Here is a 57,671-nt window from a genome sequence, read left to right as displayed (position 1 = left end):
TTGCGATAGCGCAGGAGGAGAATGGCCGCTGGAGCGTACTGCAATTGCTGCATCATCTAATTGGCGACCATACGACGCTGGAAGTGATGAGCAGTGAGGTTCAGGCTTATCTTGCCGGACAGGAAGATAGCTTGCCTGCGCCGGTCCCTTTCCGCAATTTGGTGGCTCAGGCCCGGTTGGGGGTAGGTCAGGCCGAACATACCCGCTTCTTTACTGACATGTTGATTGAAGTGGACGAGCCAACGCTGCCATTCGGGTTGACGGAAGTCCATCGGGATGGTTCACAGGTAACGGAATCGCACCGGATGTTACCCACTAAGTTGAATGATCGTCTGCGCAATCAGGCCCGGCGTCTGGACGTCAGTTTGGCTGCATTATGCCATCTGGCTTGGGCGCAGGTATTGTCGCGTACCAGCGGACAGGTGAAAGTGGTGTTCGGCACCGTGCTGTTTGGGCGGATGCAGGCAGGGGAAGGGGCTGACAGCGGCATGGGGCTATTTATCAATACCTTGCCGTTGCGGCTGGATATGGATGATACCCCGGTGCAGGAGAGGGTGCGGTTAGCCCATACCCGGTTAGCCGGATTGCTGGAGCATGAACATGCGTCGCTGGCGCTGGCTCAGCGTTGCAGTGGAGTATCGGGGGAAGCGCCTCTCTTTAGTGCTTTGCTGAACTACCGGCATAGTGCGCAGCCAGTTACCACGGATGCAATCATCAGTGGTATTGAAGTCCTTAGCGAGCAAGAGCGCACGAATTATCCGTTTGTCTTGTCGGTGGAGGATTTTGGTCACGCACTGGGATTGACGGCGCAAATTGTTCAACCGATTGATCCAGAGCGGATATGTGGTTATATGCAACAGGCGCTAGAAAGCTTGGCGGAGGCCCTTGAGAAGAGGCCAGAGGCACCAGTACGGGCATTGAATATCTTGCCGGCAGCAGAAAAAAGGTTGTTGCTGGAGACCTGGAATGCGACTCAGGCGCCATATCCGGACCAGCGTTGTATTCACCAGCTATTTGAACAACAGGTAGAAAGCACTCCTGATGCGATAGCGCTGGTGTATGGAGAACACATTCTCAACTATGCCGAATTAAATGCCCGTGCCAACCAACTGGCTCACTGGTTAATTGGGCAGGGTATCCAGCCGGATAACCGGGTCGCCGTGCAGTTAGAACGTTCTATTGAACTGGTGGTGGCTCAGTTGGCTATTCTCAAGGCCGGGGCCGTTTATGTGCCGATCGATCCCAGAGTGCCGGATGAGCGGAAGCACTGGCTGATAACCGACTGTTCAGCCAAATTATTGCTTACTGATATCCCGGTTGACCTGGCCGATGAGATCGGCGCTATCAGGACGGAGGATTACCGCAATCCTGATTTGCCCCGCTCCAGTACTGAGCTGGCTTATATTATGTATACTTCCGGCTCGACTGGTACACCCAAAGGGGTAATGGTGCCGCATCGGGCGGTAGTTAGACTGGTTATCAATAACGGGTACGCCGAAATTGGGCCGGATGATCGGGTGGCGTTTGAAGCTAATCCAGCTTTCGATGCCAGCACCTTTGAAGTTTGGTCGCCGTTGCTCAATGGTGGTACGCTGGTGGTGATTGATCATGCGACTTTGTTGACGTCTAAAGAGTTTGCTCAGGCATTACAGACTTACCGCATTACCGTACTGTGGCTGAGTGTCGGGCTGTTTAACCAGCTGGCGGCAGAGTTGTCCCCGGCTCTTCCGCAGCTCAAAATCCTGATTGTCGGCGGCGATGTGCTTGATCCACATGTGATTAAGCAGGTTCTGCGTAATAACCCACCTCAACAATTATTGAATGCTTATGGACCAAGTGAAGGGACCACCTTTACCAGCACCTACCGTATTACCGTGTTACCGTCGGAAGTGGTGAGAATCCCTATTGGTCGACCAATAGCCAATACGCGAATTTATCTGTTGGATACAAGTGGTCAACCAGTACCGTTGGGTGCGGAAGGGGAAATTTATATCGGTGGAGATGGGGTTGCCTGTGGCTATCTTAATCGTCCTGAACTGACCGCAGAACGTTTCCTGCCGGATCCATTTAGTGACGAACCGGATGCCCGGATATACCGAACCGGGGATTTGGCCCGTTACCTGCCGGACGGCAATCTGGAATTCTTGGGCCGCAATGACCAACAGGTGAAAATTCGGGGTTTCCGCATTGAACCGGGGGAAATTGAAGCCCGGCTGATGGAACATCCGGTGGTGAGTGAAGCCGTTGTTCTAGTATTGGGCGATGGTCAGGACAAACGGTTGGTGGCTTATGTGGTGGCAGAAGAGAATGAAGAGTTGGTCAATCGTCTGCGTACTCACTTAAGTGCGGTGTTACCGGATTATATGGTGCCGGCCGCTTTTGTCCGCCTGGATGCTTTCCCGCTGACCCCGAATGGCAAGCTGGACCGTCGGGCGCTACCGGTACCGGGGGAAGAAGATTTTGCCCGGCAAATTTACACCGCGCCATCAGGAGAGATGGAAACCACATTGGCGGCTATCTGGCGTGAATTACTGGGCGTTGAGCGGATTAGCCGGTATGACAACTTTTTCGCACTGGGCGGCCATTCGCTGTTGGCGGTGCGAATGATAAACCGGCTAGCGGCGTTAGGGATTGAATTACCGCTGTCCACGCTGTTTAGATTCCCGTCGTTGATGGCCTTTGCTGAGGCGATGCGTGCCCGGTTTGATGCATCAGGCGAGGCATTGCCTGCTATCATTCCGCTGTCCCGTGAAGGCCAATTGCCGTTGTCATTTGCGCAACAGCGTCTGTGGTTCTTGGCGCAGTTTGAGGGGGTGAGTGAGACTTATCATATTCCGCTAGCTTTGCGTTTGCAGGGTCGCCTGGATATCGCCGCTTGGCAACAGGCGCTTGATACGCTGTTTGCCCGTCACGAAGCGTTGCGTTCTGTTTTTGTTGCTGTTGACGGCCAGCCGCAGGTGGAATTGTTGTCGGCGGCATTGGGCTTGCCGATGAAGCAATATGATCTGCGTAACACACCTGATGTGGAGGCGCAGCTTGCGTCTTTCTCTGTTCAGGAAATTGGTACGCCGTTTGATCTTGCTCGTGGCCCGTTAATTCGTTCCGCTCTGGTACAACTGGCTAATGATGAACACGTTTTCCTGCTGACTCAGCATCATATTATTTTCGATGGCTGGTCTGTCAGCGTATTGATGCGTGAATTGAACACCCTTTACACCGCTTTTCTTACCGGGCAACCGGACCCATTGTCTCCGTTGACGATTCAGTATCCTGATTACGCTGCTTGGCAGCGTCAATGGCTATCGGCTGAACGTATACAGTCCCAATCTGATTATTGGCGTGCGAGACTGATCGATGCACCGATTCTCTTGGATTTGCCTACTGATCGGCCACGTCCGCCTCAGCAGTCATTTGCCGGAAATATCTTGCCCGTCAGTCTGGATGCGGAGTTAACTCAATCCCTTAAACGTTTGAGTGAGCAGCAGGGCGTCACGTTATTTATGACCCTGTTAGCGGCTTGGGCGACGGTTCTGTCGCGTCTATCAGGCCAGGAAGATCTGGTTATCGGTACGCCGAGTGCCGGTCGTAGTCGGCAGGAAGTGGAATCTCTGATTGGTTTCTTTGTGAATACGCTGGCGTTGCGGATGGATTTATCCGGTGAACCCAATGTGGAGGAAATATTGGCGCGGGTGCGACAAACCGCGCTGGCAGCACAGGAATATCAGGACCTGCCTTTTGAGCAGGTGGTGGAAATCGTGCAACCGCCACGTCGACTGGCGCATACCCCGCTGTTTCAGGTGATGTTTGCCTGGCAGAATAATGAGAACACGGAATGGCGGCTGCCGGGATTGACGGTTTCACCTGTCGAGCAACTCATCGATATCGCTAAATTTGATCTTGAATTGAGCCTGTCTGAGGTGGACGGCCAAATTGTCGGTTATCTGAATTATGCCGCCGCGCTATTTGATCAAGCGACCATTGAGCGACATGTGGGTTATCTCCATACCGTACTGCGGGCGATGGCGGCTAACCCTCAACAGCCGGTCGGGAAAATCGATATCCTGACCGTGGCGGAACGCAAACTGTTATTGGAAACCTGGAACACGACCGAAATGTCGTATCCAGATCACAGTTGTATTCACCGACTGTTTGAGCAATGGGCAGAGAAAAATCCGGATGCCACGGCGCTAGTCTATGAACGGCATATCCTCAGTTATGCTGAATTAAATGTGCGTGCTAATCGGCTGGCGCATCAACTGATTACGTTGGGTGTAATGCCTGATCAGCGAGTGGCGATTTGTGTGGCACGTTCGCCAGCAATGATAATCGGGTTGTTAGCGGTGCTGAAAGCCGGGGGCGCCTATGTGCCACTGGATCCGACTTATTCTGGCGAGCGTCTGGGGCATATTCTGGCTGATGCCGAGCCGGCTATTTTGTTGGCGGATAATACCGGACGTGCTGCGTTGGGTGAGAAGGCGCTTGCAGACTTGATTATGCTTGATCCGAATATCCAGTTTGACCAGGCGGACAGTAATCCGCAGATACCTGAATTGACTGAACGACATTTGGCCTATGTGGTTTACACCTCAGGTTCGACCGGCACGCCGAAAGGGGTGATGGTGGAACATCGCGGGGTAGTTAACTTGGCTCTGGCTCAAATTACCCGATTTAGCGTTGATGAAACCAGTCGGATATTGCAATTTGCTTCATCGGGTTTTGATGCCAGTGTCTCGGAAATCATGACCGCGTTAAGTGGCGGGGCTTGTCTGGTTATTCCTACCGATATCATCCGTCATGATCCGCGTCGTCTTTGGTCTTATCTCGAAAAACAAGCAGTAACGCACGCTTTCCTGCCACCGGCTCTGTTCCGGGAAGAGAGCGATTTACCGGTAATAACGATAAAGCCTACGTTAATATTTGCAGGAGAAGCGCCAGGTTCAACTCTGTTCCGGACGTTGTGTGATCGGGCAAATCTATTCAATGATTATGGCCCGACGGAAATTACGGTTTGCGCCACCTCTTGGTCTTGCCCATCAGACTATACAGATGCATGGGTTCCTATTGGACGCCCAACAACCAACACACGGGTTTATCTGCTGGATGCTTATGGTCAGCCGGTACCGTTGGGGGCAGTGGGGGAATTGTATATCGGTGGCGTGGGTGTTGCTCGTGGTTATCTCAATCGTCCTGAGTTGACCGCTGAACGTTTCCTAACAGATCCGTTTAGTAATGAACCTGATGCCCGCCAGTATCGCACCGGGGATTTAGCCCGTTACCTGCCAGACGGCAATCTGGTATTCGTTGGCCGTAACGATCAGCAGGTTAAAATCAGGGGGTTCCGTATTGAGCCGGAAGAAATTGAAACGCGGCTGACGGAGCATCCTGCGGTAAGTGGCGCGTTGGTGCTGGCGTTAAGTGACGGGCAGGACAAACGGCTGGTGGCTTATGTGGTGGCAGAGCCAGATGACGGATTGACGACGAGCCTGCGTGAATATCTGAGCGCCATTTTGCCTGATTATATGGTGCCGGCCGCTTTTGTACGCCTGAATGCCTTCCCTCTGACCCCAAGCGGTAAGCTGGATCGCCGAGCACTGCCAGCGCCGGGGGCGGATGCCTTTGCTCGTCAGGTTTATGCAGCGCCGGAAGGGGAAACAGAAACCTTATTGGCCGCTATCTGGGGCGAGTTGTTGGGTATCGAACAGATCAGTCGGCATGACAGTTTCTTTGCCTTGGGCGGCCATTCTCTGCTTGCGGTGCGAATGATTGAACGTCTGCGTAACGCGGGATTAACGCTGGCGGTGTATGATCTGTTCCAATCTCCGGTATTGTCCGCATTTGCCCAAACAGTAGGGCAGTCACAAGCGGTGGTGGTGCCGGAGAATGTCATCACACCGGCCACCACGGCACTCACACCTGAAATGTTGCCGTTGGTTGAGCTGACCCAAACTGAGATTGACCATATCATTGCACAAGTACCATGTGGGATGACTAATATTCAGGATATCTATGCTTTGTCACCGTTGCAGGACGGGATTCTGTTCCACCACTTATTAAGCAATGAAGGCGATCCATATCTATTGGTCAGCCAGATGGTCTTTGCTGATCGTTCATTGTTGGATCGTTATCTTGCGGCAGTGCAACAGGTGGTTAATCGCCACGATACTCTACGTACTGCTTTTATCTGGCAAGGATTATCTGCGCCGGTTCAGGTAGTTTGGCGTCAGGCGCCGTTATCAGTTGTGGAACTGATATTAGATCCTGCTGACGGGCCGGTTTATGAGCAATTGGCTCAACGTTTTGATCCGCGTCAGCATCGTCTCGATCTGGGCCAGGCGCCACTGTTACGTTTTGTTATTGCACAGGAGATGGATGGTCGCTGGATTGCGCTGCAATTACAGCATCATCTGATTGGCGATCATACCGCAATGGAAGTGATGAGCCGCGAAGTTCAGGCGTACCTTGCCGGGCAGGAAGAGAGCTTACCGGCACCGGTCCCTTTCCGCAATCTGGTGGCTCAGGTTCGTCTTGGGGTGAATCAGGCAGAGCATACCCGTTTCTTTACTGACATGTTGGCAGATGTGGATGAACCGACGTTGCCGTTCGGATTGACGGAAGTACATCGGGATGGTTCTCAGATGACCCAATCGTACCGAATGTTGCCCGCGATACTGAACAACCGCTTGCGTAGTCAAGCTCGGCGTTTGGGTGTCAGTCTGGCGGCGCTGTGCCATCTGGCTTGGGCACAGGTATTGTCGCGTACCAGCGGACAGGAGAAAGTGGTATTCGGCACCGTATTGTTTGGGCGGATGCAGACAGGGCAAGGAGCTGACAGCGGTATGGGGCTGTTTATCAATACCTTGCCGTTACGGCTGGATATGGATAATACCCCAGTACGGGGGAGTGTACAGGCGGCACATGCCCGGTTAGCCGAATTACTGGAGCATGAACACGCTTCACTGGCGCTGGCTCAACGTTGCAGTGGGGTACAAGGTGAAGTTCCACTCTTTAGTGCTTTGTTGAACTACCGGCACAGTGCGTTATCCGCGACTTCGAATGAAATCATGAATGGCGTTGAATTTCTTGGCGCGCAGGAACGTACCAACTATCCACTGACTCTATCGGTGGAGGATTTTGGTAATGCGCTGGGGCTAACAGCGCAAATTGTTCAGCCATTTGATCCGGAACGGGTGTGCGGTTATATGCAACAAGCGCTGGAAAGTTTGGCAGAAATACTTGAGCTGGCCCCGGAAACGCCGGTACGGACATTGGAAATTTTGCCCGAGTCTGAACGCACATTGTTATTAAAAACCTGGAATGCGACTGAAACTGCCTATTCTGATCCGTTGTATATCCATCAATTATTTGAACAACAAGTGGAGAAAAAATCGGATGCCACGGCACTGGTGTATGAAGAACAGAGGTACAGCTATGCGGAATTGAATACTCGCGCTAACCGCCTGGCCCATCAACTGATTGCGCTGGGTATTGCGCCAGACCAACGAGTAGCGATTTGTGTTACACGTTCACCGACGATGGTCATGGGCTTGCTGGCTGTATTGAAAGCGGGAGGAGCCTATGTTCCATTGGACCCGGCTTATCCGAGGGAACGTTTGGCACATATTTTGGCTGATGCAGCACCGGCTATTGTGCTGGCGGATAATGCCGGATGTATCGCACTGGGTGAGAAAGCGCTTGCAGGACTCACTGTACTGGATCCGAATACTTTGCCGGATAAGCCGGACAGTAACCCGCAAGTAACCGCACTGACTGCGCAGCATCTGGCGTATGTGATTTACACCTCGGGTTCAACTGGTACGCCAAAAGGTGTGATGGTTGAGCATCGTGGGCTAATTAATCTTATCCGGGATAAAATCACCCAGTTTGGCATTCACTCGGATAGCCGGATGTTGCAGTTTGCCTCATTGAGTTTTGATGCCAGTGTTTGGGAAATCATGATGGCGTTGGGAAGTGGGGCCTGTCTGGTTATTGCTGTCGATATCGTCCGTCAGGACCCGCTTCGCCTTTGGCATTATCTGGAACAACAGGCAGTGACCCATGCCTGTTTGACCCCGGCTTTGCTTCGGGATGGGGGAGATTTACCTGCGCTGACGATAACACCGACAGTGATATTAGGTGGTGAAGCACCTAGTGCTGCACTATTTCAGACACTTTGTCGTCGGGCGACGGTGTTTAATGCCTATGGCCCGACAGAAATCACGGTGTGTGCGACGACCTGGTGTTGCCCGCCAGACTACACGGATACGTTAGTGCCTATCGGCTATCCGACGGCGAACACCCAGATTTATTTGTTGGACACCTACCGCCAGCTTGTGCCATTGGGGGTTGTGGGTGAGTTGTATGTCGGTGGTGCGGGGGTGGCGCGTGGCTACCTTAATCGTCCTGAACTGACGACTGAACGCTTCTTAGATGACCCGTTTAGTGAGATGCCGGATGCGCGGATGTATCGGACCGGGGATTTGGCCCGTTATCTGCCAGATGGCAATTTAGTATTTGTTGGTCGTAATGACCAGCAGATTAAAATTCGGGGCTTCCGGATTGAACCGGGTGAAATTGAGACCCGATTAATAGAGTACCCGGCGGTACGTGAAGCGGTGGTATTAGCGCTGGGTCAGGGGCACGATAAGCGTTTGGTAGCCTGGGTGGTGGCAGAAGAAAACGATGAGTTGGCGAATAGCCTGCGTACTCATCTGAGCACAGTTTTGCCGGATTATATGATGCCGGCGGCTTTTGTCCGTTTGGATACACTGCCGTTGACGCCAAATGGAAAACTGGACCGTCTAGCGTTGCCGGCACCGGACGAAGAAGCATTTTCCCGTCAGATTTACGAAGCGCCACAAGGCGAAACAGAGATAGCACTGGCGGCTATCTGGCGTGAGTTACTGGGGATTGAGCAGGTGGGGCGGTATGACAGCTTCTTTGCCCTAGGAGGCCATTCGTTGTTGGCGGTGCGAATGATGAACCGAATAGCGGCTTTAGGCATTGAATTGCCGCTGACCACGTTGTTTAAATCACCGACATTGGCAGCCTTTGCTGAGGTAATGGGGATTCAGCTTGGTGAACAGAACAATAGCGTGTCTGCTATGGTACCGATATCCCGCGAGGGCGGCGCATTACCTTTGTCATTTGCTCAACAGCGTCTATGGTTCCTGGCGCAATTTGAGGGGGTTAGCGAGACCTATCATGTCCCAATGGCCCTGCGTTTACATGGTCAGTTGGATATCGTCGCCTGGCAGCAGGCGCTGAATCGCTTGTTTGCCCGTCACGAGGCTTTGCGTTCCATCTTTATCTCGGTGGATGGTCAGCCTAAAGTCGAATTGTTGCCGGCTGAATTGGGTTTGCCGATGAGCAAACACGATTTGCGCAAAGTGTCTGATGCAGATAAACAGTTTGAGCGTTTATGTGTACAGGAAGCGGAGGCGCCGTTTTATCTTGCTGGTGGTCCGTTAATCCGAGCGGGTCTGATACAACGGGCTGACGATGATTACGTCTTTTTGCTGACTCAGCATCATATTGTGTCAGACGGCTGGTCGGCTGGCGTATTGATGCGCGAATTAAGCGCCCTCTATACCGCTTTTTCAATGGGGCTGCCAGATCCGTTGCCGCCACTGGCAATTCAGTATCCTGATTATGCCGCCTGGCAGCGTCAGTGGCTGTCGGCGGAGCGGTTACAAATCCAATCTGACTATTGGAGAATGAGTCTGGCAGACGCGCCGGTTCTACTGGATTTGCCTACTGATCGATCACGTCCATCTCAGCAGTCGTTTGCCGGGGCTTTATTGCCCGTCAATCTGGATGCGGAATTAACCCAATCTCTTAAACGTTTGAGTGAGCAACAGGACGTCACCTTATTTATGACGTTGTTGGCTGCCTGGGGGACAGTTCTGTCACGCTTGTCAGGTCAGGAAGATCTGGTTATCGGTACGCCGAGTGCGGGCCGTAATCGGCAGGAAGTGGAATCTTTGATCGGTTTCTTTGTAAATACATTGGCGTTGCGCATGGACTTATCCGGCGCCCCCAATGTGGCAGAATTGTTGGCGCGTGTGCGACAAACTGCGCTGGCGGCACAGGAGCATCAGGATCTACCGTTTGAACAAGTAGTGGAAATCGTACAACCACCACGCCACCTGGCACACACTCCGCTGTTCCAGGTGATGTTTGCCTGGCAAAACAATGAAGGCATGGAATGGCAGATGCCGGGACTGACGGTTTCACCTGTCGAGCAACTCATCGATATCGCTAAATTTGATCTTGAATTGAGCCTGTCTGAGGTGGATGGACGAATTGTCGGTTATCTGAATTATTCCACCGTGCTGTTTGATCAACTGACCATTGAGCGGCAGGTGGGTTATCTCCATACCGTACTACGGGAGATGGCGGCTAACCCTCAACAGCCAGTTGGGAAAATCGATATCCTGACCGTGGCGGAGCGCAAGCTGTTACTGGAAACCTGGAATGCAACCCAGACGCGATATCCTGACCAGACATGCATTCATCGGTTGTTTGAACAGCAGGCGGAGAAAACCCCTGATGCAGTAGCGCTGGTGTATGAAGAGCACATTCTCAGTTATACCGAATTAAATGCTCGTGCCAACCGACTGGCCCGCCAGTTAATTAAGCGAGGGGTACAGTTGGATGATCGGATTGTGGTGCTGTTAGAACGATCTATTGAGCTGGTTGTGGCTCAATTGGCAATTCTCAAAGCCGGAGCCGTGTATGTGCCAATCGATCCCCGTGTGCCAGATGAGCGGAAAAACTGGCTGATAAGCGATTGTTCAGCCAAATTATTGCTCACTGATATCCCGATTGATCTAGCTATTCCCACGTATTGCCTTGCTGATGAGATGGGTATTATCAGGGAGGAGGATTACCTTAATCTTGACTTGCCTAGGTCCAGTACCGAGCTAGCTTATATTATGTACACTTCCGGCTCGACTGGCACGCCAAAAGGGGTAATGGTGCCACACCGCGCTGTGGTTAGACTGGTCATCAATAATGGGTACGCTGAAATCGGGCCGGATGATCGGGTGGCGTTTGAGGCCAACCCGGCTTTTGATGCCAGCACCTTTGAAGTCTGGGCGCCATTGCTCAATGGCGGTACGCTGGTGGTGATTGATCACACCACATTGCTGACGCCTAAAGAATTCGTTCAGGCATTACAGACTTATCGTATTACGGTGCTGTGGCTGAGTGTCGGGCTGTTTAACCGGCTGGCGGCAGAATTGTCTCCGGTGTTGCCACAAATCAAGATTCTGATTGTTGGCGGTGATGTCCTTGATCCCCATGTGATGGCGCAGGTTTTACGTGATAGCCCGCCGCAACAGTTATTAAATGACTATGGACCAAGTGAGGGCGCCACCTTTACCACCACCTACCGTATCACAGAATTATCGCCAGAAGTGACTCGTATCCCCATTGGTCGACCAATAGCTAATACACGGGTTTATCTGTTGGATACCTATGGTCAGTTAGTGCCGCAGGGAGTAATCGGTGAGATTTATATCGGTGGAGATGGGGTTGCCTGTGGCTATCTCAATCGTCCTGAATTGACCGCGGAACGTTTTCTGCCAGATCCGTTTAGTGATAAGCCGGATGACCGCCTGTATCGGAGCGGGGATTTGGCCCGTTACCTGCCAGACGGCAATTTGGAGTTCTTGGGTCGTAATGACCAACAGGTGAAAATCCGTGGTTTCCGTATTGAACTAGGGGAAATCGAAGCCCGATTGCTGGAGCACCCGGCAGTGCATGAAGCGGTTGTGCAAGTACTGGGCGACGGTCAGGACAAACGGTTGGCGGCTTATGTGGTAACAGAAGCGGACGAGGAGTTAGTTAACCGTCTGCATACCTATCTGAGTACCATTTTACCGGATTATATGGTGCCGACGGCCTTTGTACGTCTGGATACTTTCCCGTTGACGCCAAACGGCAAATTGGATCGTCGGGCATTACCAGTGCCGGGGGAGGAAGCGTTTGCCCGACAGGTTTATGAAGCACCGCAGGGAGAAACAGAAACCCTATTGGCCGCTATCTGGAGCGAATTGTTAGGTATTGAACAGATCAGTCGGCACGACAGTTTCTTTGTCCTAGGCGGCCATTCTCTGCTTGCGGTGCGGATGATTGAACGTCTGCGCCATGTTGGACTAACGCTGGCGGTGCGTGACCTGTTTCAATCCCCGGTGTTATCGGCATTTGCCCAAACAGTAGGGCAATCACCGGCGGTGGTGGCGCCGGCGAATGTGATTACCCCGGCGACCACGGTACTTACACCTGAGATGTTGCCGCTGATTGAGCTGACCCAACCTGAAATTGACCATATCGTGGAACAAGTGCCGGGTGGGGTGGCTAATATTCAGGATATCTATGCCTTGTCACCGTTGCAGGACGGTATTCTGTTCCACCATCTGCTGGCGAATGGAGGTGACCCGTATCTATTGGTCAGCCAAATGATCTTTGCTGATCGTTCATTGTTGGATCGTTATCTGGCGGCGGTGCAACAAGTAGTTAATCGCCACGATATTCTGCGTACCGCCTTTGTTTGGCAAGGGTTATCAGCGCCTGCTCAAGTGGTTTGGCGTCAGGCTCAATTGTCAATTATTGAACTGACATTGGACCCGGTTGATGGGCCGATCCGTGACCAGTTAGCTCAACATTTTGATCCACGTCGCTATCGTATTGATCTGCAACGAGCTCCATTGTTGCACTTTGTGGTAGCACAGGAAGAGGATGGTCATTGGCGCGTACTGCAATTGCTGCATCACCTGATTGGTGATCATACTGCAATGGAAGTGATGCATGGCGAGGTTCAGGCTTATCTTGCCGGACGGGAAGAGAACTTGCCTGTGCCGGTCCCTTTCCGCAATTTGGTGGCTCAAGTTCGTCTGGGAATGAGTCAGGCCGAACATACCCGTTTCTTTACTGACATGTTGGTTGAGGTGGATGAACCAACACTACCATTTGGGTTCACGGAGGTACATCGGGATGGTTCGCAGGTGACGGAATCGCACCGGATGTTACCCGCTATGTTAAATGATCGTCTGCGCAGTCAGGCCCGACGTCTGGGTGTCAGTTTGGCTACGTTATGTCATCTGGCTTGGGCACAGGTGTTGTCACGTACCAGTGGGCAGGAGAAAGTGGTGTTCGGCACCGTGCTGTTTGGGCGAATGCAGGCAGGGCACGGAGGTGACAGCGGCATGGGGCTGTTTATCAATACCTTACCGTTGCGACTGGATATGGATGATACCTCGGTGCAGGACAGTGTACGGGCAGCGCATGCCCGGTTAGCTGGATTGCTGGAGCATGAGCATGCCTCACTGGCGCTGGCTCAACGTTGCAGTGGAATACCGGGGGAAGCGCCCCTCTTTAGTGCTTTGCTGAACTACCGACATAGTGCGCAGTCGGTTACTACGGATACAATCATCAGCGGTATTGAATTCTTGGGCGGACAAGAACGCACTAACTATCCGTTTGTCTTGTCCGTAGAGGATGTTGGTCATGCTTTGGGATTGACGGCGCAAATTGTTCAACCGATTGATCCGGAGCGGATATGTGGTTATATGCAACAGGCGCTGGAAAGTCTGGCGGAGGCTCTTGAACAGCGTCCGGAAACACCGGTACGAGCACTGAATATCTTACCGACAGCGGAGAAAAAGCTGTTGCTGGAAACCTGGAATGCAACCGAAACGTCGTATCCAGATCACGATTGTATTCATCGACTGTTTGAACAATGGGCAGAGAAAAGCCCGGATGCCACAGCACTGGTATATGAAGAACAGAGTCTCAGCTATGCTGAGCTCAATGCCCGCGCCAACCGTCTGGCGCATCAACTGATAGCGTTGGGCGTTACGCCGGACCAACGGGTGGCGGTTTGCGTGTCACGTTCACCGGCGATGGTGGTGGGGGTATTAGCGGTGCTGAAAGCCGGTGGCGCCTATGTGCCGCTGGATCCGGTCTATACCGGTGAGCGCCTGGCACATATCCTGACTGATGCTGCCCCTGCTATTTTGCTGGCGGATAAAGTCGGGTGTGAGGCGCTGGGAGAGGACGCGCTGGCAGGGCTGACGGTATTTGACCCGAATAATCTGCCTGATCAACCGGACAGTAACCCGCAGGTGCCGGCATTGACGGCACAACATCTGGCGTATGTCATTTACACCTCGGGCTCGACCGGCACGCCGAAAGGGGTGATGGTGGAACATCGTAATATTCAGCGTTTGTTTGATGCGACTGAATCCTGGTATCGCTTTAATCGGCAAGATATTTGGTGCCTGTTCCATTCCATAGCGTTTGACTTCTCGGTATGGGAATTATGGGGAGCGTTACGCTACGGCGCTAAACTGGTGTTGGTTCCGCACGCGATTGCCCGTTCACCTCAAGAGCTGCATCAATTCGTGTGTCAGCACGGTATCACGGTGTTGAATCAAACCCCCAGTGCCTTCAAAGCCTTTATTGCCAGTTATGTCGCCAATCCGTTACCGGACTGCTTGCGCTATATCATCTTTGGCGGGGAAGCCCTCGATCCGAGTATTTTGAAGCCGTGGTATGCCCTGCGTGAGGAGACGTTGCCTCAGTTGGTGAATATGTACGGTATCACCGAGACCACGGTTCACGTCACTTACCGGGCTCTGACTCGCCATGATGCAGAACAGACAACGAGCCCTATTGGCACGCGTATCCCGGACTTAACCCTCTATCTGCTGGATAAGTATGGTCAGCCAGTACCGTTAGGCGCGGTAGGAGAGCTCTATATTGGCGGGGCTGGTGTGGCACGGGGTTATCTCAATCGTTCTGAGCTGACAGCGGAACGTTTCCTAGCAGACCCGTTTAGTCATATTCCAGATGCCCGGATGTACCGCACCGGGGATTTGGCTTGTTACCTGTCGGATGGCAATCTGGAGTTCCTGGGCCGAAATGACCAGCAGGTGAAAATCCGTGGTTTCCGCATTGAGCCGGGGGAAATCGAAGCCCGGCTGATGGAATGCCAGGCGGTGAGTGAAGCGGTCGTGCTGGCGCTCGGCGACGGTCAGGACAAACGGCTGGTGGCTTATGTGGTGGCCGAAGTGGATGAGGAGTTAATTAATCGTCTGCGTACTCACTTAAGTGCGATTTTACCGGATTATATGGTGCCAGCCGCTTTTGTTTGTATGGATGCCTTCCCGTTAACACTGAACGGCAAACTAGATCGCCGGGCGCTACCAGCACCGGGAGAAGATGCCTTTGCCCGTCAAGTTTATGCGGCGCCACGAGGGGAAACAGAAACTCTGCTAGCCAATATTTGGAGCGAGTTGTTAGGCATTAAACAGATCAGTCGGCATGATAGCTTCTTTGCACTGGGAGGACATTCGCTGTTGGCGGTTCGGATGATTGAACGTTTGCGTAATGCGGGGTTAACGCTGGCAGTGCGTGATTTATTCCAATCCCCGGTGTTATCGGCATTTGCCCAAATAGTAGGGCAATCACCGGCGGTGGTGGTGCCGACGAATGTCATTACCCCAGCGACCACGGCACTCACACCTGATATGTTGCCGTTGGCTGATCTGACTCAACCTGAAATTGACTATATCGTTGCACAAGTACCGGGTGGGGTTGCCAATATTCAGGATATCTATGGTTTATCACCGTTGCAGGACGGTATTCTGTTCCACCATTTGTTGGCGAATAAAGGCGATCCGTATCTACTGGCTGGTCAGATAGTTTTTGCTAACCGCGCCTTATTGGACAACTATTTGGCGGCAGTACAACAAGTGGTTAATCGCCACGATATTTTGCGTACCGCTTTTCTCTGGCAAGGATTATCCGCGCCGGTTCAGGTAGTTTGGCGTCAGGCTCAATTATCAGTCACTGAACTGACACTAGACCCGGTTGATGGATCGGCCTGTGACCAGTTAGCTCAACATTTTGATCCGCGTCGCTATCGTATTGATCTGCAAAGAGCGCCACTGTTGCATTTTGCAGTGGCGCAGGAGGACGATGGCCGTTGGAGCGTACTGCAATTGCAGCATCATCTGATTGGCGACCATACCACAATGGAAGTGATGCATGGCGAGATTCAGGCTTATCTTGCCGGACAGGAAGAAAACTTGCCTGCGCCGGTCCCTTTCCGCAATCTGGTGGCTCAAGTCCGGTTGGGGGTGAGTCAGGTCGAACATACCCGCTTCTTTACTGACATGTTGTCTGAAGTGGATGAACCGACGCTGCCGTTCGGGTTGACGGAAGTCCATCGGGATGGTTCACAGGTGATGGAATCGCACCAGATGTTAACGCCTGAACTGAATGATCGTCTACGTAGTCAGGCCCGGCGTCTGGGTGTTAGTTTAGCAACTTTATGCCATCTGGCCTGGGCACAGGTTTTGTCGCGTACCAGCGGACAGGTAAAAGTGGTATTCGGCACCGTGCTGTTTGGACGGATGCAGGCAGGGCAAGGGGCTGACAATGGAATGGGGCTGTTTACCAATACCTTGCCGTTGCGACTGGATATAGATGATACCCCGTTGCGAGACAGTGTACGAATAGCCCATACTCGGTTAGCTGAATTGCTGGAGCATGAACATGCCTCACTGGCGCTGGCCCAACGTTGCAGTGAGGTGCCGGGGGAAACGCCCCTCTTTAGCGCATTACTAAACTACCGGCATAGTGCGCATCCGGTTACCACGGATGCAACCATCGGCGGTATTGAATTCCTTAGCGGACAAGAGCGAACTAACTATCCGTTTGTCTTGTCGGTGGAGGATTTTGGTCACGCACTGGGGCTGACGGCGCAAATTGTTCAATCGATTGATCCGAAACGCGTGTGTGGTTATATGCAACAGGCGTTGGAAAGTCTGGCAGAGGCGCTTGAGCAACGGCCGGAGACACCGGTACGGGCACTGAATATCTTGCCAGAAGCAGAGAAGAAACTGTTATTGGCAACCTGGAACGCGACTCAGGCACCATATCCTGACCAGAGTTGTATTCACCGACTGTTTGAACAACAGGCAGAAAACACTCCTGATGCGATAGCATTGGTGTATGGAGAGCACATTCTTAACTATGCCGAATTAAATTCTCGTGCCAACCAACTATCCCATTGGTTAACTGGGCAAGGGGTTCAGCCGGATAACCGGGTTGCTGTGCTGTTAGAGCGTTCTGTTGAGCTGGTAGTGGCTCAATTGGCTATCCTAAAAGCCGGGGCCGTTTATGTGCCGATTGATCCCCAGGTACCGGATGAGCGGAAGCATTGGCTGATAAGCGACTGTTCAGCTAAGTTATTGCTTACCGATATCCCGATTGATTTGGCGATCCCCCGGTTTTGTCTGGCCGATGAGATGGGTGCTATCAGGCAGGAAGATAACCGCAATCCTGACTTGCCACGTTCCAGTACTGAACTGGCCTATATCATGTATACCTCCGGCTCAACGGGCACGCCTAAAGGAGTGATGGTACCGCATCGGGCAGTGGTTCGGCTGGTGATTAATAATGGGTACGCCGAAATCGGGCCGGATGATCGGGTAGCGTTTGAAGCTAACCCGGCTTTCGATGCCAGTACCTTTGAAGTTTGGTCGCCGTTGCTCAATGGTGGCGCACTGGTGGTGATTGATCACGCCACGTTGCTAATGCCTAAAGAATTTGTTCAGGCATTACAGACTTATCGCATTACCGTGCTGTGGTTAAGTGTCGGGCTATTTAACCGTCTGGCGGCAGAGTTGTCCCCGGCTCTCCCGCAGCTCAAAATCCTCATTGTCGGCGGCGATGTGCTGGATCCACATGTGATTAGGCAAGTTCTGCGTGATAATCCACCGCAACAGTTATTGAATGGTTATGGACCAAGTGAGGGCACTACCTTTACCACCACCTACCGAATCACGGCATTATCGCCAGAAGTGGCGAGAGTCCCCATTGGTCGACCGATAGCTAATACACGGGTTTATCTGTTGGATGCTTATGGTCAGCCGGTGCCGCAGGGAGCAACCGGTGAGATTTATATCGGTGGAGATGGCGTTGTTTGTGGCTATCTTAATCGTTCTGAACTGACGGCTGAACGTTTCCTAGCAGACCCGTTTAGTCATATTCCAGATGCTCGGATGTACCGCACCGGGGATTTAGCCCGTTACCTGCCGGACGGTAATCTGGAATTTCTGGGTCGTAACGACCAGCAGGTAAAAATCCGTGGTTTCCGCATTGAACTGGGGGAAATCGAAGCCCGATTGCTGGAACACCCAGCAGTGCATAAAGCGGTTGTGCTGGTGATGGATGACGGTCAGGATAAACGGCTGGTGGCTTATGTAGTGGCAGAAGTGGATGAGGGATTGGTCAATTATCTGCGTACTCACTTAAGTTCGATTTTACCGGATTATATGGTGCCGGCCGCTTTTGTACGTCTGGATACCTTCCCGCTGACGCCAAATGGAAAACTAGATCGGCGGGCATTACCAGCTCCAGGGGAGGAAGATTTTGCCCGGCAGATTTACGCTGTGCCGTCAGGGGAGATAGAAACCACATTGGCGACTATCTGGCGTGAATTACTGGGTGTCGAGCGGATTAGTCGATATGACAACTTTTTCGCTTTAGGCGGCCATTCGTTGTTGGCAGTACGAATGATGAACCGGATAGCGGCATTGGGGATTGAATTGCCATTGTCCACGTTGTTTACATTCCCTGTTTTAACCACTTTTGCTGAAGCGATAAGCGCCCAGTTTGGTGAATCGGACAGGATATTACCCGCTATCGTTCCGTTATCTCGTGAGAGCCAATTGCCGTTGTCATTTGCGCAACAGCGTCTGTGGTTCTTGACCCAGTTTGACGGGGTGAGTGAGACTTATCATATTCCGCTGGCCTTACGTCTACATGGTCGGCTGGATATCGCCGCCTGGCAACAGGCGCTTGATACACTGTTTGCCCGCCATGAAGCGTTGCGCTCTGTCTTTGTTGCTGTCGATGGTCAACCGCAGGTGGAGTTGTTGCCAGCGGCATCAGGCTTGCCGATGAGAAAATATGATCTGCGTGACACGCCTGATGTGGATGCGCAGCTTGCGTCCCTCTCTGCTCAGGAAGTTGAAACACTATTTGATCTTGCCTGTGGCCCATTAATTCGTGCCAGTCTGGTACAACTGGCTGATGATAATCACGTTTTCTTGCTGACCCTGCATCATATTGTTTTTGATGGTTGGTCTGTCAGTGTATTGATGCGTGAATTGAGCACTCTTTATACCGCGTTTCTGGCGGGGCAGTCAGATCCGTTGCCACCGTTGATGATTCAGTATCCTGATTATGCCGCCTGGCAACGTCAATGGTTGTCGGCTGAACGCATACAATCTCAATCTGATTATTGGCGTGCGAGACTGATTGATGCACCGGTTCTGCTGGATTTACCTACTGACCGTCCTCGTCCGCCTCAGCAGTCATTTGCCGGGGCTTTATTGCCCGTCAGTCTGGATACCGAGTTAACCCAATCTCTTAAACGCCTGAGTGAGCAACAGGGCGTCACGTTATTTATGACTGTGTTAGCTGCCTGGGCAACAGTGCTGTCACGCCTGTCAGGTCAGGAAGATCTGGTTATCGGTACGCCAAGTGCTGGTCGCGGGCGTCAGGAAGTGGAATCCTTGATTGGCTTCTTTGTGAATACGCTGGCGTTGCGGATGGATTTATCCGGCGCGCCAAATGTGGCGGAATTGCTGGCACGTGTACGACAAACTGCGCTGGCGGCACAGGAACATCAGGACCTGCCATTTGAACAGGTGGTGGAAATCGTGCAACCGCCGCGCCAACTGGCGCACACCCCGTTGTTCCAGGTGATGTTTGCCTGGCAGAACAATGAGAACACGGAATGGCAACTGCCGGGAGTGGCGGTTTCACCGGTTGAGCAAGCTTTTGATGTGGTTAAGTTTGATCTTGAGCTGAATTTGTTTGAGGTGGAAGGCCAGATTGTCGGTTATCTGAATTATGCCACCGCGCTATTTGATCAAGCTACCATTGAGCGGCAGGTGGGCTATCTCCATACCGTACTGCGAGAGATGGCAGCTAATCCTCAACAGTCGGTCGGGGAAATTAATATCCTGACCGTGGCGGAGCGCAAGCTGTTATTGGAAACCTGGAATGCAACTGAAATGCCGTATTCTGCTCACTGTTGTATTCATCGGCTGTTTGAGCAACAGGCAGAGAGAACCCCGGATGCCACGGCACTGATGTATACAGGGCAAGTCCTCAGTTATGCCGAATTAAATGCCCGTGCTAATCGGCTGGCGCATCAACTGATTACGTTAGGAACGGTACCGGATCAGCGGGTGGCAATCTGTGTCGCGAGTTCGCCAGCGCGGATAGTGGGGCTGCTGGCAGTACTGAAAGCGGGTGGTGCTTATGTACCCCTGGACCCGGCCTATCCGGGGGAACGTCTGGTTCATATTTTAACCGATGCTGCGCCGGTTATTGTGCTGGCGGATGATGCTGGACGTACCGCGTTAGGCGAAAAGGTACTGGTAGGTCTGACTGTACTGGACCCAAATTCATTGCCTGACCAGCCAAATAGCAACCCGCAGATATCGGTATTGACTCCACAACATCTGGCGTATGTGATTTATACCTCCGGTTCGACCGGTATACCCAAAGGGGTGATGGTCGAACATCGTGGTTTGGTTAACCTGATTCAAGGAAAAATTGTTCAGTTTGATATTCATCCGGGTAGCCGAATGTTGCAGTTTGCCTCATTTGGTTTTGATGCTGGTGTTTGGGAAACCATGATGGCGTTGTGTAGCGGGGCTATTTTGTCTATCCCTGCCGATACGGTTCGTCAGGACCCCCGCTATCTCTGGCATTATCTGGAAGAACAGGCGATAACCCATGCTTGCCTGACCCCGGCCCTACTTCGGGAGGGGACCGATGTGCCGGAGATGACAATAAGACTGACGTTGATACTCGGTGGTGAAGCGCCCAGCGCAACGCTGCTTCAAGCACTGAGTCGTCGAGCAACGGTGTTTAATGCGTATGGTCCAACGGAAATCACGGTGTGTGCAGCTACCTGGCGTTGTCCGTTAGACTACACTGAGGGTGTCATTGCTATTGGGCGTCCGACAGCTAATATGCGGGTTTATTTGCTGAATACTGACGGTCAGCCGGTACCGTTAGGCTCAGTCGGTGAGCTCTATATTGGCGGTGTCGGGGTAGCGCGAGGTTATCTCAACCGGCCTGACTTGACGGCGGAACGTTTTCTGGCCGATCCGTTTAGTGGTGAATCCGATGCCCGGATGTACCGGACCGGGGATTTGGCCCGCTACCTGCCGGATGGCAATCTGGAATTCCTGGGCCGTAATGACCAGCAGGTGAAAATCCGTGGTTTCCGTATTGAGCCGGGGGAAATCGAAGCTCGATTGCTGGAACACCCAGCGGTGAGTGAAGCGCTGGTGCTGGCTTTGGGCGACGGTCAGGATAAACGGTTGGTGGCTTATGTGGTGGCAGAAGTGGATGATCGGCTGGTTAACAGCTTACATGCTCATCTAAGAGCCATTTTGCCGGATTATATGGTGCCGGCGGCCTTTGTGCGTCTGAATACCTTCCCTGTGACGCCGAACGGCAAGCTGGATCGTCGGGCGTTACCTGCGCCGCAGGAGGGAGCTTTTGCCCGTCAGGTTTTTGAAGCGCCGCGAGGGGAGACAGAAACCCTATTGGCCGCTATCTGGTGCGAGTTGTTGGGCATTGAACAAATTAGTCGGCATGACAGTTTCTTTGCTTTGGGCGGTCATTCGTTGCTGGCGGTACGGATGGTTGAACGTCTGCGTAATGTAGGGTTACCCCTGGCGGTGCGGGATTTATTCCAATCTCCAGTGTTATCTGAATTTGCCCAAACAGTAGGGCAATCACAGGCAGTGGTGGTACCGGCGAATGTCATTACCCCGGAGACTACGGAACTTATACCAGCGATGTTGCCGTTGATTGAGCTGACCCAACTTGAGATTGACCATATCGTGGAACAAGTGCCGGGTGGAGTGGCTAATATTCAGGATATCTATGCCCTGTCACCGTTGCAGGATGGCATTCTGTTCCACCATTTGCTGGCGAATAAAGGCGACCCGTATTTGCTGGCTGGTCAGATGGTCTTTACTGACCGAGCCCTGTTGGATGGCTATTTGGTGGCAGTGCAACAGGTGATTAACCGTCATGACATTCTGCGTACAGTTTTTATCTGGCAAGGATTGTCCACGCCGGTTCAGGTGGTCTGGCGTCAGGCTTCATTGTTAGTCACCGAACTGACATTGAACCCGATTGATGGGCTAGTCCGTGACCAGTTAGCTCAACGTTTTGATCCGCGTCGATATCGTATTGATCTGCAACGAGCACCTTTGCTGCATTTTGTAGTGGCTCAGGAGGAGGATGGCCGCTGGAGCGTATTACAATTGTTGCATCATTTGATTGGCGACCATACGACGCTGGAAGTGATGAACCGTGAAGTTCAGGCTTATCTTGCCGGACAGGAAGATAGTCTGCCCGCGCCAGTCCCTTTCCGCAATTTGGTGGCGCAAGCCCGATTGGGGGTGAGTCAGGCCGAGCATACCCGTTTCTTTACTGACATGTTGGCTGAAGTGGATGAACCAACGCTGCCATTCGGGTTGACGGAAGTCCATCGGGATGGTTCACAAATGGCGGAGTCGCACCGAATGTTGACGCCTGAGTTGAATGACCGCTTGCGTAACCAGGCCCGGCGTCTGGGTGTCAGTTTGGCTGCGTTGTGTCATCTGGCCTGGGCACAGGTGTTGTCGCGTACCAGTGGACAGGCGAAAGTGGTGTTTGGCACCGTACTGTTTGGGCGGATGCAGGCCGGGGAAGGGGCTGACAGCGGCATGGGATTGTTTGTCAACACTCTGCCGTTGCGGCTGGATATAGATGATACCTCGGTACAGGAGAGTGTGCGGTTAGCCCATACCCGGTTGGCCGGATTGCTGGAGCATGAACATGCGTCACTGGCGTTGGCTCAACGTTGCAGTGGGGTACAAAATGAAATTCCGCTCTTTAGCGCCTTATTGAACTACCGGCATAGTACGTCGCCGATAGCCACGGATGAAATCATCAGCGGTATTGAATTTCTGGGCGGGCAAGAGCGAACGAACTATCCGTTGGTGCTCTCAGTGGAGGATTTTGGTGATGCTCTGGGATTGACGGCACAAATCGTTCAACCGATTGATCCAGAGCGGATATGTGGTTATATGCAACAGGCATTGGAAAGTCTGATACAAGCGCTTGAACAACAGACGGAAGCTCCAATACGGTTACTGAATATTTTGCCGGCAGCAGAAAAGAGGTTGTTACTGGAGACCTGGAATGCGACTGAGGCGCCATATCCTGACCAGCGTTGTATTCACCAGCTATTTGAACAACAGGCAGAAAATACCCCTGATGCGATAGCGCTGGTGTATGGAGAACACATTCTCAACTATGCCGAATTAAATGCCCGTGCCAACCAACTGGCTCACTGGTTAATTGGGCAGGGGATCCTGCCGGATAACCGGGTCGCTGTGCAGTTAGAGCGTTCTATTGAACTGGTGGTGGCTCAGTTGGCTATCCTCAAGGCCGGGGCCGTTTATGTGCCGATCGATCCCCGGGTACCGGACGAGCGGAAGCACTGGCTGATAACCGACTGTTCAGCCAAGTTATTGCTTACTGATATCCCGGTTAACTTGATTGATGAGATCGGCGCTGTTAGGGCGGAAGATTACCGCAATCCTGACTTGCCCCGCTCAAGTACTGAGCTGGCTTATATTATGTATACCTCTGGCTCGACCGGCACACCCAAAGGGGTAATGGTGTCGCACCGGGCGGTGGTTCGGCTGGTGATTAATAACGGATACGCTGAAATTGGGCCTGATGATCGGGTGGCGTTTGAGGCTAATCCGGCTTTCGATGCCAGCACCTTTGAAGTTTGGGCGCCATTGCTCAATGGCGGTACGCTGGTGGTGATTGATCATGCGACTGTGCTAACGCCCAAAGAGTTTACCCAAGCATTACAGAGTTATCGCATTACCGTACTGTGGCTGAGTGTCGGGCTGTTTAACCGGCTGGCGGCAGAGTTGTCGCCAGCTCTTCCGCAGCTCAAAATCCTGATTGTCGGCGGCGATGTGTTGGACCCGCATGTGATGGCGCAAGTTCTGCGTGATAGCCCGCCGCAACAGTTATTAAATGGCTATGGACCAAGTGAGGGCACCACCTTTACCACCACCTACCGTATTACAGCGTTACCGTCGGGAGTGGTGAGAATTCCCATTGGCCGACCGATAGCCAATACGCGAGTTTATCTGTTGGATGCCAATGGTCAGCTAGTGCCGTTGGGAGCGGAAGGGGAAATTTATATCGGCGGAGATGGGGTTGCCTGTGGCTATCTTAATCGTCTTGAACTGACTGCGGAACGTTTCCTGTCAGATCCGTTTAGTGATAAACCGGATGCCCGCCTGTACCGGACCGGGGATTTGGCCCGTTACCTGCCGGACGGCAATCTGGAATTCCTGGGACGTAATGACCGGCAGGTGAAAATCCGTGGTTTCCGCATTGAGCTTGGAGAAATCGAAGCCTGGCTGATGGAACATCCGGTGGTGAGTGAAGCCGTTGTTCTGGTGTTGGGCGATGGTCAGGACAAACGGTTGGTGGCTTATGTGGCGGCAGAAGCGAATGAAGAGTTGGTCAGTCGTCTGCGTACTCACTTAAGTGCAGTGTTACCGGATTATATGGTGCCGACTGCGTTTGTACGTATGGATGCCTTCCCGCTGACCCCGAATGGCAAGCTGGACCGTCGGGCGCTACCGGCTCCGGGGGAAGAGGCTATTGCCCGGCAGATTTACGCCGCTCCATCAGGGGAGATGGAAATCACATTGGCAGCTATCTGGCGTGAATTACTGGGCGTTGAACGAATTAGCCGGTATGACAACTTTTTCGCGTTGGGCGGCCATTCGCTGTTGGCGGTGCGGATGATGAACCGGCTAGTGGCGTTGGGGATTGAATTACCGTTGTCTATGCTGTTTAAATCACCGGTTTTAGCTGCTTTTGCCGAAGCAATGAGCGCCCAATTCGATGAGCAGAGTGACAAATTACCGGCCATTATCCCACTGTCTCGTGAGGACAAATTGCCGTTGTCATTTGCGCAACAGCGCCTGTGGTTCCTGGCGCAGTTTGAGGGGGTGAGTGAGACCTATCATATTCCGCTGGCCCTGCGTCTATATGGTCAGTTGGATATTGTGGCTTGGCAGCAGGCGCTTAATATGCTGTTTGCCCGTCACGAAGCGTTGCGTTCTGTTTTTGTTGCTGTTGACGGCCAGCCGCAGGTGGAATTGTTGCCGGCGGCATTAGGTCTGCCGATGAAGAAATATGATCTGCGTGACGTGCCGGATGCGGATAATCAACTTGCGTCTCTCTCTGTTCAGGAAGCCGGAGCCCCGTTTGATCTTGCCTGCGGCCCATTAATTCGTTCCAGTCTGGTACAACTGGCTGATGATGATCATGTTTTCTTACTGACCCAGCACCATATTGTTTCTGATGGCTGGTCTTTAGGGATACTGAAATCAGAACTGGAGACGCTTTATTCGGCTTACTTGAACCAACAGCCAGATCCACTGCTACCGTTGACGATTCAATACCCGGATTACGCCGCTTGGCAACGTCAGTGGCTGTCGGCTGAACGCATACAGTCTCAATCCGATTATTGGCGTACAAGGCTAGCTGACGCACCGGTATTGCTGGATTTGCCTACTGACCGGCCACGTCCATCTCAGCAATCATTTGCCGGAAATATCTTGCCTGTCAGTCTGGATGCAGAGTTAACCCAATCCCTTAAACGCTTGAGTGAGCGGCAGGGCGTCACGTTATTTATGACGGTGTTGGCGGCTTGGGCAACGGTTCTATCGCGTTTGTCAGGTCAGGAAGATCTGATTATCGGTACGCCGAGTGCCGGCCGTAGTCGGCAGGAAGTAGAATCCCTGATCGGCTTTTTTGTGAATACGCTGGCGTTGCGGATGGATTTATCCGGTGAACCCAATATGGAGGAAATATTGGCGCGGGTGCGGCAAACCGCGTTGGCGGCACAGGAACACCAAGATTTACCGTTTGAACAGGTGGTGGAAATTGTGCAACCGCCACGCCGACTGGCACATACTCCGCTGTTCCAAGTGATGTTTGCCTGGCAGAACAATGAGAATACGGAATGGCGGTTGCCGGGACTGGTCGTTTCACCTGTCGAGCAAGCTTTTGATGTGGTTAAGTTTGATCTTGAGCTGAATTTGTTTGAGGTGGAGGGCCGGATTGCCGGTTATCTGAATTATGCCACCGCTCTATTTGATCAACCGACCATTGCGCGGCATGTGGGATATCTCCATACCGTACTGCGGGCAATGGTAGCTAACTCTCAACAGCCGGTCGGGAAGATCGATATCCTGACCGTAGCGGAGCGCAAGCTGTTATTAGAAACCCGGAATGTCATTGAAACCCGGTATCCTAAGCAGTTATATATTCATCAGTTATTTGAACAACAGGTGGAGGACGCGCCTAATGAGACGGCAGTGGTATATGAAGAACAGACCCTCAGCTATGCCGAGCTCAATGCTTGTGCCAACCGTCTGGCACATCAACTGATAGCGTTGGGAGTCACACCGGACCAACGGGTGGCGGTTTGCGTGTCACGTTCATCGGCAATGGTGGTGGGGGTATTAGCGGTGCTGAAAGCTGGGGGTGCCTATGTGCCGCTAGATCCGGTCTATACCGGTGAGCGTCTGGCACATATCCTGACCGATGCGGCCCCCGCTATTTTGCTGGCGGATAAAGTCGGGCGTGATGCGCTGGGTGAGAATACGCTGGCAGGGCTGACAGTACTTGACCCGAATAATCTGCCAGATCAGCCGGACAGTAACCCGCAGGTGCCGGCATTGACGGCACAACATCTGGCGTATGTGATTTACACCTCGGGCTCGACCGGCACGCCGAAAGGGGTGATGGTGGAACATCGTCATATCCTGCGTTTGTTTGACGCGACTGAATCCTGGTATCGCTTTAACCGGCAGGATATTTGGTGCCTGTTCCATTCCATAGCGTTTGACTTCTCGGTATGGGAATTATGGGGGGCATTACGCTACGGCGCTAAACTGGTGCTGGTTCCGCACGCGATTGCTCGTTCACCTCAAGAGCTGCATCAATTCGTGTGTCAACACGGCATCACGGTGTTGAATCAGACCCCCAGTGCCTTCAAAGCCTTTATTGCCAGTTATATCGCCAATCCATTACCGGACTGCTTGCGTTATATCATCTTTGGCGGGGAAGCCCTTGATCCGAGTATTTTGAAGCCGTGGTATGCCTTGCGTGAGGAGACGTTGCCTCAGTTGGTGAATATGTACGGTATCACCGAGACCACGGTTCACGTCACTTACCGGGCACTGGGCCGCCATGATGCAGAACAGACAACGAGTCCTATTGGTATGCGTATCCCGGACTTAACCCTCTATCTGCTGGATAAGTATGGTCAGCCAGTACCGTTAGGCGCTGTAGGTGAGTTATATGTTGGCGGGGCCGGTGTGGCACGGGGTTATCTCAATCGTCCTGAACTGACTGCGGAGCGCTTTCTACCGAATCCGTTCAGTAGTGAACCGGATGCCCGGATGTATCGTACCGGGGATTTGGCCCGTTACCTGCCGGATGGCAATCTGGCGTTTCTGGGCCGAAATGACCAGCAGGTGAAAATCCGCGGTTTCCGCATTGAGCCGGGTGAAATCGAAGCCCGATTAATGGAACACCCGGCGGTGAGTGAAGCGGTTGTACTGGCGCTTGGCGACGGTCAGGACAAACGGTTGGTGGCTTATGTGGCGGCAGAAGTGGATGAGGCGTTAATTAATCATCTGCGTACTTACTTAAGTGCGATTTTACCGGATTATATGGTGCCGACAGCGTTCGTCTGTCTGGATGCCTTCCCGTTGACACCGAACGGCAAACTGGATCGCCGGGCGCTACCGGCACCGGGGGAAGATGCCTTTGCCCGTCAGGTTTATGCCGCGCCGCAAGGGGAAACAGAAACCCTATTGGCTGCTATCTGGAGCGAGTTGTTAGGCATTAAACAGATCAGCCGACACGACAGTTTCTTTGCTTTGGGAGGCCATTCATTGCTGGCGGTGCGAATGATTGAACGTTTGCGTAACGCGGGGTTAACGCTGGCGGTGCGTGATCTGTTCCAATCCCCGGTGTTGTCCGCATTTGCTCAAACAGTAGGGCAGTCACAAGCGGTGGTGGTGCCGCCGAATGTCATCACCCCGGCAATCACTGCCCTTGCACCTGAGATGTTGCCATTGATTGATCTAACTCAGACTGAGATTGATCATATCGTTGAACAAGTGCCGGGTGGGGTTGCTAATATTCAGGATATTTATGCCCTGTCGCCGTTACAAGACGGTATTCTGTTCCATCATCTGTTGGCGAATAAAGGTGATCCGTATCTATTAGTCAGTCAGACGGCTTTCGCTGACCGATCTCTGTTGGACAGTTATTTGGCGGCAGTGCAACAGGTGGTTAACCGCCATGACATCTTGCGTACTGCTTTTATCTGGCAAGGATTATCAGCACCGGTTCAGGTAGTCTGGCGTCAGGCACGGTTATCAGTGACTGAGTTGACGTTGGATTCCGTTGATGGACCGGTTTATGAGCAACTAATTCAACGTTTTGACCCGCGTCATCACCGTCTCGATTTGAGCCAAGCCCCCTTGTTGCGCTTTATGGTGGCGCAAGAAACGGATGGTCGCTGGATTGCCCTGCAATTGCAGCATCATCTGATTGGCGATCATACGACGCTGGAAGTGATGAACCGCGAAGTTCAGGCGTACCTTACCGGGCGGGAAGAGAACTTGCCTGCGCCGGTCCCTTTCCGCAATCTGGTGGCTCAGGTCCGGTTGGGAGTGAGCCAGGTCGAACATACCCGTTTCTTTACTGACATGTTGGCTGACGTGGATGAACCGACGCTGCTATTCGGGTTAACGGAGGTACATCGAGATGGCTCGCAGGTGACAGAATTGCACCGGATGTTGCCTGCCATATTGAATAACCACTTGCGTAGTCAGGCCCGGCGTCTAGGCGTCAGTTTGGCGGCGTTGTGTCATCTGGCTTGGGCACAGGTGTTGTCGCGTATCAGCGGACAAGAGAAAATGGTGTTCGGCACTGTGCTGTTTGGGCGGATGCAGGGTGGGGAAGGCGCTGATAGCGGCATGGGACTGTTTGTCAACACCTTGCCGTTGCGACTGGATATAGATGATACCCCGGTGCGAGACAGTGCACGGTTAGCCCATACTCGGTTAGCCGAATTGCTAGCGCATGAACATGCTTCACTGGCGCTGGCTCAACGTTGCAGTGGAGTGTCGGGGGAAACGCCCCTCTTTAGTACTTTGCTGAACTACCGGCATAGTACGCAGCCGATCACCGTAGATGAAACTATCAGCGGTATAGAATCCTTTAATGGGCAGGAACGTACCAACTATCCGTTTGTGCTGTCGGTGGAGGATTTTGGTCACGCTTTGGGATTGACTGCACAGGTGGTGCAACCATTTGATCCAGAACGGATATGCGGCTATATGCAACAGGCGCTGGAGAGTTTGGTGGAAGCACTTGAACAGGAGCCGGAAACACCGGTACGGACACTGAATATTTTGCCAGAAGTGGAACGCCGGTTGTTGCTAAAAACTTGGAATGCGACTGAAACTGTCTACTCTGAGCAGTTATGTATCCATCAGTTATTTGAACAACAAGTGGAGAAAAACCCGGATGTCACGGCACTGGCGTATGAAGGACAGACGTACAGCTATGCGGAACTAAATACTCGTGCTAACCGACTGGCTCATCAACTGATTGCGCTGGGTGTTGCGCCAGACCAGCGAGTAGCGATTTGTGTGACACGTTCATTGGCGATGGTGGTGGGCTTGCTGGCGGTGTTGAAAGCGGGAGGGGCCTATGTTCCACTGGACCCGGCTTATCCGGGGGAACGTTTGGCTCATATTTTGACTGATGCAGCTCCGGCTATTGTGCTGGCGGATAATGTCGGATGTATCGCACTGGGTGAGGAAGCACTGGCCGGACTTGCTGTGCTGGATCCGAATACTTTACCTGATCAGCCAGACAGCAACCCGCGAGTGACCGCTCTGACTGCGCAGCATCTGGCGTATGTGATTTATACCTCGGGTTCAACTGGCACACCAAAAGGCGTGATGGTGGAACATCGTGGGCTAATTAATCTTGTTCAGGATAAAATCGCCCAGTTTGACATTCACTCGGATAGCCGGATGTTGCAGTTTGCCTCGTTGAGTTTTGATGCCAGTGTTTGGGAAATCATGATGGCGTTGGGGAGTGGTGCTAGTCTGATTATTGCTGTCGATATCGTCCGTCAGGACCCGCTTCGTCTCTGGCATTATCTGGAGCAACAGTCGGTGACTCATGCCTGTCTGCCCCCGGCACTACTCCGGGAAAGGATCGATTTACCGGAAATATCGATAAGACCTACGTTGATACTCGGTGGTGAGGCACCTAGCGCAATGCTGCTTCAGGCACTGAGTCGTCGGGCGACGGTGTTTAATGCCTATGGCCCGACAGAAATCACGGTGTGTGCGACGACCTGGCGTTGTCCGCCAGACTACACGGATACGTTAGTGCCTATCGGCTATCCGACGGCGAACACCCAGATTTATTTGTTGGATACCTACGGCCAGCCAGTGCCATTGGGGGCCGTGGGTGAATTGTATGTGGGTGGTGCGGGGGTGGCGCGTGGCTACCTTAATCGTCCTGAACTGACGGCTGAACGCTTCTTAGCTGACCCGTTTAGTGAGATGCCGAATGCGCGGATGTATCGGACTGGGGATTTGGCCCGTTATCTGCCAAACGGCAATCTGGAATTCCTGGGCCGCAATGACCAACAGGTCAAAATTCGTGGTTTCCGTATTGAACCGGGGGAAATCGAAGCCCGACTGATGGAATACCCAACTGTGCAAGAGGCTGTTGTGTTGGTGCTAGGTGATGAGCAGGGCAGACGGTTGATAGCTTATGTGGTGGCAGAAGCGGATGAGGAGTTAGTTAATCGTCTGCATACACACTTGAGCGCAATTTTACCGGATTATATGGTGCCGGTGGCTTTTGTACGCCTGAATGCCTTCCCACTGACCCTGAACGGTAAGCTGGATCGTCGGGCATTACCGATACCGAGGGAAGAGGCTTTTGCCCGGCAGATTTACGCCGAGCCGTTAGGAGAGATGGAAAGCACATTGGCGGTTATCTGGCGTGAGTTACTCGGTGTTGAGCGGATTAGCCGGTATGACAACTTTTTCGCTTTAGGCGGCCATTCGCTGTTGGCAGTGCGGATGATGAACCGGATAGCGGCGTTGGGGATTGAATTACCGCTGTCCACGTTGTTTAAATTCCCGACCTTAGCCGATTTTGCTGAAGCGATGAATACTCGATTTGATGAACAGAACAGCAAATTACCAGCTATTATCCCGCTATCCCGTGAAGGTAAATTGCCGTTGTCATTTGCACAACAGCGTCTGTGGTTCCTGGCCCAGTTTGAAGGAGTGAGTGAAACTTACCATATTCCGGTGGCATTGGGTTTACGTGGTCGGTTGGACATCGCTGCTTGGCAGCAAGCGCTTAATACGCTGTTTGCCCGCCACGAAGCGTTACGCTCTATCTTCGTTGCTGTTGATGGTCAGCCACAGGTGGAGTTGTTGCCGGCGGAATCAGGCTTACTGATGAAAAAATATGATCTGCGGGATACACCTGATAGGGATGCGCAGCTTGCGTTTCTGTCTACTCAGGAAGCCGGGACGCCGTTTGATCTTGCCCGCGGCCCATTAATTCGCGCCAGTCTAGTACAACTAGCTGACGATGACCACGTTTTCTTGCTGACTTTACATCATATTGTTTTCGATGGCTGGTCTGTCAGCGTGTTAATGCGTGAATTGAGCACCCTTTACACCGTTTTCTTGGCAGGGCAATCAGATCCGTTGCCACCGTTAGCGATTCAATATCCTGATTACGCCGCTTGGCAGCATCAGTGGCTATCGGCTGAACGCATACAGACTCAATCTGACTATTGGCGCACAAGGCTGGCTGATGCGCCGGTACTGTTGGATTTACCTACTGACCGGCCACGTCCACCTCAGCAGTCGTTTGCCGGGGCTTTATTGCCCGTCAGTCTGGATGTGGAGTTGACCCAATCCCTCAAACACCTGAGTGAACAGCAGGGCGTCACGCTATTTATGACCCTGTTGGCTGCCTGGGCGACAGTTCTATCGCGTTTGTCCGGTCAGGAAGATTTGGTTATCGGTACACCAAGTGCAGGCCGAAGTCGACAAGAAGTGGAATCGTTGATCGGTTTCTTTGTGAATACGCTGGCGTTGCGGATGGATTTATCCGGTGCACCCAATGTAACAGAATTGTTGGTGCGTGTGCGGCAAACCGCGCTGGCGGCACAGGAGCATCAAGACCTGCCGTTTGAACAGGTAGTGGAAATCGTGCAACCGTTGCGCCGATTGGCGCATACCCCATTGTTCCAGGTGATGTTTGCCTGGCAAAGCAATGAAAATAAAGATTGGACGTTACCCGGACTGGTCGTTTCACCTGTTGGACAAACTTTTGATGGGGCTAAGTTTGATCTTGAACTGAGTTTATCCGAGATGGATGGCAGAATTGTCGGTTATCTGAATTATGCCACTGCCCTGTTTGATCAACTCACCATTGAGCGACAGGTGGGATATCTCCATACCGTACTGAGAGAGATGGCAGCTAACCCACAACAGCCGGTCGGGAAAATTAATATCCTGACCGAGGCGGAACGCAAGCTGTTACTGGAAACCTGGAATGCAACCCAGGCGCCGTATCCTGACCAGTTATGCATTCACCGGCTGTTTGAGCAGCAGGCAGAGAAAACCCCTGATGTGGTGTCGTTGGTGTATAAAGAACGCATTTTCAGTTATGCCGAATTAAATGCTCGTGCCAACCGGCTAGCTGGCCGGTTAATCGAGCAGGGGATACGGTCTGATGATCGGGTTGCTGTGCTGTTAGAACGCTCCATTGAGCTGGTTGTGGCTCAGTTGGCTATTCTTAAGGCCGGAGCTGTTTATGTGCCTATCGATCCCCATGTACCGAACGAACGGAAAAACTGGTTGATAAACGATTGTTCAGCCCAATTGTTGCTCACCGATATTCCGGTTGATCTGGTGGTTCCATTGTATTGCCTTGTCGATGAGATGGACACCATCAGGGCGGAGGATTACCACAATCCAGACTTACCTCGTTCCAGTACCGAGCTGGCTTATATCATGTATACCTCCGGCTCGACTGGCACGCCTAAAGGGGTGATGGTGCCACATCGTGCCGTGGTTCGGCTGGTGATTAATAATGGGTACGCGGAAATCGGGCCGGATGATCGGGTGGCATTTGAAGCGAATCCGGTTTTTGATGCCAGTACCTTTGAAGTCTGGGCGCCGTTGTTAAATGGCGGCTCATTAGTGGTGATTGATCACGCCACCTTACTGACGCCTAAAGAATTCGTCCAAACACTACAGAGTTATCGTATTACGGTGCTGTGGTTGAGTGTCGGGCTGTTTAACCGGTTGGTGACAGCGTTGTCTCCGGTGTTGCCACAAATCAAGATTCTGATTGTTGGCGGTGATGTCCTTGATCCCCATGTGATGGCGCAGGTTCTGCGTGATAGCCCGCCTCAACAGTTATTGAATGGCTATGGACCAAGTGAGGGTAGCACCTTTACCACCACCTATCGTATCACGACGTTGCCATTGGGAGTGACTCGGATACCTATTGGTCGGCCAATAGCCAATACACGAGTTTATCTGTTGGATACTTATGGTCAGCCGGTGCCGCAGGGGGTAACCGGTGAGATTTATATCGGTGGTGATGGTGTTGCTTGTGGCTATCTCAATCGTCCTGAACTGACCGCAGAACGTTTTCTGCCTGATCCATTTAGTGGTGAACTAGATGCTCGCATGTATCGAACCGGGGATTTGGCCCGTTACCTACCGGATGGCAATCTGGAGTTCCTGGGCCGCAATGACCAACAGGTGAAAATCCGTGGTTTTCGCATTGAGCCGGGGGAAATCGAGGCTCGGCTAATGGAACATCCGGCGGTGAGTGAAGCGGTTGTATTGGTACTAGGTGACGGTCAGGACAAACGGTTGGTGGCTTATGTGGAGGCAGAAGCGGATGAAGAGTTAGTTAATCACTTGCGTACTCATCTGAGTGCCATTTTGCCGGATTATATGGTGCCGGCAGCGTTTGTCCGTCTGGATTCCTTCCCGCTGACGCCAAACGGCAAGTTAGATCGTCGGGCGTTACCGGCACCGGAAGAAGAAGCGTTTGCCCGGCAGGTTTATGAAGCGCCGCAAGGGGTGACAGAAACCACATTGGCCGCTATTTGGAGCGAGTTGTTGGGTATTGAACAAGTCAGTCGGCATGACAGTTTCTTTGCGTTGGGTGGTCATTCATTGTTGGCGATACAGATGATTGAACGTCTGCGTAGTGCGGGGTTAACGTTGGCGGTGCGTGATCTGTTCCAATCTCCGGTGCTGTCCGCATTTGCTCAAACAGTAGGACAGTCTCGAGCGGTGGTGGTACCGGCGAACGTCATCACTCCGGCGGCTACAGCACTCACACCTGAGATGTTGCCGTTGATTGAGCTGACCCAGCCTGAGATTGACCATATTGTGGAACAAGTACCGGGGGGAGTGGCTAATATTCAGGATATCTATGCCCTGTCACCGTTACAAGATGGCATCCTATTCCACCATTTATTAGCAAACAAGGGCGATCCATATCTGCTGGCCTATCCTATGAGTTTTGCTGATCGTTCGTTGCTGGATTGTTATTTGGCGGCGGTACAACAGGTGGTTGATCGCCATGATATTTTGCGTACTGCCTTTGTCTGGCAAGGATTATCAGTTCCGGCTCAGGTAGTCTGGCGTAAGGCACCGTTATCAGTGACTGAGTTGACGTTGGATTCCTCAGATGGACCAGTTTGTGAACAACTGGCTCAACGTTTTGATCCGCGTCAGCATCGTCTTGATTTGGGTCAAGCACCACTGTTACGTGTTGTTATTGCACAAGAAACGGATGGTCGTTGGATCGTATTGCAGTTGCAGCATCATTTGATTGGTGACCATACTGCAATGGAGGTGATGAATCGCGAAGTTCAGGCGTACCTCGCCGGGCAGGGGGGCCGCTTGCCTATTCCGACTCCTTTCCGCAATCTGATAGCTGAGGCCCGGTTGGGGGTGAGTCAGGTTGAACATACTCGCTTCTTTACCGATATGTTGGCAGGGGTGGATCAACCGACGTTGCCATTCGGATTGATGGAAGTACATCGGGATGGTTCACAGGTGGCACAATCACACCGGATGTTGCCCGCCACGTTGAATGGCCGTTTGCGTAGTCAGGCTCGGCGTCTGGGAGTCAGTTTGGCTGCGTTATGCCACTTGGCTTGGGCACAGGTATTGTCACGTACCAGCGGACAGGAGAAAGTGGTATTCGGCACCGTGCTGTTTGGGCGAATGCAGGCAGGGGAAGGGGGTGACAGCGGCATGGGACTGTTTATCAACACCTTGCCGTTACGACTGGATATGGATGATACCTCGGTGCAGGACAGTGTACGGGCAGCACATGCCCGGCTGACTGGATTACTGGAACATGAGCACGCTTCACTGGCATTGGCTCAACGTTGCAGTGGGGTACAAAGTGAAATTCCACTCTTTAGTGCTTTGTTGAACTACCGACATAATGCGCCAATAATCGCCACGGATGAAGTTATCAGCGGCATTGAATTTCATGGCGGGCAAGAGCGCACTAACTATCCGTTTGTTTTGTCGGTGGAGGATTTTGGTAATGCTCTGGGGCTGACGGCACAAATCGTTCAACCGATTGATCCGGAGAGGGTATGCGGTTATATGCAACAGGCGCTGGAAAGTCTGGCAGAGGCGCTTGAACAGCAGCCGGAGGCTCCAGTACGGTTACTGAATATTTTGCCGGCAGCAGAAAAGCGGCTGTTGCTGGAGACCTGGAATGCGACTGAGGCGCCATATCCTGACCAGTGTTGTATTCACCAGTTGTTTGAACAACAGGCAGAGAAAACCCCTGATGTAATAGCGCTGATGTATGAAGAACATATTCTCAGCTTTGCGGCATTAAATGCCCGTGCTAACCGGCTGGCCCGCCGGTTAATCAGGCAGGGGATACTGTCAGACGATCGCGTGGCGGTGCTGTTAGAGCGTTCTATCGAACTGGTGGTAGCTCAATTGGCAATCCTTAAAGCCGGGGCCGTTTATGTGCCTATCGACCCCCGAGTGCCGGATGAGCGGCAGCATTGGTTGATAAACGATTGTTCAGCCAAATTGTTGCTTACAGATATTCCGGTTAACTTGGATATTCCCCTGTATTGCTTTGCTGATGAGATGAGTGATATCGAAGAGGAGGATTACCTCAATCTTAACTTACCTCGGTCCAATATCGAGCTGGCTTATATCATGTATACCTCCGGCTCGACCGGTACGCCAAAAGGAGTAATGGTGCCGCATCAGGCGGTGGTTCGATTGGTTATTAATAATGGGTATGCTGAAATCGGGCCGGATGATCGGGTGGCGTTTGAAGCTAACCCGGCTTTCGATGCCAGCACCTTTGAAGTTTGGGCGCCATTGCTAAATGGCGGAACTTTGGTGGTGATTGATCACACGACTGTGTTGACGCCTAAAGCGTTTGTCCAAGCATTACAAGCTTATCGAATCACAGTGATGTGGTTGAGTGTTGGGCTGTTTAACCGGTTGGCGGCAGAGTTGGCTCCGGCTCTTGCGCAACTTAAGATCCTGATTGTCGGCGGCGATGTGTTGGACCCGCATGTGATTGCGCAGGTTCTGCGTGATAGCCCGCCTCAACAGTTATTGAATGGTTATGGGCCGAGTGAGGGTACCACTTTTACCACTACTTACCGTATCACGGCATTATCATTGGGGATGACCCAGATCCCCATTGGTCGACCGATAGCCAATACGCGGGTTTATCTGCTGGATGTCTATGGTCAGCCGGTACCTCTGGGGGTAGTAGGGGAGTTGTATATTGGGGGAGCAGGTGTAGCGTGTGGTTATCTCAATCGTCCTGATCTGACGGCTGAACGCTTCCTTGTTGATCCCTTTAGTGATTTACCTGATGCCCGCATGTATCGGACCGGGGATTTAGCCCGTTACCTGCCGGATGGTAATTTGGAGTTCCTTGGCCGTAACGATCAACAAGTTAAAATCCGCGGCTTCCGCATTGAGCCGGGTGAGATTGAGGCTCGATTGGTGGAACATTCAACGGTACAAGAGGCCGTGGTGTTGGTGCTAGGTGATGGGCAGGATAAACGTTTGGTTGCTTATGTCGTGGCACGACAGGATGAGGGACTGGCTAATAGCTTGCGTACTTACCTGAGTGCCATTTTACCTGACTATATGGTGCCATCGGCTTTTGTGCGTCTGGATGATTTTCCGTTGACCCTTAACGGTAAATTGGATCGTCATGCACTACCTGCCCCAAGCAATGAAGCTTTTGCCCGGCAGATTTATGAAGCGCCACAAGGGGAAACGGAAACCGTATTAGCGGCTATTTGGTGTGAATTACTGGGCGTTGAGCAGGTTAGTCGGTATGACAATTTCTTTGCCTTGGGTGGTCACTCACTGTTGGCTATGCGGATGATAAATCTTATAGCTAATCATGGGCTTATTTGCACATTGAATGATCTGTTTCAATTCCCTGTGCTGTCTGAACTGGCAGCAAAAATGACCTCAGATACGTTGTCTCAACCGCGAAACAGTGCAATATCGGTGCGATCGGGTGGAGCGGGTCTGCCGTTATTCTTTGTGCCTAGCGGGATGGGTGATTATTCCTATGTGTTCGGGTTGTCTCAGCAGCTTCATTCAGGCTACCCGATTTATGCATTGCCGTGGCCATCCATTAGTGAAGAGCCGATGTCGGCTATGGAAGAGCAAGCCGCAAGAATGATCCACTTTATGAAAGTGGTTCAACCGGAAGGTCCATATCAGATATGTGGTTACTCTTCCGGTGGCATATTGGCTTATGCGATTGCCCAGCAACTTCTGTATTCCGGTGGAGCGGTTAATTTCCTTGGTCTGATAGATACGCCAGTTCCTCATTATTACAGGCCGCGGATAACGCCGCCAAAATTCCAATTTTTTATCGAGTTGGCAAGACAAGCAGAAGACGGACATATTGAAGAAATTACGGCACTGTACCAACAAATTGATGAATTAGATTTGGTGCAATTTATCGAAATGGCGCAGAAATTGGCGTTATATCCGGCAAATCTGCGTACTGATTTAATCGCAAGACGTTGGGAACAGATAGCAAATTATGCACAAATAGTTAAAAACTATGAGCCGCAAGTATCTGCGATAACACTGCATCAATTCTACGCAATGGAGCCTTCTCCACCTGTATCTGTTGTTATGGAAACTAATGCTATGGATACTAAAGTTATGGATGTTGAATCACCGCCTTTAAACAGGGATCTGTCGTTAGGCTGGGCGCGGATATTGCCTGATTCTTCGCTTCGGTTAATTCCAATTTCGGGTAATCATTTTAGTCTGTTGGAGAATAATGAGGATAGAGCTGTTTTAGTTCAGGCTTTAAATATGGCGTTGGCGGAGAGGGGTGACGAGGAAGTTCAGTAATGGCTTAAAAGAGACTAAACGATCCTGTATCCATATGTATGATAATCCGGCATATATAACTTATGCCGGATTTGTTCTATGTGTGTTTTGAAGAGCATGTTATCTGTTTTTCCTTAAAACATATTATTTCATTATAAAATTATTTTTTATAGTTTGTGCATTTGCATAAAAATAAGTGCAAATGATTGTACCTACACTAAACATCGCCGTGACCTGAATGGTTGTTGGTGGTATATTTTCGCGATGTTTAGGTATTGAAGGCAGTCACTTTTTACATTGTGTACCAATTTTAGTACCAAACTTTAATGGATTGACGAGATAATAATTTAAATCGTTATTTTAGTTGAATATCAAACTCCTTCAAGTGACCTTTCGTGTGGGTCACCACTGTAGATAAGGATTTTAAATGCCTGTTGTTACTCTTCCTGACGGTAGCCAACGCCAGTTTGACCGTGCCGTTTCTGTAATGGATGTTGCCTGTGATATTGGTCCAGGTTTAGCGAAAGCATGTATTGCTGGCCGCGTAAATGGTGAGCTAGTGGATGCTTGTGAATTAATCGATTCAGATGCAAATCTTGCCATCATCACCAGTAAAGATGATGCAGGGCTGGAAATTATCCGCCACTCATGCGCTCATCTATTAGGCCATGCGATTAAACAATTATGGCCAGATACGAAAATGGCTATCGGTCCGATTATTGATAATGGTTTTTACTACGATGTTGATATTGGCCGTGCTCTGACGCAGGAAGATATTACGCTGCTTGAAAAGCGTATGTTGGAACTTGCCAAAAAAGACTATGACGTCATCAAGAAAAAAGTGAGCTGGCAAGAAGCTCGTGATACTTTCGTTGCTCGCGGCGAGGATTATAAAGTACAGATTTTGGATGAAAACATTAATCGCGATGATCGTCCAGGTCTCTATAATCATGAAGAATATATTGACATGTGTCGTGGCCCACATGTGCCAAATATGCGTTTCTGCCACCATTTTAAGTTGCAGAAAGTCGCAGGAGCATATTGGCGTGGTGATAGCAACAATAAAATGTTGCAGCGAATATACGGTACTGCGTGGGCTGATAAGAAACAGCTCAATACTTATCTGCAACGTTTGGAAGAAGCGGCTAAACGTGACCATCGTAAAATTGGTAAACAATTAGATCTGTACCATATGCAGGAAGAAGCTCCTGGTATGGCATTCTGGCATAACGATGGTTGGACTATTTTCCGTGAGCTGGAAACTTTTGTTCGCACTAAACTGAAAGAATACCAATATCAGGAAGTTAAAGGTCCGTTTATGATGGACCGTGTTATGTGGGAAAGAACGGGTCACTGGGAAAACTACGGCGAGCATATGTTTACCACTTCTTCAGAGAACCGTGAATATTGCGTTAAACCAATGAACTGCCCGGGGCATATTCAGATTTTTAATCAAGGCTTAAAATCCTATCGTGATTTGCCGTTACGTATGGCTGAATTCGGCAGTTGTCACCGTAATGAACCATCGGGGGCATTACATGGTTTGATGCGTGTCCGTGGTTTTACTCAGGATGATGCTCATATCTTCTGCACAGAAGAGCAAATTCACCGGGAAGTCAGCAGTTGCATTAAGATGGTGTATGACGTTTACAGCACTTTTGGTTTTGAAAAGATCGTGGTTAAGCTGTCAACCCGCCCGGAAAAGCGCATTGGTACTGAGGAACAATGGAATCAAGCGGAAGCAGCTTTGGCGGCGGCACTACAAGAAAATGGCGTTCAATTCGAATATCAGCCGGGCGAAGGCGCCTTCTACGGACCGAAAATTGAATTTACTTTGCATGATTGTTTGGATCGTGCGTGGCAATGTGGTACTGTGCAGCTCGACTTTTCACTACCAGGCCGTTTGAGTGCGTCCTACGTAGGTGAAAATAATGAACGTAAGGTTCCTGTAATGATTCACCGTGCGGTTCTGGGTTCACTGGAACGGTTTATCGGCATCCTGACCGAGGAGTATGCGGGTTTCTTCCCGACATGGATTGCTCCACAGCAGGTGGTAGTGATGAATATCACCGATAACCAGGCTGATTATGTACAGGAATTAGTAAAAAAACTTCAAGATGCGGGCATTCGTGCAAAAGCAGACTTGAGAAACGAGAAGATTGGTTTTAAAATCCGTGAACACACTCTTCGTCGTGTTCCCTACATGCTTGTCTGTGGTGAGAAAGAGGTCGAATCAGGAAAAGTTTCCGTTCGTACCCGCCGTGGTAAAGATTTGGGTAGCATTGATGTTAACGAGTTCATCGAAAAACTGCTTATAGAAATACGCAGTCGCAATCTTCATCAATTGGAGGAATAAGGTATTAAAGGCGGAAAAAGAATTCAAACAGCGCGTCCTAATCGCATTAATGGAGAGATTCGCGCTTCTGAAGTTCGTTTAACAGGTTTAGATGGCGAACAGATTGGCATTGTCAGTCTGAGGGAAGCTCTTGAAAAAGCTGAGGAAGCGGATGTTGATTTAGTTGAAATCAGCCCGAATGCCGAGCCGCCGGTTTGCCGTATTATGGACTACGGCAAGTTCCTCTATGAGAAGAGTAAGTCGATCAAAGAGCAGAAGAAAAAACAAAAAGTTATTCAGGTTAAGGAAATTAAATTCCGTCCTGGTACAGATGAAGGCGACTATCAGGTCAAACTACGCAACCTGATTCGTTTTCTGGAAGATGGCGATAAAGCCAAAATCACCCTGCGTTTCCGTGGGCGTGAAATGGCGCACCAACAGATTGGCGTCGAAATGCTTAACCGCATCCGCGACGATCTGGATGAACTGGCGGTAGTTGAATCCTTCCCTTCGAAGATTGAAGGCCGTCAGATGATAATGGTGCTCGCTCCTAAGAAGAAATAGTCAGGCAATCAAGTAATAAGCTCCAGTCGGTTCATCTGGTTGGGGCTTGTTCGCCTGATTAATTCGTTGTAATTCACAATGCGAAGTGGAAATTAAAATGCCAAAGATTAAAACAGTACGCGGCGCCGCTAAACGCTTTAAAAAAACTGCAAGTGGTGGTTTTAAGCGTAAGCGCGCTAACCTTCGTCACATTCTGACTAAGAAATCAACCAAGCGTAAACGTCATTTACGTCCAAAGGGCATGGTCTCCAAAGGTGATCTGGGCCTGGTTGTTGCTTGCTTGCCTTACGCGTAAGCAATTTTTAGATTAGAACTCAGAGACGATAGGAGAAGTATATGGCTCGCGTAAAACGTGGTGTTGTCGCCCGTGCACGTCACAAGAAAATTTTAAAGCAAGCGAAAGGTTACTACGGTGCCCGTTCGCGCGTTTACCGTGTTGCCTTCCAGGCAGTAATCAAAGCAGGGCAGTACGCTTACCGTGACCGTCGTCAGCGGAAACGTCAGTTCCGTCAACTGTGGATTGCACGTATCAACGCTGCTGCACGTCAGAATGGTATCTCTTACAGCCGTTTCATTGATGGTCTGAAAAAGGCTTCTATTGAAATCGACCGTAAGATCCTGGCTGACATCGCTGTGTTTGACAAAGCGGCGTTTGCTGCTTTAGTTGAAAAAGCGAAGAGCGCTCTGGCATAAGTTAGGGTAGTAAGGAGGGAGCATGCTCCCTCTTTTACTTTGTTGTCAAATGCGGTTTACAAGAGTGTTGTTGCCAAAACAGAATTTTATTCCGAGAGAACCAACATTATGTCCTTAGCTTTTTTTCGCATCTTTTTTACTTTAGCACCTGAATTCAGGGGGCTTTGCGCGTAAGAAAAGAAACGAAAAGTAGCGCCTGAGCCTCCGTTGTGGAGGTTTTTTTGTTTTTATGACAGTAAAAACAGAAATAGGTATACCTTATGGATTTCAAGGTGCATTGAGACGGTAAGGGAGCGAATCCCCGTGAGCATAGCAAACTATGTGGCCGTGGGAAGCGAGTTCAGCCAACAAAGAGGCAACTTGAAAGATAACGGGTATATATAAGGTCATTAACGATCATTACTAGCAGGCCGTTAGGCCGAAGGAAGAGGAAAACGATGCCACATCTCGCTGAACTGGTTGCAAAAGCAAGAGCAGCCATAGAAGATGCCCAGGATGTTGCTGCGTTGGATTTGGTGCGTGTTGAATATTTAGGCAAAAAAGGCCATTTAACTCTCCAAATGTCATCGCTGCGTGATCTGCCGGTCGAAGAACGTCCAGCAGCAGGGGCGGTTATTAATCAGGCTAAGCAGGAAGTTCTGGAATCTCTGAATATCCGTAAAGAAAAACTGGAGACTGACCTTCTGAACTTCCGTTTAGCAGCGGAAAAGATTGATGTATCATTGCCCGGTCGCCGTATGGAAAATGGCGGACTACATCCGGTTAACCGCACAATAGAGCGTATTGAAACTTTCTTTGGTGAATTAGGGTTTTCTGTAGAATCAGGCCCTGAGATTGAAGATGATTATCATAATTTCGATGCGCTGAATATTCCTGCTCACCATCCTGCCCGTGCTGATCATGATACTTTCTGGTTTGATGCCAAACGTCTGTTGCGTACTCAGACTTCAGGTGTTCAGGTTAGAACTATGCACAGTCAACAGCCGCCAATTCGCGTCATTGCACCGGGCCGTGTATATCGTAATGACTACGATCAGACACACACACCTATGTTCCATCAGGTGGAAGGTTTGATTATTGATCGTGATATCAGTTTTACCAATTTGAAAGGAACGTTGCACGATTTCCTGACTAACTTTTTTGAAGAAGATTTGCAGGTTCGTTTCCGGCCTTCTTACTTTCCATTTACAGAACCTTCGGCGGAAGTTGATGTCATGGGTAAAAACGGCAAATGGCTGGAAGTATTGGGTTGCGGTATGGTTCATCCCAATGTATTGCATAATGTTGGCCTTGATCCTGAAATTTATTCTGGTTTTGCTTTCGGTATGGGGGTGGAGCGCCTGACAATGTTACGTTACGGTGTAACTGATTTGCGTGCGTTCTTCGAAAATGATCTGCGTTTTCTCAAACAGTTTAAATAAAGGCGGGAATATCTCATGAAATTCAGTGAACTCTGGTTACGCGAATGGGTAAACCCAGCCATTAGCAGTGAAGTATTATCTGATCAAATTACCATGATAGGTCTGGAAGTTGATGGCGTTGAAGCCGTTGCCGGTCAATTTCATGGTGTAGTTGTCGGTGAAGTTGTTCAATGTGCCCAGCATCCAAATGCAGATAAGCTACGGGTAACAAAAGTGAATGTCGGTGGTGAACGGCTGCTGGACATTGTTTGTGGTGCGCCAAATTGCCGCTTGGGGTTGAAAGTTGCAGTAGCAACTGTGGGTGCTGTATTACCGGGTGACTTTAAAATCAAGGCGGCAAAACTGCGCGGTGAGCCTTCCGAAGGGATGCTATGTTCTTTTTCTGAACTGGGTATTTCTGAGGATCACGACGGTATTATTGAATTGCCGATTGATGCTCCTTTAGGTGTTGATCTGCGTGAATATCTGAAGCTGGATGATAAAGTCATTGAAATTAGTATTACGCCTAATCGCGCTGACTGCCTAAGTATTATAGGGGTTGCGCGTGATGTGGCGGTTGCTAATAAAATGCCCCTATCTGAGCCACAAATTGAAGCAGTAAAACCGACAACAGACGCTGTTTTCCCTATTCGTGTTGAAGCAACAGAAGCTTGCCCACGTTACCTGGGACGGGTAATTAAAAACATTAATGTGAAAGCGGCAACGCCACAGTGGATGCGTGAAAAATTACGTCGTGGTGGTATCCGTTCTATCGACCCGATTGTCGATGTGACTAACTATGTATTGCTTGAATTAGGTCAACCGTTGCATGCGTTTGATCTGGAACGCTTGAATGGCTCAATCACTGTGCGTATGGCGAAGCAGGATGAAAAATTGGTGCTGCTGGATGGTACAGAAGCCAACCTTTCTACTGATACGCTAGTTATTTCTGATGAAAAACAAGCTGTTGCGATGGCAGGTATTTTTGGCGGTGAACATTCAGGCGTGAATGAAGAGACGCAAAATATTTTACTTGAGTGCGCATTTTTCGCCCCTTTAGCGATTGCTGGCCGTGCTCGTCGTTATGGTTTACACACTGATGCTTCTCACCGCTATGAACGTGGAGTTGATCCTCAGCTACAACACAAAGCAATAGAGAGAGCGACTCAACTGCTGATTGATGTTTGTGGTGGTGAAGCGGGTCCAATTATTGATGTTACTGATGAATCTCAATTGCCACAGTCCGCGACAATCACATTACGTCGTGAAAAACTGGATCGTTTGATTGGTCACTGTATATCTGATGAACAGGTTGGTGGCATTTTGACCCGTTTAGGTTGCAAGGTCACTATTCAGGAAAATGGCTGGCAAGCGGTTGCGCCAAGCTGGCGTTTTGATATGGAGTTGGAAGAAGATCTGGTGGAAGAAGTTGCCCGTATCTACGGTTACAACAATATTCCAGATGTACCGATGCGTGCTGATCTTATCATGAAAAAACATCGTGAAGCGGATCTTTCCCTGCAACGTGTTAAAACGATGCTGGTTGACAGAGGTTATCAAGAAGCGATTACTTATAGCTTTGTTGATCCCAAAATTCAGGCACTGTTACATCCACAGCAACAAGCGTTGATGCTGCCTAATCCAATTTCGGCGGATATGTCAGCAATGCGTTTATCTCTACTCACGGGTTTATTAACGACGGTGGTATATAACCAGAACCGTCAGCAAAACCGTGTGCGCTTATTTGAAACGGGTTTACGTTTTGTTCCTGATGAAAATGCGGAGCAGGGCATTCGTCAGGAGCTGATGTTGGGGGGAGTCATTACCGGCAATCGTTTTGAAGAACATTGGTCACTGGACAAACAGTCAGTTGATTTCTTCGATATGAAAGGTGATTTGGAAGCTGTTCTGGAATTAACTGGAAAATTATCTAAGATTTCTTTTAGAGCAGATGTAAATCCGGCGTTGCACCCAGGTCAAAGCGCCGGGATTTATTTGGAAGATGAATACATCGGATATATTGGTGTAGTTCACCCGGAATTGGAACGTAAACTTGACTTAAATGGCCGCACAGTGGTATTCGAAGTACTCTGGAACAAGCTGGCAAGTCGCGTGATTCCTGATGCAAAAGAGATTTCACGTTTTCCGTCAAACCGCCGTGATATTGCGATCGTAGTGCCTGAAAATATTGCTGTAGAAGATGTTTTGGCTGAGTGCAAGAAAGTTGGCGTAAATCATATAGTTGGCATAAACTTGTTTGACGTGTATTGTGGTAAAGGTGTAGCAGAGGGTCATAAGAGCCTTGCTATAAGTTTTATCTTGCAGGATACCGCGCGTACACTGGAAGAAGAAGAGATTGCTGCGACTGTTAATAGATGTGTTGCAGTGCTGAAACAGCGATTCCAAGCATCCTTGAGGGACTGAACCTATGGCGCTTACTAAAGCTGAAATGTCAGAAAATCTGTTTGAGAAACTGGGAATTAGCAAGCGTGATGCTAAAGATCTGGTTGAATTATTCTTTGAAGAAGTGCGTCGTTCTTTGGAGAATGGTGAGCAGGTAAAATTGTCTGGATTTGGCAACTTTGATTTACGGGATAAAAACCAACGTCCGGGGCGTAATCCTAAGACTGGTGAGGACATTCCGATTACAGCTCGCCGAGTAGTGACATTCCGTCCTGGTCAGAAGTTAAAAAGCAGGGTTGAGAAAGCCACGCCTAAAGAATAATCAAAAAGGCCGCATCAATAGCGGCCTTTTTCTTAAACGAATCCTCCCTCATGAGCTTGATTTACCATGCAACCCATCTCTTCCATCACTGAATTAGTGACTCGCCAGAAAAAGCGTGATTATCGTTTTCTGGCGATTCTCACTTGTTTATTTCTATTGGTTTTTTTTCTCTCACTCTGTGCCGGAGAAAATTGGATCTGGCCTGATAAATGGTTTTCTGAAACAGGTCAGTTGTTTGTGTGGCAATTGCGTTTTCCCCGTGTATTAGCTGTAGTTGCTGTGGGTGCAAGCTTGACTGTGGCGGGTGCTGTAATGCAGGCGCTGTTTGAAAATCCGTTGGCGGAACCTGGGCTATTAGGCGTCAGTAATGGCGCTGGCGTGGTGGTAGTGTTTCTGGTGTTGATGTTTCATGGTATTGCGCCGTTTTGGTTACTAAGTATTAGCGCTGTGTTCGGAGCGTTGACTGTCACAATGATATTGCTGACTTTTGCAAGAAAGCGTTATTTAAATAATGCTCGTTTGTTGTTGGTAGGGGTTGCTTTTGGTGTCGTCTCTGGTGCGTTAATGACCTGGATGGTTTATTTCAGTACTAGCCTGGACTTGCGTCAGCTAATGTATTGGATGATGGGAAGTTTCAGTGGAATAGATTGGCGGCAGCAATGGTTAGTAGTCGCTTTGTTTCCTTTGATCATTTGGTTGAGCCGGCAAGGAAAAGTACTTAATTTTCTGTCACTGGGGGAAACACAAGCTCAACAGTTGGGTATATCGCTTTATTATTGGCGTAATTTATTTGTATTTGCTGTTGGGTTATTGGTCGGGTTAAGTGTTGCACTTGCTGGAACAATCAGCTTTATTGGTTTGGTTATTCCACATATTTTACGTTTATGCGGTTTGACAGATTATAAAACGTTACTGCCGGCTTGTGTTCTGTCCGGCGGTTGTGGATTATTGCTGGCTGATTTATTTTCTCGCCTTAGCTTGAATAATGCAGAAGTGCCGATTGGCGTTGTGACTGCAACATTGGGTGCGCCGGTATTTATTTGGTTATTATTGAGAGTCAGAGACTGGAGTTAAGAACGTGGACAGTGTGCAAGTGACCAATCAGTTGATGGCTCTCAATCAAGTATCAGTACGAAACAGATTAATGCCGCTGACCGCATTGGTGCGACAAGGTGAACAGGTACATCTCATTGGGCCGAATGGTTCAGGAAAAAGTACATTACTGGCCTGTATGGCCGGTATTTTACCCTATAGTGGTGTAATCAATTTGCAACAAAAGTGTCTTAGTCAATATAGTCACTGCCAGTTAGCGCGGCATAGAGCATGGCTTAGCCAGCAAATTTCTTCTGTGCCGATAATGCCGGTTTTTCAATATCTGCAACTGTACTTAGCTGCCCATCTTGTTAATTGTGACAGTGTGTTGTCAGAACTTTGCTCCTTTTTTAAGTTGGGAAAACTTCTGGAGACACCTGTAGGTCATCTATCTGGTGGTGAATGGCAAAGGGTGCGATTAACAGGGTTTTTTTTGCAAGTCTGGCCGACAATCAATTCGGAAGGCAAATTATTGCTCTTGGATGAGCCTACGAATAATCTTGACATCACTCAGGTAGCCGCACTTGATCTATTAATAAAGAAATTTTGTGAACTCGGTGGAACCGTAGTTATGAGTGGTCATGATCTCAATCATAGCTATGATAAAGCTGATCGGATCTGGTTGCTTGCTAATGGAACACTGGTTGCGAATGGAAAACCGGATGAGGTAATGAAAGAAAATACGCTCTCTAAAGTTTTTGCTGCTGACATCAAATGTGTGCCAGAAAGGACAGATAAGTATTGGCGGGTTTTCTTACCCTAATTATAGTCCCGCCGTATGTGCCTACCGTGAATCTGTACGTATCGTGGATTTGTACGTACCGTAGATCTATAGTAATTTCCACTTAATTTGTTAAATCATACCTGTGTTTACGATTCGTTAAAATATAGTCATCTAATATATCGTTATATTATGAATGAATTGGACTGTGTTTTATGGATCGTTTTCTTCCATTTTCTCGTCCTGCGATAGGTGATGAAGAAATTCAGGCAGTAGAAAAGGTTCTTCGTTCGGGTTGGATTACAACAGGCCCGCAAAATCATCAATTGGAACAGGACTTTTGCCGCATGTTTGGTTGTAAACATGCGGTTGCATTGGCCTCTGCAACGGCGGGTATGCATCTGACGCTAATGGCGTTGGGAATTGGCCCTGGTGACGAAGTGATTACACCATCTCAAACTTGGGTTTCCACAATAAATATGATCTGTTTGCTTGGTGCTGAACCGATCATGATTGATGTTGATCGTCATACGTTAATGGTCGACGCGCAGGCAGTAAAAAAGGCGATTACTTCCAAAACCAAAGCGATTATTCCTGTTCACTATGCCGGTGCGCCTTGTGATTTAGATGCATTGCGTGGGATTGCTCAAGAGGAGGGTATTCCATTGATTGAAGACGCGGCTCATGCATTAGGAACCCGTTATAAGAATGAATGGATTGGTGAGCATGGTACTGCGATTTTCTCTTTTCACGCCATAAAAAATGTCACTTGTGCGGAAGGGGGGTTAATTGCTACTGATAATAATGAACTTATTGAACGAATTCGGTGTCTAAAGTTTCACGGATTGGGTATTGATGCTTTTGATCGTCAGATTCAAGGCAGAAGACCACAGGCAGAAGTTGTAGAACCGGGCTACAAATATAATTTATCTGATATTCATGCTGCGATTGCTGTTGTGCAATTAAGTAAATTGGAATCAATGAATATTCGCCGTCGGCAAATTGTTGCCCGTTATTCAGCGGCATTAAAAGATTCGCCTTTGCAGATGTTAAGTGTGCCTGATTATGAGCATATGCATGCACATCATCTATTTATGGTGAGGGTTGATAAGGATGTTTGTGGCATTGATCGCGATACGTTAATGGAACGTTTGAAAGAGAAAAATATTGGTACAGGTTTGCATTTCAGGGCTGCGCATACACAAAAATATTATCGGGATCGGTATCCGCAATTGTCATTACCCGAATCAGAATGGAATTCAGTAACACTTTGTTCATTGCCGCTCTTTCCTGATATGAGTGATGACGATGTGGATTATGTTATTGATGTTTTACAAGAAATTATTTCGGAGCACAGATAAGTGTTATTTGAACAAATTAAAAAAGTTTCTGTTGTTATTCCGGTTTATAACGAAGAAGAAAGTTTACCTCTTTTATTGGAAAGAACCTTAGCGGCCTGTAAACAGTTGACTCAGGAATATGAGCTTATTCTTGTCGATGATGGCAGTAGTGATAGATCTGCGGAAATTCTGATTCAGGCTGCCGAACAATATGAAAATCATATTGTTGCAATTTTACTTAATCGTAATTATGGTCAGCATTCAGCGATTATGGCGGGGTTTAATCAGGTCAGTGGCGATTTAATTATTACGCTTGATGCCGATTTGCAGAATCCGCCAGAAGAGATCCCCCGTCTTGTTAAAACGGCTGAACAAGGTTATGACGTTGTGGGTACTCGCCGGGCTAATCGGCAGGATTCTCTATTCCGTAAAACAGCTTCAAAACTCATCAATGCTATGATTACTAAAGCAACAGGCCGCTCTATGGGAGATTATGGCTGTATGCTCCGTGCCTATCGCCGCCATATTGTTGAAGCTATGTTGCAGTGTCATGAGCGCAGCACCTTTATTCCTATTCTGGCAAACACGTTTGCCCGTAAAACCATTGAGATTGATGTCGCTCATGCAGAGCGTGAATTTGGCGATTCTAAATATAGCTTCATGAAGCTGATTAATCTGATGTATGACTTGCTGACCTGTCTGACAACCGCGCCTTTACGTTTGCTGAGTGTGGTAGGTAGTGTGATTGCAGTTTCTGGTTTTTTGCTGGCTGTATTATTGGTGGTTTTACGTCTGATTTTCGGCGCCATATGGGCAGCAGAAGGGGTATTTACTCTATTTGCCATCCTTTTCATGTTTATTGGCGCGCAGTTCGTCGCGATGGGTTTATTAGGTGAATACATAGGCCGTATCTATAACGATGTTCGGGCGCGCCCACGTTATTTTATTCAAAAAGTGGTCGGAAATAAAAAGACCAACAACAACCAGGAAGAGTACTAAATGAAAGCAATTGTATTTGCCTATCATGATATCGGCTGTGTCGGGATCAATGCCTTAACTAAAGCGGGTTTTGATATTCAGGCGGTATTTACCCATACAGATGATCCTAATGAAAACCATTTTTTCTCTTCTGTTGCCCGTTTAAGTGCAGATTTAGGACTACCGGTTTTTGCGCCAGAGAATGTCAACCATCCACTTTGGATTGAACGTATCCGGGAACTAAAACCTGATGTGATTTTCTCTTTTTATTACCGAAATATGCTGAGCGAGGATATTTTATCGCTGGCGAGCGCAGGCGCATTTAATCTGCATGGTTCACTGTTGCCAAAATACCGTGGTCGCGCCCCGATTAACTGGGCGATTTTAAATGGTGAAGTGGAAACCGGTGTAACCTTGCATAAAATGGTGTTGAAACCTGATGCAGGGGATATTATTGCTCAACACAAAGTTACTATTGCAGAGACAGATACCGCGTTGACTTTGCACGGTAAAATTCGTGAAGCAGCGGAAAAACTGCTTAATCAAGCATTACCCCAGATCAAAGCGGGAACTTATCCAGCGATACCTCAAGATGAAAGTCAGGCAACTTACTTTGGGCGTCGTACTGCTGCGGATGGTGAGATTGACTGGAGCAAATCAGCCGCTGAAATTAACAATCTTGTCAGGGCAGTGACTGAGCCATATCCGGGGGCGTTTACTTTCTTAGGTGAACGTAAGATTACTATCTGGCGCGCCTCTCCATTGAATGAGATTCATGATAAACAACCGGGAACAGTATTATCGGTAGATCCGTTAATTATTGCCTGTGGAGAAGGTGCGTTAGAAATTATCAATGGGCAGAGTGAATCAGGGTTATATGTTCAGGGCCATCGTCTGGCGGTAGATATGAGCATGGTGACTGATATCCGTGTTGGTCCAAAGGCAACCGCTCAAATTAGCCACCGGAAACGTGTATTAATTCTCGGTGTAAATGGCTTTATCGGTAATCATCTAACAGAACGTCTATTACGTGATGGCAACTATGATATTTATGGTATGGATATCGGTTCTTCCGCCATTGAGCGTTTTATTGGTAATCCGCGTTTCCACTTCATCGAAGGTGATGTCAATATCCATACTGAATGGATCGAATATCACATTAAAAAGTGTGATGTTGTTTTGCCATTAGTAGCCATTGCGACTCCAATTGAATATACCCGTAATCCGCTGCGTGTATTTGAATTAGATTTTGAAGAGAATCTAAAAATTGTCCGTTATTGCGTTAAATACAATAAACGGATTATTTTCCCATCCACATCAGAAGTTTATGGAATGTGTGATGATAAAGAATTTGATGAAGATGACTCTCGTCTGATCGTTGGTCCGATCAACAAACAGCGTTGGATCTATTCTGTATCAAAACAATTGCTAGATCGTGTTATTTGGGCATATGGTGAGAAAGAAGGACTCAAATTCACACTATTTCGTCCATTTAACTGGATGGGGCCACGTTTGGATAATTTGAACTCCGCGCGTATCGGCAGTTCCAGAGCGATCACACAATTAATATTGAACTTAGTTGAAGGTTCACCGATCAAACTAGTGGATGGTGGTGAACAGAAACGCTGTTTTACTGATATTAATGATGGTATTGAGGCGCTGTTCCGTATTATTGAAAACCGGGATGGGTTATGTGACAGTCAAATTATCAATATTGGCAATCCAACTAATGAAGCCAGTATTCGTCAATTAGCGGAAATATTACTTGATAGCTTTGAAAACCATGAATTGAGAGATCATTTTCCTCCGTTTGCTGGATTTAAAAAGATTGAAAGCGGCAGTTACTACGGAAAAGGTTATCAGGATGTTGAACACCGTAAACCAAGTATTAGAAACGCGGAGCGGTTATTAGGTTGGAAGCCAACCATCGACATGAAACAGACGATAAATGAAACACTGGATTTCTTCTTGCGTGGCGCAGTGGAAGAATTAGGGAAAAATTAATGAAACAAGTTGGCTTGAGAGTTGATGTGGATACCTATCAAGGAACCGTTGAAGGGGTGCCGCAATTACTCAAGATTTTGGCAAAACATCAGATTCAGGCCAGTTTTTTCTTTAGTGTTGGGCCGGATAATATGGGGCGCCATTTGTGGCGTCTTTTACGACCGAAATTCTTATGGAAAATGTTGAGGTCAAATGCAGCATCTCTATATGGTCTTGATATTTTACTGGCGGGAACGGCATGGCCGGGTAAGAAGATCGCTAAGGATTTAGGCTATTTGATGAAACAAACTCTGGATGCAGGCCATGAAGTGGGTCTGCATGCTTGGGATCATCAGCGTTGGCAGGCGAAAGTCGACCGTTGGTCAGAAGCTCAGTTAACAGAGCAGGTTAAACTGGGGGTGGATGCATTGGTAGAGGCAATTGGTCAACGGGTAGTTTGTTCTGCTGTTGCGGGTTGGCGGGCTGATGAACGCGTACTCGCGGTAAAGCAACAGTTTGGTTTTGATTACAACAGCGATTGTCGGGGAACTCATCCATTCAGGCCCATTTTGCCTGATGGTACTCTTGGTACGGTGCAAATTCCGGTGACGTTGCCAACTTATGACGAAGTGATAGGAATTCAGGTTAAAGATGAAGATTTTAACCAGTTTATCCTTGATAAGATGAAAAACAGCCAGGGAGTTCCGGTATATACCATCCATACGGAAGTTGAAGGGATGTCCAAGTCCACAGAATTTGCAACGCTGTTGGAAACGGTTCATCAGGAAAACATACAATTTTGTGCATTGAGTCATCTGCTGCCTGAAAATATACAGCGACTTCCTGTCGGGAGAATTATTCGTTCCGAATTTCCCGGTAGAGAAGGATGGCTAGGATGCCAACAAGAGGTTTAACTTATCTATGTTAAATAACCGGGCGTGTAAAGTGGGGGCCTTTCTGATGGCTCTTTTTTTTATCCTCACCTATTTATTACCCCTTAATGGCCGTCTGCTATGGCAGCCTGATGAAACCCGTTACGCAGAAATTAGCCGAGAAATGCTGCAACGAGGGGATTGGATTGTTCCATATTTGCTGGATATTCGTTATTTTGAAAAACCAGTAGCGGGTTATTGGATTAATAATATTAGCCAATGGATCTTCGGTGATAATAATTTTGCTGTTCGTTTTGGGTCGGTTTTCTGTATTTTTATCAGCGCGATTTTATTATATCGACTTGCTATGATGATGTGGCATAACCGGCATATTGCTTTTGCCGCCAGCCTTATTTACATCTCAATGTTTCTGGTATTTGCCATTGGCACTTATAGCGTACTCGATCCAATGTTTTCTTTATGGATAACGGCTGCCATGATATCTAGCTTCTGGGCGTTAAAAGCCGATTGTACTAAACAGCGGATTATGGCATATCTGGTACTTGGCTTATGTTGTGGTATGGGATTTATGACCAAGGGATTTCTGGCATTGGCCGTTCCGGTCATTGCGATGTTGCCCATTGTCATTTATCAGAAGCGGGTTCTGCAAATAATATACTTTGGCCCACTTGCCATTATTTCGGCGGTAGCAATCAGTTTGCCGTGGGTGATTGCGGTTGCCCAACGGGAGCCTGACTATTGGCATTATTTCTTCTGGGTTGAGCATATTAAGCGTTTTTCTTCCGATGATGCACAGCATATTGCACCATTCTGGTATTACATACCGATTCTTATTTTTGGTGTGATCCCGTGGTTGGGATTATTACCCGGCGCGGTAATTAAAGGTTGGAAAGAGAGAAAATCCAATCCTGAAATGTTTTTTCTACTTTGCTGGTTTGTCGTACCATTTTTATTTTTCAGTATCGCGAAAGGAAAATTGCCAACCTATATCTTGCCTTGCATGGCGCCATTGGCAATGATGATGGCTAAATTTGGCGTTGATTGCGTAAGAGATGGCAAAATGAAATTGCTGAAGATCAATGGAATGGTTAACGTATTGATTGGTCTGATGGCGGTAATGATTCTGTTTGCTATGGAAGCAGTAACAAAACACTCTTTATATCAACCATCAGAATGGCCTAAATGGGTTTTAGCGATTGTTGCTTTTGGTATTTGGGGAATTATTGGTTATCTGTGTTTTGCGTTGAATGGAAAATACTGGTTGTGGTCGGCATTTTGTTCCATTGTTGTCAGTTTAGTGATAGGTAATGCGTTGCCTGAGAATACCGTTAATTCTAAATTGCCGCAAAGTTTTATTAAGTTACATCATCAGGAACTTGCAGACAGTCGGTACATTCTATCGGAAAGCGTTGGTCTTGCAACCACGGTGGCTTGGGAGATGAAGCGTAGCGATATTTATATGCTTGAGAATTGGGGTGAGTTGGAATATGGGTTGAATTATCCAGATAGCCGATATCGATATATCAGTTATAAAGATTTTCCACAATGGTTAGAGAAAGCGCGTAAAGAAGGACGGGTATCAGTACTGTTTCATTTATATAAAAATGAAAAATTACCTGATTTGCCAAAAGCAGATCACATTAATCGTAATTATCGCTTTGCTATTTTGGTTTATGAGAAGCGACCATGATAAATTTCACTTTATTGTTGCTGGTTAGCTTACTGACATGTGCTGGTCAGCTATGTCAGAAACAGGCTGTGATATGTTGGCAGAGTGATGTTTATCCGCGGGCATCTGCGCTGAAATGGTTGATAGGGGCTGTGATTCTATTGGCTGTTGGCATGTTATTTTGGCTTCGTCTATTGCAGATATTGCCATTAGGAATTGCTTATCCCATGTTAAGTATAAATTTTATTATGGTTACGTTAGCGGGGAAATTTTTCTATCAGGAAAAAGCAGGCAAAAAACATTGGAGTGGGATTGTGTTTATCATGTTGGGAATTTTGCTGATGAGCTTGAATGAATGAAAGGTTATATTTGGGGATTAGTTAGCGTATTACTGGTGACAATAGCCCAGTTATTACTGAAATGGGGTGTTGTCAATTTACCGGCATTGAATCTTGGTTTGGATTGGTTTGATATTGAGTGGCTGTGGAGTCATCGCCATTCCCTGATGATGGTAATGGCTGGTCTGGCTGGGTATCTATTATCTATGCTGTGTTGGTTATTTACGCTAAAATATTTGCCGTTAAATAAAGCCTATCCGTTAATAAGCTTAAGTTATGTATTTGTCTATTTAATGGCGGCTTTATTGCCTTGGTTTAATGAAACCATCACATTATTGAAAACTGCGGGTGTCATTTTCATTTTGTGTGGTATCTGGTTGATTAGCCGTCCAGAATGAAGAATATTTAACTGTTTTACTTAAAGTACAACCTTGTTTTTTTATCGAGTGCCGGATAGAGTTAACTTGTTTTGCTGATCTTATGAGGAGGGGGTAATGATAATAAGAACAAAAGAGTTACTATTGTTGCTCAGTCTGTTACTTATTGGCTGTTCCAGCCACGCCCCCAGGACACCGGCGCCTGAGTTAAAAACGGCGCTTTCTGATCCCATCATGGTAATTGCTCAACTTAAGGAGCAGCTTAATCAATGGCATGGTACGCCATATCATTATGGTGGAATGGATCGTCGGGGAGTAGATTGTTCTGGTTTTGTTTACCGTACTTTCAGTGACCGGTTTGATATTCAGTTACCTCGCACTACCGATGGGCAAATAAAATTAGGCGCCCGTATTAATAAAAGCGATTTAATGCCGGGTGATTTGGTCTTTTTCAGAACAGGTAGTGGCGAACATGGGTTACATGTTGGCATTTATGATGCCAATAACCAGTTTATTCATGCATCAACCCATAAAGGTGTTACTCGTTCATCTATGAATAATGTTTACTGGAAAAAAGCTTTTTGGCAAGCCCGTAGAATTTAAGGTATATTCGTTAAGGAAGCTTAGAAATAAATAACCAACTCCTTAACATATAGGGAACTGGTTAGAACATCTATCATAGAACTATTTTGTTATTTCTGTTGTAGTGTTATTATAACTTGTAGTAATTAGATGCAATATATATTTTCAGTAAATTTTTTATTCAAAAATAAAATGTCATCAATGATAAATACAATAAAAAACATTTTTATTTTTTATGATAAAAAAGACCTGAACATTATTTATCAAGCCGGCTTGTTTTTATGAGTTATATTTTTATTTGCTATATTCTACTAATAAGTGTATTTTTCAAGATGAAATATAATTAACTGATTTGTGAAGAACAATATCAGATTATATTTTAAATTAGAAACAGAAAATTAATATTTAAAACAGTTTTGCATTCGCGAACCATAAATATGATTAATTAGCCAGACGACTTTTATCTGCTAGAAATTAATTATTATTTTGGCGAAGAGAATAGACCTAATAAATTAAATCATCTCAAGAGGAAAACTGATGACAAATAAACAACCTTATTTACCTGAAATAAAATATTCTCCGTGGGCGCCCAATGATGTTCCATTATTTATCATACTTGGACAATCCAACAGTTATGGTCATGGAACACAACTACCACAAGATGAAGAAATTACACAAGGTTTAAAAAACGTATTCACATTATCTCTGCCAGAAGTTTACAGCGTTGACTTTCCCGCAATTAACTGGACAGGGCTGACTAGCTTTGGTAATGCCAATATTGGCACTCCTATCGGTTTACCTATTGGCAATCAGGATCACCCAGTCAATGTCGCCAACCGTTTTGCCAAACTTTGGCAAGGCCACATTAACCGGGGTAATGCGCTTAATTTACCTGATCTTTATGTCATTTTAATGGGGTGGGGCGGGCAGGGCATGTATCTGGATAATCCGCCGAATAACCGTTGGGCCCCTGAGCGAAATCCCTGTGATGTGGAATCGCTCTATCCGCGTGCGATCAGAACTTTGCGCATGGCGGTCGAATCACTGCGTAAACTAGGTAAAAATCCTCGTATTTTGGCTGTTCATTGGAACCAGTGGGAAGCAGAAACTGAAAGTTTATTGGCGGCACAGGCATCAGAGCAGAATTTTACCCGCATCATTACTGGTATCAGTGATGCTTTGGGTTCTCGCTGTATACCGTGGAGATTGTATTATCCACTTTCGGTTGTATTTGAACCTATTAACACTCGTTATGTACTTGAAGCAATTAACAATGTTATCGCTGATGATCCCAAATACC

At 49.0% G+C, this 57,671-nt stretch carries 19 protein-coding genes and 1 other annotated feature (2 of these 20 running past the window's edge); all 19 genes read left to right on the top strand.

Going from position 1 to position 57,671, the window contains the following annotated elements; translation table 11 throughout:
- Positions 1–38,702 carry the 3' portion of a non-ribosomal peptide synthase/polyketide synthase gene (locus B0X70_RS13465; protein ID WP_217469567.1) on the top strand. 10,414 nt of this gene lie to the left of the window's left edge, so only the last 38,702 of its 49,116 coding nucleotides appear in the window; the start codon falls outside the window, past its left edge; it ends in the stop codon at positions 38,700–38,702.
- A gap of 406 nt (positions 38,703–39,108) precedes the next feature.
- Positions 39,109–41,037 carry a threonine--tRNA ligase gene (gene thrS, locus B0X70_RS13460; RefSeq protein ID WP_105397150.1) on the top strand — a complete coding sequence of 643 codons (1,929 nt, stop codon included), beginning with the start codon at positions 39,109–39,111 and terminating at the stop codon, positions 41,035–41,037.
- 3 nt (positions 41,038–41,040) lie between these two features.
- Positions 41,041–41,580: a translation initiation factor IF-3 gene (gene infC / locus B0X70_RS13455; RefSeq protein WP_071647077.1), complete on the top strand. Its 540-nt coding sequence runs from the start codon at positions 41,041–41,043 to the stop codon at positions 41,578–41,580.
- 97 nt (positions 41,581–41,677) lie between these two features.
- Positions 41,678–41,875 (top strand): 50S ribosomal protein L35, encoded by a 198-nt coding sequence (rpmI, locus tag B0X70_RS13450; protein WP_011146889.1) that lies wholly within the window; start codon positions 41,678–41,680, stop codon positions 41,873–41,875.
- Between the two features lie 41 nt (positions 41,876–41,916).
- Positions 41,917–42,273 (top strand): 50S ribosomal protein L20, encoded by a 357-nt coding sequence (rplT, locus tag B0X70_RS13445; RefSeq protein ID WP_036775937.1) that lies wholly within the window; start codon positions 41,917–41,919, stop codon positions 42,271–42,273.
- Between the two features lie 102 nt (positions 42,274–42,375).
- Positions 42,376–42,499 (top strand) — a sequence feature (Phe leader region).
- 211 nt (positions 42,500–42,710) lie between these two features.
- Positions 42,711–43,694: a phenylalanine--tRNA ligase subunit alpha gene (gene pheS / locus B0X70_RS13440; RefSeq protein WP_036775936.1), complete on the top strand. Its 984-nt coding sequence runs from the start codon at positions 42,711–42,713 to the stop codon at positions 43,692–43,694.
- Positions 43,695–43,709: 15 nt separating this feature from the next.
- Complete coding sequence (gene pheT / locus B0X70_RS13435) at positions 43,710–46,097, top strand: phenylalanine--tRNA ligase subunit beta (protein WP_217469566.1); 2,388 nt, start codon at positions 43,710–43,712, stop codon at positions 46,095–46,097.
- A gap of 4 nt (positions 46,098–46,101) precedes the next feature.
- The gene (gene ihfA, locus B0X70_RS13430; RefSeq protein ID WP_011146885.1) at positions 46,102–46,398 is read left to right on the top strand and encodes an integration host factor subunit alpha; all 297 of its coding nucleotides are present in this window, start codon (positions 46,102–46,104) and stop codon (positions 46,396–46,398) included.
- Between the two features lie 66 nt (positions 46,399–46,464).
- A complete protein-coding gene (gene btuC, locus B0X70_RS13425; protein WP_217469565.1) occupies positions 46,465–47,472 on the top strand; it encodes a vitamin B12 ABC transporter permease BtuC in 1,008 nt (335 codons plus the stop codon).
- 34 nt (positions 47,473–47,506) lie between these two features.
- A complete protein-coding gene (gene btuD / locus B0X70_RS13420; protein ID WP_217471732.1) occupies positions 47,507–48,253 on the top strand; it encodes a vitamin B12 ABC transporter ATP-binding protein BtuD in 747 nt (248 codons plus the stop codon).
- A gap of 173 nt (positions 48,254–48,426) precedes the next feature.
- A complete protein-coding gene (gene arnB, locus B0X70_RS13415; RefSeq protein ID WP_217469564.1) occupies positions 48,427–49,572 on the top strand; it encodes a UDP-4-amino-4-deoxy-L-arabinose aminotransferase in 1,146 nt (381 codons plus the stop codon).
- The gene (arnC, locus tag B0X70_RS13410; RefSeq protein WP_217469563.1) at positions 49,573–50,550 is read left to right on the top strand and encodes an undecaprenyl-phosphate 4-deoxy-4-formamido-L-arabinose transferase; all 978 of its coding nucleotides are present in this window, start codon (positions 49,573–49,575) and stop codon (positions 50,548–50,550) included.
- The gene (arnA, locus tag B0X70_RS13405) at positions 50,551–52,533 is read left to right on the top strand and encodes a bifunctional UDP-4-amino-4-deoxy-L-arabinose formyltransferase/UDP-glucuronic acid oxidase ArnA (protein ID WP_217469562.1); all 1,983 of its coding nucleotides are present in this window, start codon (positions 50,551–50,553) and stop codon (positions 52,531–52,533) included.
- Complete coding sequence (gene arnD / locus B0X70_RS13400; RefSeq protein WP_217469561.1) at positions 52,533–53,426, top strand: 4-deoxy-4-formamido-L-arabinose-phosphoundecaprenol deformylase; 894 nt, start codon at positions 52,533–52,535, stop codon at positions 53,424–53,426. Before arnA ends, arnD begins: the two co-directional genes overlap by 1 nt.
- Before the next feature lie 7 nt (positions 53,427–53,433).
- Positions 53,434–55,095, top strand: a complete 1,662-nt coding sequence (arnT, locus tag B0X70_RS13395) for a lipid IV(A) 4-amino-4-deoxy-L-arabinosyltransferase (RefSeq protein WP_046394496.1) — start codon at positions 53,434–53,436, stop codon at positions 55,093–55,095.
- The gene (gene arnE / locus B0X70_RS13390; RefSeq protein ID WP_217469560.1) at positions 55,092–55,433 is read left to right on the top strand and encodes a 4-amino-4-deoxy-L-arabinose-phosphoundecaprenol flippase subunit ArnE; all 342 of its coding nucleotides are present in this window, start codon (positions 55,092–55,094) and stop codon (positions 55,431–55,433) included. The genes arnT and arnE overlap by 4 nt, the downstream gene beginning before the upstream one ends.
- The gene (arnF, locus tag B0X70_RS13385; RefSeq protein WP_217469559.1) at positions 55,430–55,810 is read left to right on the top strand and encodes a 4-amino-4-deoxy-L-arabinose-phosphoundecaprenol flippase subunit ArnF; all 381 of its coding nucleotides are present in this window, start codon (positions 55,430–55,432) and stop codon (positions 55,808–55,810) included. Before arnE ends, arnF begins: the two co-directional genes overlap by 4 nt.
- A gap of 96 nt (positions 55,811–55,906) precedes the next feature.
- Entirely contained in the window at positions 55,907–56,392 is a 486-nt protein-coding gene (locus B0X70_RS13380; protein WP_065391466.1) for a C40 family peptidase, read from the top strand.
- 516 nt (positions 56,393–56,908) lie between these two features.
- Positions 56,909–57,671, top strand: the 5' portion of a protein-coding gene (locus B0X70_RS13375) for a hypothetical protein (protein WP_217469558.1). The gene runs 167 nt beyond the window's last position; 763 of the gene's 930 nt are visible here — the first part of the coding sequence; the start codon lies at positions 56,909–56,911; its stop codon lies off the right edge, out of view.

Source organism: Photorhabdus akhurstii, assembly GCF_019090985.1.
Lineage (GTDB): Bacteria > Pseudomonadota > Gammaproteobacteria > Enterobacterales > Enterobacteriaceae > Photorhabdus > Photorhabdus akhurstii.
Note: the sequence above shows the minus strand (reverse complement) of the source record. Positions and strands in the feature narration are given on the sequence as shown.

Excerpts from the sequence above, each read along its gene's own strand:
- btuC (WP_217469565.1), top strand. The coding sequence starts at position 46,465 with ATGCAACCCATCTCTTCCATCACTGAATTAGTGACTCGCCAGAAAAAG.
- rpmI (WP_011146889.1), top strand. The coding sequence starts at position 41,678 with ATGCCAAAGATTAAAACAGTACGCGGCGCCGCTAAACGCTTTAAAAAA.
- arnF (WP_217469559.1), top strand. The coding sequence starts at position 55,430 with ATGAAAGGTTATATTTGGGGATTAGTTAGCGTATTACTGGTGACAATA.
- arnA (WP_217469562.1), top strand. The coding sequence starts at position 50,551 with ATGAAAGCAATTGTATTTGCCTATCATGATATCGGCTGTGTCGGGATC.
- B0X70_RS13380 (WP_065391466.1), top strand. The coding sequence starts at position 55,907 with ATGATAATAAGAACAAAAGAGTTACTATTGTTGCTCAGTCTGTTACTT.
- arnE (WP_217469560.1), top strand. The coding sequence starts at position 55,092 with ATGATAAATTTCACTTTATTGTTGCTGGTTAGCTTACTGACATGTGCT.
- rplT (WP_036775937.1), top strand. The coding sequence starts at position 41,917 with ATGGCTCGCGTAAAACGTGGTGTTGTCGCCCGTGCACGTCACAAGAAA.
- arnT (WP_046394496.1), top strand. The coding sequence starts at position 53,434 with ATGTTAAATAACCGGGCGTGTAAAGTGGGGGCCTTTCTGATGGCTCTT.
- btuD (WP_217471732.1), top strand. The coding sequence starts at position 47,507 with ATGGCTCTCAATCAAGTATCAGTACGAAACAGATTAATGCCGCTGACC.
- arnD (WP_217469561.1), top strand. The coding sequence starts at position 52,533 with ATGAAACAAGTTGGCTTGAGAGTTGATGTGGATACCTATCAAGGAACC.
- ihfA (WP_011146885.1), top strand. The coding sequence starts at position 46,102 with ATGGCGCTTACTAAAGCTGAAATGTCAGAAAATCTGTTTGAGAAACTG.
- pheT (WP_217469566.1), top strand. The coding sequence starts at position 43,710 with ATGAAATTCAGTGAACTCTGGTTACGCGAATGGGTAAACCCAGCCATT.
- pheS (WP_036775936.1), top strand. The coding sequence starts at position 42,711 with ATGCCACATCTCGCTGAACTGGTTGCAAAAGCAAGAGCAGCCATAGAA.
- thrS (WP_105397150.1), top strand. The coding sequence starts at position 39,109 with ATGCCTGTTGTTACTCTTCCTGACGGTAGCCAACGCCAGTTTGACCGT.
- arnB (WP_217469564.1), top strand. The coding sequence starts at position 48,427 with ATGGATCGTTTTCTTCCATTTTCTCGTCCTGCGATAGGTGATGAAGAA.